The organism is Planctomycetota bacterium, assembly GCA_039182125.1.
In the GTDB taxonomy this organism is placed as follows: Bacteria; Planctomycetota; Phycisphaerae; order Tepidisphaerales; family Tepidisphaeraceae; genus JBCDCH01.
Map to the genome: position 1 here is coordinate 1 of JBCDCH010000018.1, position 57155 is coordinate 57155.

The 57155-nt window shown below is 63.5% G+C and carries 54 protein-coding genes and 1 tRNA gene; 21 read left to right on the plus strand and 34 right to left on the minus strand.

From position 1 onward, the window contains the following. Positions 1-367: 367 nt before the first annotated feature. From AAGD32_06500 to AAGD32_06520, 5 genes are all read left to right on the plus strand, one after another. Positions 368-832 (plus strand): UvrB/UvrC motif-containing protein, encoded by a 465-nt coding sequence (locus AAGD32_06500; protein ID MEM8873894.1) that lies wholly within the window; start codon positions 368-370, stop codon positions 830-832. 39 nt (positions 833-871) lie between these two features. Continuing rightward, positions 872-1954 (plus strand): AAA family ATPase, encoded by a 1083-nt coding sequence (locus tag AAGD32_06505; GenBank protein ID MEM8873895.1) that lies wholly within the window; start codon positions 872-874, stop codon positions 1952-1954. Between the two features lie 87 nt (positions 1955-2041). Beyond that, the gene (locus tag AAGD32_06510; GenBank protein MEM8873896.1) at positions 2042-2419 is read left to right on the plus strand and encodes a hypothetical protein; all 378 of its coding nucleotides are present in this window, start codon (positions 2042-2044) and stop codon (positions 2417-2419) included. Between the two features lie 24 nt (positions 2420-2443). Further along, positions 2444-2992, plus strand: coding sequence for a TIGR00730 family Rossman fold protein (locus AAGD32_06515; GenBank protein MEM8873897.1), 549 nt, complete (start codon positions 2444-2446; stop codon positions 2990-2992). A gap of 16 nt (positions 2993-3008) precedes the next feature. Next, the gene (locus AAGD32_06520; GenBank protein MEM8873898.1) at positions 3009-3842 is read left to right on the plus strand and encodes a hypothetical protein; all 834 of its coding nucleotides are present in this window, start codon (positions 3009-3011) and stop codon (positions 3840-3842) included. A 15-nt stretch (positions 3843-3857) separates the two neighbouring features. Here AAGD32_06520 and AAGD32_06525 read toward each other — a convergent pair whose 3' ends face one another. Continuing rightward, complete coding sequence (locus AAGD32_06525) at positions 3858-4988, minus strand: calcium-binding protein (protein ID MEM8873899.1); 1131 nt, start codon at positions 4986-4988, stop codon at positions 3858-3860. A gap of 48 nt (positions 4989-5036) precedes the next feature. Here AAGD32_06525 and AAGD32_06530 point away from each other — a divergent pair, with 48 nt between their 5' ends. Beyond that, entirely contained in the window at positions 5037-5705 is a 669-nt protein-coding gene (locus tag AAGD32_06530) for a 7-carboxy-7-deazaguanine synthase QueE (protein MEM8873900.1), read from the plus strand. A gap of 65 nt (positions 5706-5770) precedes the next feature. Beyond that, entirely contained in the window at positions 5771-7114 is a 1344-nt protein-coding gene (locus AAGD32_06535; GenBank protein ID MEM8873901.1) for a hypothetical protein, read from the plus strand. Here AAGD32_06535 and bcp read toward each other — a convergent pair. Both bcp and AAGD32_06545 read right to left on the minus strand, forming a co-directional pair. Continuing rightward, the gene (gene bcp, locus AAGD32_06540; protein ID MEM8873902.1) at positions 7111-7575 is read right to left on the minus strand and encodes a thioredoxin-dependent thiol peroxidase; all 465 of its coding nucleotides are present in this window, start codon (positions 7573-7575) and stop codon (positions 7111-7113) included. The genes AAGD32_06535 and bcp overlap by 4 nt on opposite strands. Before the next feature lie 19 nt (positions 7576-7594). Continuing rightward, positions 7595-8026: a GatB/YqeY domain-containing protein gene (locus tag AAGD32_06545; protein ID MEM8873903.1), complete on the minus strand. Its 432-nt coding sequence runs from the start codon at positions 8024-8026 to the stop codon at positions 7595-7597. A 134-nt stretch (positions 8027-8160) separates the two neighbouring features. Between AAGD32_06545 and rho the strand changes: the two genes are divergently transcribed. The 5 genes from rho to AAGD32_06570 all read left to right on the plus strand — a co-directional run bounded on the left by rho (position 8161) and on the right by AAGD32_06570 (position 12163). Next, positions 8161-9285 carry a transcription termination factor Rho gene (rho, locus tag AAGD32_06550; GenBank protein MEM8873904.1) on the plus strand — a complete coding sequence of 375 codons (1125 nt, stop codon included), beginning with the start codon at positions 8161-8163 and terminating at the stop codon, positions 9283-9285. A 114-nt stretch (positions 9286-9399) separates the two neighbouring features. After that, a complete protein-coding gene (locus AAGD32_06555; protein MEM8873905.1) occupies positions 9400-10215 on the plus strand; it encodes a hypothetical protein in 816 nt (271 codons plus the stop codon). Positions 10216-10332: 117 nt separating this feature from the next. Beyond that, positions 10333-10806: a hypothetical protein gene (locus AAGD32_06560; protein MEM8873906.1), complete on the plus strand. Its 474-nt coding sequence runs from the start codon at positions 10333-10335 to the stop codon at positions 10804-10806. A gap of 17 nt (positions 10807-10823) precedes the next feature. Then, the gene (locus AAGD32_06565) at positions 10824-11900 is read left to right on the plus strand and encodes an aldo/keto reductase (protein MEM8873907.1); all 1077 of its coding nucleotides are present in this window, start codon (positions 10824-10826) and stop codon (positions 11898-11900) included. After that, complete coding sequence (locus tag AAGD32_06570; protein ID MEM8873908.1) at positions 11897-12163, plus strand: hypothetical protein; 267 nt, start codon at positions 11897-11899, stop codon at positions 12161-12163. Before AAGD32_06565 ends, AAGD32_06570 begins: the two co-directional genes overlap by 4 nt. A gap of 22 nt (positions 12164-12185) precedes the next feature. Here AAGD32_06570 and AAGD32_06575 read toward each other — a convergent pair whose 3' ends face one another. From AAGD32_06575 to folP, 4 genes are all read right to left on the minus strand, one after another. Then, on the minus strand, positions 12186-13430 hold the full coding sequence (locus tag AAGD32_06575) for a glutamate-5-semialdehyde dehydrogenase (GenBank protein MEM8873909.1): 1245 nt from the start codon (positions 13428-13430) through the stop codon (positions 12186-12188). Positions 13431-13447: 17 nt separating this feature from the next. After that, positions 13448-14467 carry a hypothetical protein gene (locus AAGD32_06580; protein MEM8873910.1) on the minus strand — a complete coding sequence of 340 codons (1020 nt, stop codon included), beginning with the start codon at positions 14465-14467 and terminating at the stop codon, positions 13448-13450. A gap of 87 nt (positions 14468-14554) precedes the next feature. Next, the gene (cdaA, locus tag AAGD32_06585; GenBank protein MEM8873911.1) at positions 14555-15463 is read right to left on the minus strand and encodes a diadenylate cyclase CdaA; all 909 of its coding nucleotides are present in this window, start codon (positions 15461-15463) and stop codon (positions 14555-14557) included. 74 nt (positions 15464-15537) lie between these two features. Next, the gene (gene folP / locus AAGD32_06590) at positions 15538-16380 is read right to left on the minus strand and encodes a dihydropteroate synthase (GenBank protein ID MEM8873912.1); all 843 of its coding nucleotides are present in this window, start codon (positions 16378-16380) and stop codon (positions 15538-15540) included. Between the two features lie 106 nt (positions 16381-16486). Between folP and AAGD32_06595 the strand changes: the two genes are divergently transcribed. Beyond that, positions 16487-16735: a hypothetical protein gene (locus tag AAGD32_06595; GenBank protein MEM8873913.1), complete on the plus strand. Its 249-nt coding sequence runs from the start codon at positions 16487-16489 to the stop codon at positions 16733-16735. On the opposite strand, the gene AAGD32_06600 is transcribed toward AAGD32_06595, so the two are convergent. The 5 genes from AAGD32_06600 to recO all read right to left on the minus strand — a co-directional run bounded on the left by AAGD32_06600 (position 16712) and on the right by recO (position 21854). Next, positions 16712-17134 (minus strand): DoxX family membrane protein, encoded by a 423-nt coding sequence (locus tag AAGD32_06600; protein MEM8873914.1) that lies wholly within the window; start codon positions 17132-17134, stop codon positions 16712-16714. The genes AAGD32_06595 and AAGD32_06600 overlap by 24 nt on opposite strands. 4 nt (positions 17135-17138) lie before the next feature. Continuing rightward, entirely contained in the window at positions 17139-19223 is a 2085-nt protein-coding gene (gene ftsH / locus AAGD32_06605; GenBank protein ID MEM8873915.1) for an ATP-dependent zinc metalloprotease FtsH, read from the minus strand. Positions 19224-19435: 212 nt separating this feature from the next. Continuing rightward, entirely contained in the window at positions 19436-19951 is a 516-nt protein-coding gene (gene lptE / locus AAGD32_06610) for an LPS assembly lipoprotein LptE (GenBank protein ID MEM8873916.1), read from the minus strand. Next, positions 19948-21012 (minus strand): outer membrane protein assembly factor BamD, encoded by a 1065-nt coding sequence (bamD, locus tag AAGD32_06615; protein ID MEM8873917.1) that lies wholly within the window; start codon positions 21010-21012, stop codon positions 19948-19950. The genes lptE and bamD overlap by 4 nt, the downstream gene beginning before the upstream one ends. 56 nt (positions 21013-21068) lie before the next feature. After that, positions 21069-21854 (minus strand): DNA repair protein RecO, encoded by a 786-nt coding sequence (recO, locus tag AAGD32_06620; GenBank protein MEM8873918.1) that lies wholly within the window; start codon positions 21852-21854, stop codon positions 21069-21071. 53 nt (positions 21855-21907) lie between these two features. On the opposite strand from recO, the gene AAGD32_06625 reads away from it, so the two are divergent. From AAGD32_06625 to AAGD32_06635, 3 genes are all read left to right on the plus strand, one after another. After that, positions 21908-21980: transfer RNA gene (locus tag AAGD32_06625), tRNA-Lys, on the plus strand. Between the two features lie 136 nt (positions 21981-22116). Next, positions 22117-23403 (plus strand): site-specific integrase, encoded by a 1287-nt coding sequence (locus AAGD32_06630; GenBank protein MEM8873919.1) that lies wholly within the window; start codon positions 22117-22119, stop codon positions 23401-23403. 197 nt (positions 23404-23600) lie between these two features. After that, the gene (locus AAGD32_06635) at positions 23601-23891 is read left to right on the plus strand and encodes a hypothetical protein (GenBank protein MEM8873920.1); all 291 of its coding nucleotides are present in this window, start codon (positions 23601-23603) and stop codon (positions 23889-23891) included. Positions 23892-23955: 64 nt separating this feature from the next. Here AAGD32_06635 and AAGD32_06640 read toward each other — a convergent pair whose 3' ends face one another. The 10 genes from AAGD32_06640 to AAGD32_06685 form a co-directional block, all read right to left on the minus strand. After that, positions 23956-26883 carry a hypothetical protein gene (locus tag AAGD32_06640; GenBank protein ID MEM8873921.1) on the minus strand — a complete coding sequence of 976 codons (2928 nt, stop codon included), beginning with the start codon at positions 26881-26883 and terminating at the stop codon, positions 23956-23958. Then, on the minus strand, positions 26880-27266 hold the full coding sequence (locus tag AAGD32_06645) for a hypothetical protein (protein ID MEM8873922.1): 387 nt from the start codon (positions 27264-27266) through the stop codon (positions 26880-26882). Before AAGD32_06645 ends, AAGD32_06640 begins: the two co-directional genes overlap by 4 nt. Then, entirely contained in the window at positions 27266-27616 is a 351-nt protein-coding gene (locus AAGD32_06650) for a hypothetical protein (GenBank protein MEM8873923.1), read from the minus strand. The genes AAGD32_06645 and AAGD32_06650 overlap by 1 nt, the downstream gene beginning before the upstream one ends. 73 nt (positions 27617-27689) lie before the next feature. Next, positions 27690-28142, minus strand: coding sequence for a hypothetical protein (locus AAGD32_06655; protein ID MEM8873924.1), 453 nt, complete (start codon positions 28140-28142; stop codon positions 27690-27692). Positions 28143-28270: 128 nt separating this feature from the next. Continuing rightward, entirely contained in the window at positions 28271-29746 is a 1476-nt protein-coding gene (locus AAGD32_06660) for a phage major capsid protein (GenBank protein ID MEM8873925.1), read from the minus strand. A gap of 136 nt (positions 29747-29882) precedes the next feature. Then, a complete protein-coding gene (locus tag AAGD32_06665) occupies positions 29883-30281 on the minus strand; it encodes a hypothetical protein (GenBank protein MEM8873926.1) in 399 nt (132 codons plus the stop codon). A gap of 275 nt (positions 30282-30556) precedes the next feature. Then, positions 30557-30820, minus strand: a complete 264-nt coding sequence (locus tag AAGD32_06670) for a hypothetical protein (GenBank protein MEM8873927.1) — start codon at positions 30818-30820, stop codon at positions 30557-30559. Between the two features lie 90 nt (positions 30821-30910). Then, the gene (locus AAGD32_06675) at positions 30911-32014 is read right to left on the minus strand and encodes a hypothetical protein (protein ID MEM8873928.1); all 1104 of its coding nucleotides are present in this window, start codon (positions 32012-32014) and stop codon (positions 30911-30913) included. Between the two features lie 210 nt (positions 32015-32224). Beyond that, on the minus strand, positions 32225-32431 hold the full coding sequence (locus tag AAGD32_06680; GenBank protein MEM8873929.1) for a hypothetical protein: 207 nt from the start codon (positions 32429-32431) through the stop codon (positions 32225-32227). A gap of 157 nt (positions 32432-32588) precedes the next feature. Beyond that, on the minus strand, positions 32589-33083 hold the full coding sequence (locus AAGD32_06685; GenBank protein MEM8873930.1) for a hypothetical protein: 495 nt from the start codon (positions 33081-33083) through the stop codon (positions 32589-32591). 199 nt (positions 33084-33282) lie between these two features. Between AAGD32_06685 and AAGD32_06690 the strand changes: the two genes are divergently transcribed. Continuing rightward, on the plus strand, positions 33283-33492 hold the full coding sequence (locus AAGD32_06690; GenBank protein ID MEM8873931.1) for a helix-turn-helix transcriptional regulator: 210 nt from the start codon (positions 33283-33285) through the stop codon (positions 33490-33492). A 7-nt stretch (positions 33493-33499) separates the two neighbouring features. On the opposite strand, the gene AAGD32_06695 is transcribed toward AAGD32_06690, so the two are convergent. The 4 genes from AAGD32_06695 to AAGD32_06710 form a co-directional block, all read right to left on the minus strand. Then, complete coding sequence (locus AAGD32_06695) at positions 33500-34462, minus strand: restriction endonuclease (GenBank protein MEM8873932.1); 963 nt, start codon at positions 34460-34462, stop codon at positions 33500-33502. A gap of 468 nt (positions 34463-34930) precedes the next feature. Then, positions 34931-35869: an ABC transporter substrate-binding protein gene (locus AAGD32_06700; protein ID MEM8873933.1), complete on the minus strand. Its 939-nt coding sequence runs from the start codon at positions 35867-35869 to the stop codon at positions 34931-34933. A 9-nt stretch (positions 35870-35878) separates the two neighbouring features. Beyond that, complete coding sequence (locus AAGD32_06705; GenBank protein MEM8873934.1) at positions 35879-36607, minus strand: ABC transporter permease subunit; 729 nt, start codon at positions 36605-36607, stop codon at positions 35879-35881. Between the two features lie 8 nt (positions 36608-36615). Beyond that, on the minus strand, positions 36616-37380 hold the full coding sequence (locus AAGD32_06710; GenBank protein MEM8873935.1) for an ABC transporter ATP-binding protein: 765 nt from the start codon (positions 37378-37380) through the stop codon (positions 36616-36618). Between the two features lie 59 nt (positions 37381-37439). On the opposite strand from AAGD32_06710, the gene AAGD32_06715 reads away from it, so the two are divergent. The 3 genes from AAGD32_06715 to AAGD32_06725 all read left to right on the plus strand — a co-directional run bounded on the left by AAGD32_06715 (position 37440) and on the right by AAGD32_06725 (position 41159). After that, positions 37440-38846, plus strand: a complete 1407-nt coding sequence (locus AAGD32_06715) for a DUF1800 domain-containing protein (GenBank protein MEM8873936.1) — start codon at positions 37440-37442, stop codon at positions 38844-38846. Between the two features lie 23 nt (positions 38847-38869). Then, positions 38870-40117 (plus strand): DUF1501 domain-containing protein, encoded by a 1248-nt coding sequence (locus AAGD32_06720; protein MEM8873937.1) that lies wholly within the window; start codon positions 38870-38872, stop codon positions 40115-40117. A 70-nt stretch (positions 40118-40187) separates the two neighbouring features. Next, positions 40188-41159, plus strand: coding sequence for a sulfotransferase (locus AAGD32_06725; protein MEM8873938.1), 972 nt, complete (start codon positions 40188-40190; stop codon positions 41157-41159). A 33-nt stretch (positions 41160-41192) separates the two neighbouring features. Here the strand turns inward: AAGD32_06725 and AAGD32_06730 are convergent, their stop codons facing one another. Both AAGD32_06730 and AAGD32_06735 read right to left on the minus strand, forming a co-directional pair. After that, entirely contained in the window at positions 41193-43058 is a 1866-nt protein-coding gene (locus AAGD32_06730) for a cellulase family glycosylhydrolase (GenBank protein ID MEM8873939.1), read from the minus strand. 65 nt (positions 43059-43123) lie between these two features. Next, the gene (locus tag AAGD32_06735) at positions 43124-44461 is read right to left on the minus strand and encodes a YihY/virulence factor BrkB family protein (protein ID MEM8873940.1); all 1338 of its coding nucleotides are present in this window, start codon (positions 44459-44461) and stop codon (positions 43124-43126) included. 88 nt (positions 44462-44549) lie between these two features. Between AAGD32_06735 and AAGD32_06740 the strand changes: the two genes are divergently transcribed. Continuing rightward, entirely contained in the window at positions 44550-47141 is a 2592-nt protein-coding gene (locus tag AAGD32_06740) for an NEW3 domain-containing protein (GenBank protein ID MEM8873941.1), read from the plus strand. A gap of 1 nt (position 47142) precedes the next feature. Here the strand turns inward: AAGD32_06740 and hemL are convergent, their stop codons facing one another. The 6 genes from hemL to AAGD32_06770 form a co-directional block, all read right to left on the minus strand. Further along, the gene (gene hemL / locus AAGD32_06745) at positions 47143-48450 is read right to left on the minus strand and encodes a glutamate-1-semialdehyde 2,1-aminomutase (protein ID MEM8873942.1); all 1308 of its coding nucleotides are present in this window, start codon (positions 48448-48450) and stop codon (positions 47143-47145) included. A 19-nt stretch (positions 48451-48469) separates the two neighbouring features. Further along, positions 48470-50533, minus strand: coding sequence for a SpoIIE family protein phosphatase (locus tag AAGD32_06750; GenBank protein MEM8873943.1), 2064 nt, complete (start codon positions 50531-50533; stop codon positions 48470-48472). A gap of 69 nt (positions 50534-50602) precedes the next feature. Next, complete coding sequence (gene rsfS / locus AAGD32_06755) at positions 50603-51001, minus strand: ribosome silencing factor (GenBank protein ID MEM8873944.1); 399 nt, start codon at positions 50999-51001, stop codon at positions 50603-50605. 106 nt (positions 51002-51107) lie between these two features. Beyond that, positions 51108-53309 carry a sodium-translocating pyrophosphatase gene (locus tag AAGD32_06760; protein ID MEM8873945.1) on the minus strand — a complete coding sequence of 734 codons (2202 nt, stop codon included), beginning with the start codon at positions 53307-53309 and terminating at the stop codon, positions 51108-51110. Between the two features lie 178 nt (positions 53310-53487). After that, positions 53488-55095 carry a hypothetical protein gene (locus tag AAGD32_06765; protein ID MEM8873946.1) on the minus strand — a complete coding sequence of 536 codons (1608 nt, stop codon included), beginning with the start codon at positions 55093-55095 and terminating at the stop codon, positions 53488-53490. Further along, entirely contained in the window at positions 55092-57137 is a 2046-nt protein-coding gene (locus AAGD32_06770) for an ABC transporter permease (protein ID MEM8873947.1), read from the minus strand. The genes AAGD32_06765 and AAGD32_06770 overlap by 4 nt, the downstream gene beginning before the upstream one ends. Positions 57138-57155 lie beyond the last annotated feature (18 nt).

Genomic DNA, 57155 nt, shown 5'->3' on the forward strand with positions numbered 1-57155 from the left:
ATCTCCTTTTCGATCTATCTACAGCAGCTTAAATCACGATGTGGTTGGGCTCATCGACAGGATCGGTGCCATCGTAGCGGATATAAATAAAGGACCTCAAGCGTGTCCTAGTCGCTATTCTGCCATACGCAACAGAGTCCAGTTCATCCGTTTTGGATATGGTGTCGTCTTGCGGATCGGCGAGTGTCTGCGTGTTGTTCCAGTGAAAGGGGCCGCTCGCTCAGTGAAGTGTCCCATCCACATGGATGGTCGTGCAAGGAGTGTCGTTTGATTACACAACCCTGCTTAAGGCGTTCACGTTGCCAACTCGATTGCTATTGTCGTCATGCGGATTGCGCGGAGATATCTGTTAAGATCGGAGGCGGCGATGTACTACCAGCGGTACCTGTCGTTTTTCGTGCTCGACGAGTTCGACGCGGTCGCGCGTGACACGAAACGCAACCTTCAGGTGATGTCGTTTTGCCGGCAGTACGCCGCGACCGAGGCCGACCGCAACGCGATGGAGGGGTTCCGCCCGTACTTGCTGATGATGCACTACCGCGCGATCGCGGCCGTGGCGGTGGAGCGGGGTGAGTTCAAGGAAGCGGAGCAGGCCGTGCGGAAGGGCTTGCGGCGGATTCGTCAGGCGTACCACCGTGCCGGCTCGCTTGCCGACTTCGGCTCGGCCGACGAGGTCAAGGTGCTTCGGCGTGTGCTCGACGCGCTCGCCGTCGCCTCGGCGAAGGACCCGTGCGTCAGCCTCGAGCAACAACTCCGCAGCGCGATCGCCTGCGAGGACTACGAGCACGCGGCGTTTCTCCGGGACGAACTCGCCAAGCTACGGCTCGCCTGAGCGCGGCATTTCCCGCCGGCCGGGCTACACTGCCGACTCATGCGAGCGATTCTCACCGGACAAGTTGGCGTTGACAAAGGCCCGTACCTCGACGCGGTCCAGAACCTGGCACGCGATGCGGGCCACGACCTGCAGGTCCTGCACGTCGGGAAGATGATGTATGACGAGGCCCCGGACATCCCTGCGGGCCGCATCCTCAACCTGCCCATCACTCGGCTCAACTCGCTGCGTCGAGCGGTCTTCAACAAGATCCTCCGCATCGCCGACAAGCACGAACACGTTCTGGTCAACACGCACGCTACCTTCCGCTGGCGACACGGGCTCTTCGCCGCGTTCGACTTCGATCAGATCAAGGAGTTCAACGCCGACCTCTACCTGACGCTGCTCGACAACGCCGAGTCGGTCCACCAACGGCTCAACCGTGACCACGACATCGACCACACGCTCAAGGACATCATGGTCTGGCGTGAGGAGGAGACGCTGGCGACCGAGATCCTCGCGAACATCACCAAAGGTCACGGCCACTTCTACATGATCAGCCGCGGGAGGGAGAAGCCGACGGTGGAGACGACGTTCCGGCTGATGTTCAAGCCGGAGATGCAGAAGGTCTACCTCAGCTTCCCCATGTCGCACGTCATGGACCTGCCCGACACGCTGCGGGAGATCGACGAGTTCAAGGCGAAGATCAACGAGCACTTCATCTGCTTCGACCCGGCCGACGTGGACGAGTTTGTGCTGCACATGAAGGCGGTCGAGGCGATGAAGGAAGGCGAGGACATGGTCACGCTCGACGCCGCCGAGGGGCCGGTCACGCTCAAGACCGCCGAGGTCGCTCAGATCAGCGGCGACATCATGGGCCAGATCTACGCGCGTGATTTCAAGATGGTCGATCAGGCCGACATGATCATCAGCCTCGTCCCCGAGCTCCCCAACGGCAAGCCCGGCCTCAGCAGCGGCGTCGAACGCGAACTGCACCACGCCTTCGAGGGCGGCAAAGAGGTCTTCGTCGTTTGGGCGTGCAGCGCCCTCCCCAGCCCCTTCATCACCGAAACGGCCACCGCCGTCTTCAAGAGCACCGAAGAAGCGATCACATACTTCACGGACAAGGGCTACTTCAAGTAGTGAAGCAAAGCGTGTGACGCCGGTGGCCCATCGTTATCACGGTCTGCAACTTTTCGGCGTGTCTTCGGTGTTTCAATCGGAGGCCGCATGGCAGAGACCGACACACTCCCGTATGCGTCGCCTGGCACGGATGCCCGCGACTACCAACCGCCGGGAAGCGGAGCATACATCGCCGCGATCTTCCCGAGCATCCTTGGACTTTTGATCCTCCTGCTCTTCGCCATCACGAAAGGTGAAGCGTTCATCGTCATCGGGTTTCTTTGGCTCGGCGTCGGGCTGTTGCACGCCGCTTGCATGCTCGGCTACGTCGTCGCACACCTGGCCCGCAGCGCGAAAGATCGCGCCGAACCGGGTGCCAAGTTCTGGTCGGGCTTCTCGTTGCTCGCGCTGACGGCTTTGAACTTCGTTGTGGCGTACGCATGCGTGGTGGCAGGTGCGGAGATGGCGCTCACGCGGTTCGACTGATCGGTCGGCTGCCTACCGTCCGACGTGCCCGCGCTGACCGTCTATTGCTCATCGTCCAACCACGTTGACCTACGTTTCACCGAAACTGCCGCGGAGGTGGGGCGGGCGATCGCGGAACGTGGGTGGTCGCTCGTTTATGGCGGCAATGCGGTCGGGTGCATGGGGGCGGTTGCTGATGCTGTTCGTGGCGGTAAGGGCAAGGTCGTGGGTATCACGCCCATGCTTTTCGATGAGTCGATCCTCGACCGGGCGGCCGACGAGTTGCTCATCGCCGACAACATGCGGCACCGCAAGCACGAACTCGAGGCCCGCGGCGATGCGTTTCTGACGCTGCCGGGCGGGCTCGGAACGTTCGAAGAATTCTTCGAAATCGCCGTCGGGCGGGTGCTCAACGCCCACGCCAAGCCGGTCGTCCTACTCAACGTCCACGACTTTTACACCCCGCTCTTGCGAACGATCGACGCCGGGATCGACGATGGCTTCATCAAGCCCGAAGCCTGGGCGAAGGTGCATGTCGCCGAAACCGTGACGGACGCATTCACGCAACTGGAGGCAGAGCTTTCGTCCGATTGACCGATACGATCAGGCGGTGCGACGCCGCACGTCCATCCTTCTGCCGGCCGTCGGTGCGCTCGTGATCCACGCGGGCGTCGCGGGGTCGATGTGGCTGTACGGGGTCAACCACCAAGTCGTCCGAATCGCTCGCACGGAAAGACCGGCACCGACGCGGGTTGATCCGATCTACGTCGAAGAGCCGCAGGTGTTATTGCCCGAGATCAAATCGATCTGGGGCGAGTCGGCCGGCCAAGGCAACGCGATCAACAGCGCGGATGGTCCGGTGCCACAGGCTGGGCCTGACGGTTTCCAGGAGCAAGCGGCCTCTTCCTCGAACAGCGGGCTCGCGCTGCCGCCGCAAGAGGAACGCATGGCCCGTCCGCCCGGTGGTGGGTTCGTCGTGCCGGACCTACCCGGTCGGCTGCCGACGTTTCCCGAGCCCAGCCCCCGTGAAGGCGAAGACTCGTCCCAAGATCAGGAACCGCAAGAAGCCCAGGAGTCTCGCCCGCAATCCGATGGCGGCGAGCCGCGCCCCCCCGGTGAGAGCGACCTGCAGGCCGCGACCACGGTGCGTGAGGCGACGTTCAACAACGGTGCGGTCGACGCCCGCTTTGGCCGGGAATTCCGACTCGCGCCGGCCCAGTACTTTCTCGCCATGCGTGACGAGATCGGCTTCGCACAGTTCCCGATCATCGTCATCATCGATGTGACGCTCGATGCCGAGGGCAACGTGCTGGACGTGTTTTTCCAAAAACGCAGTCCGAGCCCGTCGTTGGACCGCACCGTCGAACTCACCTTGTACCGGTCGTGGTTCGAGCCGGTCGAGGGCGAGCCGACGTTTCGTGCGAACTTCGTGTTTACGCGGTGAGTGTGCTTTGTCGCATCAGAAGCGGAAGCCGAACTCGTCGATAAAGACGTCGTCCTCTCGGCCGCCGCTGAACTCATCGCGGTAGAAGTCGCCATAAAGCGTGTCCTCGCCGTTTTCGCCGAACATTTCGTCGAAGTCACCATCGACGGCGTCGAGGATGTCATCGCCCGAGCTGCCGAACATGGTGTCGCGCCCGAAGCCGCCGATCAATTCGTCATCGCCGGCACCGGCGTCGAGCAGGTCGTTGCCGCGGCCGCCGTCGAGCGTGTCACGATCGGCCATGCCGAACAGTTCGTCGTCACCGTCTTCGCCGAACATGTCGTCCCGGCCGCCGACGCCACGGAGCGTGTCGTTGCCGCTGCCACCGAGCATGATGTCGTTCTGCGGGCCGCCCCAGAGGAAGTCGTCACCCCGCCCACCATCGAGGAAGTCGACGCCTTCCCAGCCGTAAAGCTCGTCGGTGTCGTCGCCGCCGATGAGATCGTCGTTGCCAAGACCGCCGTCGATGATGTCGTAGCCAGACTCGCCGAAAAGGTCGTCGAACCCGTCTTCGCCGAAGATGTCGTCGTCACCGGAGCCGCCGACGATGGTGTCGTCGTTGCGTCCGCCGAAGATCAGATCGGCACCGCGCGAGCCGTTGATGGCGTCGAAGCCATCACCGCCGTCGATGGTGTCATTGCCGGATGAGCCATTGAGATCGTCGTTGCCGGCGTGGCCCCAGATGCGATCGCCGTTGGAGCCGCCGTTGATCTGGTCGTCGCCGAACTCGCCACGGAGTAGATCGTTGCCGGCGTTGCCGGCGATGGTGTCGTTGCCGAAGCCGCCGAAGACGATGTCGCGTCCGCCGCCGCCGAAGATCAGATCGTCGCCGTCTTGGCCATAGATGCGGGTGGTGACGAACACCTCGGGCGCGATGTCGATGTCGTCGTCGCCATTGCCGGCGACGACGACGATGTTAGAGACGTCGGCGTAATCGAAGCGTCGGATGACGTCGCCACGCACAACCCGCACCCGGCTCTCGAACTCGTCCCGATCGACGGAGATGAAGTCGGCACCCCCCGTGCCCTTGATCTGCAGCGTGCCGTCGCCGAAGAGGAACACGGCGGTCAGCAGCCGACGATCTTCGAGTTTTTCGCAGTACGTCATGATGCGTTGGACACGCCCCGCAAAGTTGGGTTAGGCCTACGCTCGGACATGCTTGTTTCGGAGGTGTTCCACAGCATCCAGGGGGAGGGCAAACTCGCCGGCATGCCAAGCGTCTTCGTACGGCTGTCGGGGTGCAATCTGCGGTGTGCGTGGTGCGACACGCCATACGCCTCGTGGGAGCCGGAGGGCGAGCGGGACACGCCGGAGCACTTGGCCGGGCGGGTCAATGCGGTCGGTTGCGGCCATGTCGTGCTTACCGGCGGGGAACCGATGATCTGGGACAACGTCGGCGACCTGATCGACCGGCTCGCCGGCCACCTCACGATCGAAACCGCCGGGACGATCTGGCGGGACGTGCGGTGCGATTTATGGAGCATCTCGCCCAAGCTGAGCAACAGCACGCCTCCCGGCAAGCTCGCCGTCGCCCACGATGAGCGGCGGCTTCGGCCGGACGTGATCCAGCGAATGATCGACGCCGGGCCTGCCTTTCAACTCAAATTCGTCGTTGCCGATCCGGCCGACCTGACCGAAATCCGTCATTTGCTCGGCCAACTGAAAGGCTGGGAACCGGGTGACGTCCTCCTGATGCCTGAGGGGACCGACAGTGCAACGCTGCGGGAACGTCAGGGCTGGTTGGTCGATCTGTGTCGGTCGGAAGGGTTTCGGTATTGCCCCCGGCTCCACATCGAGTTGTTTGGCAACACACGTGGGACATGATCATCGCGGCACGGACGAACCGCAGTGCCAGGTTTGAGGTATATTCAGCTTTGGAGCCCATCCATATGAAAAGTCTTTCGTATCAGTTTGGCGTCGGTGGTGTGATCGTCGTGGCCGTGGCGTCCGTTTCGGCGGGGCAGACGAGCGAGGAGAACGTCGTCGTTCTCGTCAACCAAAACAGTGCCGACAGCATCGCCATCGGCGACGCGTATCAAGCCCTGCGACCCGGTGTGACGCTGCTCAACATCGACGTCCCGAACACCGAGACGATCGACATCGCCACCTACCAAACCTCGCTTTTGCCTCAAGTGCAGGCATACCTCGGGCAGGGCGACAACGTGGCGAACACCCATGTCATCGTGACGACCAAGGGCGTGCCGTACCGGATCTCGGGTGCGAGCGGCACTGAGTTCGATATTCAAAGCAGCACGTTCAGTAGTGTGGAAAGCGAACTGACGCTGGCCGCAATCGACCTCGCCCGCCAGAACGCCGGCGCGGCGACGCTCAGCAACAGCCCCAGCGCTCTGTTCAATCCCTATCGCGCCACGACGACGATCGACCTCAACTCCGACCCGGATGTATTCGATCGGGCATCGACGTACACGCCCATCCAGCGGTTCGGCAAGTATCGCCAGATCAACGCGTCCAACGAACTCGGGTCGCTCATCCTCACGAGCCGGCTCGACGGGTTCACCGTCGACGATGTCGTCGCGTCGCTCAACCGGGCCCAGAACGTGACGGTCCCGAGGAACGCTCAGTTCATTCTCGACCGCGATACCAACTTCGACCCGCCGATCGACAACCTGATCGAGAAACGCGACGGGGCGGACGTGCTGATCCGAGGCTTGCGTGAAGAACTTGAACAGCGTGGCGTGCAGCCCGTGGTCGACGTGACCAGTGCGACGATCACGACGGCCAACGGGCCGGTGATAAGTTACACCGGCCTCGGCAGCAACGGAGCGTTCGACGACGCCCCGGTCGACGGGTTCAGCTATGTCACCGAAGAGCTCGATTTCGAGTTGGCCGATGGGGCGGTGTTCATCAGCTACGAGAGTTTCAACGCGACGAGTTTCGAGTTGCAAAGCGACGGGTCACCCGCCAACCGCGGCGGCCAGGCGCAGGTCGCCGAGTGGATCGCGATCGGCGGTACCGCCGCCGGTGGGCACGCGTGGGAACCGTTCGATCTGAGCGTTTCCAACGAGGAAGTGTTGATCCCCGCGTTGCTCGACGGACTGACGTTCGCCGAGGCCGCCTGGTTGAGCAACGAGCTGATCAGCTGGCAGAACGTGCCGGTCGGCGACCCGCTGTTGACGTGGAACTTCGAGGAGCTTCGTCGCGGAACGACCGTGCCCGAGCCGGGCATCGCGGCCATCGCGCTCGGCGGACTGCTGTTACGTCGGCGCCGTTAGAGTTCGCCCAAGGATGCCAGCACCTGCTCGGTGTGTTCCTTGGGCTTGACCTTCTCGAACACGGCCGCGATTTTTCCGCCCTTGGCAATGATGAACGTGGCGCGAGCCGCGCCCATGTACTTCTTGCCGTACATGCTCTTCTCGACCCAGACGCCGTAGGTGTCGCACACCGCGTGGTCTTCGTCGGCGAGCAGGGGGAAGTTCAGCTCGCGCTTCGTGGCGAACTTCTCGACTTTGTTGATCGGGTCAGGGCTCACGCCGAGGACCGTCGCGTTGAGCTTTTCGAAGTCGGCGTGCTGATCACGGATGGAGCAGGCCTGTGTCGTGCAGCCGGGCGTGTCGGCCTTGGGGTAGAAGTACAGCACGACCGGGCCGGACTTGGCGAGCTTGCTCAGCTTGAGTGTCTCGCCGGTGCTGCTGGGAAGTTCGAAGTCGGGGGCTTTGGTTCCAACGGCGGGCATGTCGGGCATGGATGGGTCCTTAGTTCTTGAGCGCTTCGTTAAGTGCAGACTTCGCGAGCGTAGGGTCGACCCGGTCACCGTGGGCTTTCATAAATCCGCCCATCGCTCGGCCGAAATTATCGGCGGGGTTCTCCGCGAGGTAAGCATCGACGAGCGCCCGTGTCTCGGTCGCGTCGGCTTTCTTCGGAAGGTATGCCTCGACAACGGCGTACTCGGCTTCGAGCGCCGCGACACGGTCGGGGTCGTCGTACTTCTTATACTCCTCGACGCTCTTGCGGAGTTTCTTGCCGTAAGACTCGACCGCTTCCATTGGCGTGACGCCGGTCATGTCGGCGTTCTTCACATCGCTGAGCAACATGCGAATGACCTGCAGCCGGTCTTTCTCGCCGGCCTTCATGGCGGTTTTCATGTCGTCGGTCAATCGTGCCTGGATGTCGTTCTCTTGGGCCATGGTGGGGATTTGGGGTTGGTTGGCCTAGCATAGGCCCGGGACGGCGTTGACTTTCCGAAGGTCACGCGTTGCTCGGGGCCGACGCAAACTTGTCGGTACTCGTCGTCGCTCACGACACAATCTGGTGTTCCCTCATGGCAGAACAAGCGGTCGAGACCGACCTAATCCGTGGCATTCTCCACCTCCCCTCCGAGCGTGGCGACGGTGTCCTGCGCGATCCGGCCAATCTCTTGCGTGACCTGCCCGGCCGCAACGTGGTTCCGCGCAGTGTCGTTGATCGTTTCCGCCTCCGGCCCGGCGTCGAACTGCTCTGCGATCCGCCCAACAAGGAGCGTGGCAAGTCCGTCGGATTCATTCAGTCCGTCGACGGGAAAGACCCCAAGGAGTTCTCCGAGTACACCAGCATCTACGACTCCGTCGCACTCGACCCCCAGCCGCAACTCAAGCTCGAGCACGATCAAAAGGAACTGACCACACGGATGATCGACCTGCTCACGCCGGTCGGCTTCGGGCAGCGCGGGCTGATCGTCGCGCCGCCGCGCGTCGGCAAGACCATTCTCCTCCAGAACATCGCCAAGGGCATCGGCGCGAACTATCCGGATCTCGAACTGTTTCTGTTGCTCGTCGACGAACGGCCCGAGGAAGTGACCGACATGTCACGCAACGTGCCCGGCACCGTCTACGCCTCGAGCAACGACAACGACACCGCCAAGCACCTCGAGATCGCCACGCTCGTGATTGAACGGGCCAAGCGGAAGGTCGAGGAGGGCAAGGACGTCGTCGTGCTGATGGACTCGCTCACACGCCTGGGCCGAGCATTCAACCGCGGCAGCAACAGCGGCCGAACCCTCTCGGGCGGCATCGACTCCAAAGCCCTCGACATCCCCAAGAAGCTCTTCGGCGCCGCCCGCAAGGTCGAGGACGGCGGTAGCCTCACCATCCTCGCCACCGCGTTGATCCAGACCAACAGCCGGATGGACGAAGTGATCTTCGAGGAGTTCAAGGGCACCGGCAACATGGAACTCACCCTCGACCGCAAACTCGCCAACGACCGCATCTACCCCGCGATCAACATCCAACAGTCCGGCACCCGCAAGGAGGAACTGTTGATGGAGCCCAAGGAACTCGAAGCGGCAAGAAAGATCCGCCGCCATCTCCTTGCCATGCCCCCGCAAGCCGCCATCCAGACGCTCAAGCAAGCCCTGGAAAAGCACCCCAACAACGCGAGCTTCTACAAGACGATGCTGGCGCGGATCTGACCAACGGTGCAACTCGTTGGCGGCTGGTCGATGCCATGGGTTATGCGGCGTGGATTCACCCTCGGCGAACTCGTGGTGGCATGCGTGGCAGTGGGCTTGGTGATCATGTTTTTGATGTCCATTGCGCCATCGCTCAGCCGAAGCGTGGAAACCGCGTGCCGCGTGAAATGCGCTAGCAACCTCCGCCAGATCAGTCTCGCGGCAACTATCTACGCGCATGAAAACGCCAACGCACTCCCTTCACTTGCCCACGACTTCTCCAAGCCACCCACCGCATTCACCGGCTGGGATACGTCCGACCCGTGGACCGGCCCGGAGTTCAACGACATCACTGCCGCGTGGTACATTCTCCTGCGTACGCAAGATATCGATCCCGGCGTCTTCCTATGCCCGTCGGAAGTCGATAACCACGCTCGCGTTCGCCCGTGGGACTTCGCAAGCAAGCCGGTGAACCAGACATCCAACTTTCCCCACAGCGGTGTCCTCAGCTACAGCTTCGCCAACCCTTACTCCGAGGCACCTGATTGGAAGTGGAATAACACAATGACGGCCGATATGCCGTTGGTCGCTGACCGAAATCCTGGCGGACAGCCGCTACTTGATCTCACTGTCGACAGCACGTCTCAGGAGAGGAAGGCCGGTAACTCGCCGAACCATGGCGGCGACGGGCAGAACATCCTGTACGCCGACGGGCATGTGACGTTCGAGAACTCGCCGTTCGTCGGTATCCTGCGCGACAACATCTACACCACGGGCACGTTGGTCGATCCCGACGAGCCATCAAGCCGCGCTGACGAAACCACCACCGGTTTCCCCGCCGACCGCTTCGACGCGCTCTTGCTTCCCGCGGCGACCGACTTTCAGCGCCCAACGCTGCCGTTCTTCGAGCGTCGCTCCACGCACTTGCTCTTCAACGGCTTGCCTTGGTGATTGTCGCCGTGATCGGAACGACAGGCTGGTTCCTGCGCAAGGCCGCCCGTCCCCGGTGACGATTCGCAGAGTGATTCGGGCGCTGTGTGGAGTTTGCCGAAGAGCTACGTTGTTGCGATGAAGTTGCTGCTTTTCGTTTGCCTACTCGCGTTCAATTCCAGCGCGTCGTCCGACCGGCCTGCCGCGTTTGAGCCGTTCGACGGAAACTGGCGGGGGACGTTTCAGGTCTTCTCTGCTGAGGGCGAACTGCTCACCGAACTCGGCGTCGAACAGTCGTATCGCTGGGAGGGCAACGTGCAGGTGGCGGACTTTCGCGAAGTCGACACCGACGGCAACGTGACGACGGCCAAGGCGAAGAACTTCCGCAATGAAGCCGGCGAACTGATCTGTCGCGTGGAGAAGTCGACCGGCGACGTGACCGAACACGTCGGCCGGGTGACCGACGGCAATCTTTTCTGGTACGGGCCCAACGAATGTTTCCGCGAGGAGGTCGTCACTATCAACGGCGTCCCGTCCTACACCATCGACGGCTTCGGCACTTACGGCGACACAACGCTGCTGTTCAAAGGCCGGTACCAACGCGTCGAGTGAGCTGCGTATCATCCATTATGACCGCACGCACCTTCGGACACACCGACGTCGCCGTCTCGCCCATCTCGCTCGGCTGCTGGATCTTCGGCGTCGATTGGTGGGGCCATCGGACGCAGGACGACTGCGATCGCATGTGCGACCTCGCGCTCGATCAGGGCATCACGTTCTTCGACAATGGTGACGCGTACGGCAACGGTCGGGCTGAGGAACTCTTTGGCAACTGGCTCGGCAAGATCCCGGCCGACAAGAGTGAGCGCGTGCAGATTGGCGGCAAGTTCGGCTACGACTGGCATAACGATCCCGGTGAAAAAGGCTCGCACCGCGAACGCAAGCAGGACTTCTCAACCGAGCACATCAATCGCATGCTCGACGACTCGCTGCGTCGCCTCGGCACCGATCGGATTGACGTCTACCTCGCCCACAACATCAAGCTGCCGCACTTCCACGATGATCTGTTCGCGCAATGTGAGAAGTGGGTCGAGCAGGGGAAGATCGGCACGTGGGGCGTCTCGCTCGGCCCCGCAATCGGTTGGCGCGAGGAAGGGTTTCAAGCCATGGGCGACCACGGCGCGAAAGTCGTGCAGACCGTCTACAACGTGCTCGAGCAACACCCCGCCCGCGAGCTGGGCGAGATGGCGACATCGTGTGGCGCGGGCATTCTCGCGCGGGTACAGGACCACTCCGGCATTCTGAAGGACGCGGTCAAGAAGGAAGCCCATCCTTCCGGCAGCGATCACCGCAAGTTCCGTGATGCGAACTGGCGCATCCACGGCCCGGCCAAGGCCGACATGCTCCGCCCGATCGCGCAAGGTCATGGCATGACGATGCATCAGTTCGCCTGCAAGTGGCTGTTCCAACAACCCGCGCTCACGAGCATCACCGCGACGCTCACGACCGATGACGAGATACGCGAAATCGCCGCCGTGCCCGATCTACCGGACATCACGCCTGATGAGCTCAATCAGATTCAGGAGTGGTACCACGACGACTTCGGCCTCGGCGCCGACGCCCATCCGTGTGACATCAAGAGCAGCGTCGCTGAAGGCGGCAGCGAACGCAGCCAATACGCCCCCGGCCCGACGATCATCGCATGACGCTCCGGTATGTCGTCCTCCATCACACCGGCTATGACGAGGATCACTTCGACGTGATGGTCGAACGTGAGCGAGGTGGGGTGTTGCGAACGTGGCGGTCGGCGACGTGGCCGATCAGTGGGACGGTCACGCCGATCCACGATCACCGGCGGAAGTATCTCGACTACGAGGGCCCGATCAGCGGTGGTCGTGGTGAGGTGCGGCGCGTGGCCGCCGGGACGTGCGAGTCACCGATCGATCTCGGCATCCACGAAGATGCTTAGCTGCGTTGCTCCACAACGCGGCTCAAGACCGCACTTGCCCGTGGCCGGTGACGACCCACTTGTAAGTGCAGAGGTCACTCGCGCCCATCGGTCCACGGGCGTGAAGTTTGTCAGTGCTGATGCCGATCTCGGCACCTAGACCGTACTCGCCGCCATCGCTGAAGCGGGTGGAGCAGTTGACCATGACGTTGGCCGAATCGACGGCGTTAACGAACCGGTCAGCGGCGGCCATGTCGGCGGTGACGATCGCATCGGTGTGGCGTGAGCCGTGCCGGTTCACGTGGGAGATCGCCGCGTCGAGCGAGTCGACGAAGCCAACCGCGCAGTCGAGCGAGAGAAACTCAGTGTTCCAGTCGTCGTCGGTCACGGCAGTCGCTTCGGGCAGGATCGAACGCACACGCTCATCGCCCCGTACCTTCATGCCGGCGTCGGCGAGCTTGCGGAGCAGTTCGTCAGCAGCGGGGTAGTCCGCGTGGATCAACACCGTCTCGGCCGAGTTGCACACGCTGACCCGCTGCGTCGTTGCATTGGCCGCAATGGCCTCGGCCATCGCCGGATCGGCCGACACGTCGATGTAGACGTGGCAGTTGCCGTCGAAGTGCTTGAGGACCGGCATCCGTGCGTCACGCACCACGGCCTCGATGAGCGACTTCCCGCCGCGCGGGATCACGATGTCGATCTCGTCGGAGCGTTGGAGAAAGTCCGCCACGAGTTCTCGGTCAGTCCGTTCGACGAGTTGCACGGTGTGCGGGGGCAATCCGGCATCACGGCAAGCGTCACCGACGCACTCGGCGATGGCCGTGTTGGAGTGGATCGCCTCCTTGCCGCCACGGAGGATGACGGCGTTGCCGCTGCGAATGCAGAGTGCTGCGGCGTCGGCGGTCACGTTCGGCCGACTCTCGTAGATGAAAAACACCACACCCAGCGGCACCGAACGCTTTTCCAATCGCAAACCGTTGGGACGTACCTCACCGTGTAGCGTGCGTCCGACCGGGTCGGATTTACGGGCAATGTTTTCAACGGCGAGGGCCATTTTCTCGACCCGCCCCGGTGTAAGGCGCAGACGATCGACCATCGCGTCGGTCAGGCCGTTGGAGGTCGCGGCGTCGACGTCGTGCGCGTTGGCCGCGACGATCTTCGTTGCTCGTTCGCGCAGGAGGTCGGCGAGCCGGCTAATGGCAGCGGTGCGAGGGGAGCTGCCGATCAGCGGAAGTTTCAACGCGGCGGCACGGGCTTGTCGGGCGAGCTGCTCGGCATAGTCGGTCATCGAGACACGATAGGGCGTCACGGCGAAACGGCGGTGACCTCGTAGTCGATTGCCGGGGGCTCATCGACAAGCCGGACGCCGTTGGGCAGTTCGATGCGCAGCGTGGCCCGTCGCTGACCGGGCAGCACGTTGCCCGGCACGTCCAACACGGCCACGCCCTGAACTTCCCCACGTTCGAGTCTGGCGATCATCTCCGGCGGGCCGGTGACCTCAATGTTGTTGAGCACGAACGGGTCCACCTTGATCCGTAGCTGGCCCTCGACGGCCGCGGGCTTGGCGACGCGGATGATCATGGTGCGGATGACGTAGTTTTCGAGCACGGTCGCCTTGCGGCGGACCGTCGCATCGACCCGTTGCGGATCGATGGTGAGCGGGATCGCGACGTCGTCGGGAAGCACAATCGACAATTCGTCCAACAAACGCGGCTCGGTGCCCACATCGGTCAGGGCATTGTCCGGGAACTCGACGTAGAGCCGTTGGCTGGACTGTTCCAAGACCCGTTGCGGACCGACGACCGTGGCTCCGGTGGGTTCGAAAGTGATGATGAGGTTCGGGTCGATGCCGGTCTCGGCGAGTACGGGCCAGACTTGGGTGACGATCTTGTCGACGAACACGTCGGCGGTCGCCGGACTGGTCGCGACGATGCGGACGCCGTTTTCGCTGAACACGCGCTCGTCCTGCAAGGCCTGCCTCAGGTCGATCGTCGAGACCTCGCCGACCGGCAGGGCGTCGCTGACGGAAAAGACCAGGCCACCCTCGCGGGAGGTTTCGAGCAGAAACTCGTTGACGGCCGAGACGCCGACGCGCGGTCCTTCAAACGTGAGCTGGACCGAGTCGGTACTGCGGCCGGGCATGCGGATCGAGAGCGTCGTGTCTTGGCTACGCGGATCGAGGCGGACGGTGGACTCGCCGCTGACGATCTGCTCCCGCTCGGCAACGCCCCAGATCAGCAGCGTCAACGGCGCGACCCACACGATCGTCGCCAGCAGCGTCTTCCAATAGTCCCATGTCATCCGCTGACGGATCCGCCGGGACATGCGCCACACCAAAGAGCGTCGTCCGAGGCGAAGTTTGGCGCGTTGCTTGGGCATGCGGTGGGTGAACGTGGTTGGCCTTGGGGCAGGTCAGGCGGCGGACTTGGCTTCAGGGTCGTTGGGCTTGTCTTCGCGGTTTTCGTTTTCGTCCTGTGCATCGCCAAGGCTGTCGCTGAAGCCGCCATCGTCGGGGTCAGTGCCGTCGCCGAAGAGCGCTTCCTCGAGCATGCTGCGCAGCGTGTCGGGTTTGAGCTTGCGGTTCAGTTTGCCGTATTGGGCGACGCTGATCTGGCCGGACTCTTCGGAGACGACGATCACCAGCGCGTCGGAGTCTTGGCTCATGCCAACGGCGGCGCGGTGTCGACTGCCCAGATCGCGTTCAAGCTCTCCGCTTTCGGCGAGCGGAAATTGTACGCCGGCGTACATGATCCGCCCCTTGCTGATGACCACGCCCAGGTCATGCAGCGGGCTGTTGGGCCAAAAGATGGTGTTGAGCAGACGGCTCGAGAGTTCGGCGTCGAGCTTCGTCGCGCCCTCGGCAGTCCCGGCCAGCGCGACCTCACGTTCGACGGCGATGAGCGCGCCGATCTTGCGTTTGGCGCAGAACGACGCCGCCTCGACCAGAGCTTCGACTCGTGCGTCGGCGTTGGAGCGGGCGGTGAACAGGCGTGTCTCGCCCAGGCGCATCAGCGCTCGGCGCAGCTCTGGTTGGAAAACGACAACGATCGCCGCACCGGCGAACAGCAGGAACCGGCTGTAGAGGTAGCCGAGCGTGATTAGCTCGAACGACCTGTCGAGAATGCGAACGATGATGTATCCGCTGATGAGCACCAGCAGGATGCCCTTGAGCAGACGAGCCCCGCGTGTGTCCTGGAGGAAGCGGATGACCCAGAACACGACGATGCCGATAACCAACAGTTCGAGCGCAACCTTCCACCACGTGTAGCTCTTCAGTGCGATGAGCAGGCCGTTGATGTTGAGGACGTCGTCGAAGGGCATCGATACTCGAAAGTCTGGTTACTTTCATTTATAGCATCGACGCGATCGGCAACTTGTGTGCTGCGAGAGCGTTATCAGTCGTTCGCATGAATGGCAGCGGCCACGTCAACGGCGTGACGGGCCGCGCGGGCATTGTGAACCCTGATGATTGCCGCCCCTTGCAGGGCAGCCCAGACGGTCGTGGCGGTCGTCGCGTGATCCCGGGCGGCGGGATCGGTTTCGCCCGTGATTTCGCCGAGGAATCGCTTGCGGCTCGTCCCGATCAGTACCGGCCCGAGTTCGGCAAAGCGGCGTAGGTCCCTGAGCAGTTGCAGATTGTGCTCGGTCGTCTTGCCGAACCCGATGCCGGGATCGACAAGTATCTGCCCGACCCCGCACTCCCGGGCAATGTTCAACCGTTCGCCGAGGAAGTCGATGACCTCGGCTGTCACGTCGGCGTAAGTCGGGTCGGCCTGCATGGTCTTTGGCATGCCCCGCATGTGCATCAGGACGATCGGAACGGCTCGCTCGGCGGCGAGTCGGAGCATCGATGCGTCGTCCCGTCCGGCGGCGACATCGTTGAGCATGCAAGCCCCGGCATCGAGCGCGGCAGCGGCCACATCAGCCCGGGTGGTGTCGATCGAGAGGGCGATCTCGTACTTTGCACGAACGGCCTCGATCACGGGCTTCGTCCGGCGAATCTGCTCGGCGGCGTCGACCGGATCGCTGCCAGGCCGGGTCGACTCGCCGCCGATGTCGAGCAAGTCGGCACCGTCCTCGATCAAGCGCTCCGCCTGTGCGACCGCCGACCCGATCGTGTCGAACTTGCCACCGTCGCTGAAACTGTCGGGCGTGACGTTGAGCACGCCCATCACCAACGGCTTGCTCCGGCCCGGGACAAAGTTGGTCAGCCAATGTTGGATTTGGGCCGGCGTCATCGTCTGTGGATTGAAACGGTTTGGAAAAACTGCTGCAACCTATGTTGGTGTCGGCGGTGTAGGAAGTTGACGCGGGCACGATGCCCGCAGGTGCAAAGGGAAGCTCATGAAAAACGCCAACGTCCCAGGGGTGGGGCGCGCGTCAGGAAGCGTCGCGGATCGGGTTCGCGGCCTTGCCGTCTATGTCGTGCCGCTTGTGCTCTTTGTCGGCTTGTGGGTACTGGCCGGCCTATACAAAGTCGCCACGGCCGATCCGACGGGCCAGCCCATACCGGCGGTGACGCCGTCGTTGCTGGACCAAATGACCTTCGTCGAAACCGAGCCGACGCCGTCACGCGAAGTCGGCTTCGGTTGAGGTGGCCTGTTGTCTTGGCGTAAGTCCGACCCAATAGACCAAGGTGATGAACACGGCTTGGAACGGCAGCCGCACGATCAGCAACCAGTACGGCACGCTGCGGCCCATCGCGGAGCGGTCCGGGTAGATGAGGATGTCGACGTGTGCCCAGATGAAGCACACAAGCATCGCGATTAAGCCGATTGCCGCCGCCCGACGCAGTGCGGGAATGAGTAATCCGATCCCGCCCATGATCTCCGCAACGCCTGCCAACGCGTTCCAGAAAGCCGGGTTCGGCAGGATGGTCGGGATGACGTCGAGGTAGAACGCCGGGTTAACGAAGTGAAAGACGCCGGACCCGATGAAGCCGAGCGCGGTGACCCAACGGGCGACGGTGCGAGCCTGATCGAGAAATGCCACTGATTTATGCCGGCTGAACACCGCCAAGATCGGTGCCGGGGTTCTCGTCCTCGCTCGGCTTGGGCTGGACGGGACCGCGACGCTTCTTTTCTTCAGCGAGCAGGTCGTTGACCGTCGGACGGGTGAGATCTTCGCCGCGCATGATTCGGTTGACGTCGTCGGTGTCAAGCGTCTCGTACTTCATCAGCGCCTTGGCGAGAGCGTCGACCTTTTCCTTGTTGTCGGTCAGGATCTGCTCGGTCTCGGCGTAGAGCTGATCGATCATGCCCTTGACCTCATGGTCGATGCGGCGAGCGGTTTCGTCGGAGTACGACGCTTTCTGACCGAGGTCCATCATGTTCGGGGAGTCGCCGTCGTCGCCGTAGTAGACGAAGCCGATCTCGTCGTTCATGCCCCATTCGGTCACCATGCGCTTGGCGATCTCGGTGACCTTCTGGATGTCGGAGAGCACGCCGGTGTTGACGTCGCCGGTGAACATCTCCTCGGCGATTCGGCCGGCAAAGAGCGTGCGCATTGTGGCGAGACACCACTTGCGGGAGTAGTTGCTGCGATCCTTTTCCGGCAGCGACATGGTCGCGCCGCCATAGGGGCCACGCGGGATGATGGTAACCTTGTGCAGCGGGTCGGCGTGTTTCTCGAGCACCTGCACCACGGCATGGCCGGCCTCGTGGTAGGCGGTGGCGAGCTTGTCCTTCTCGTCCATGACGCGCGACTTCTTGGCCCGGCCGAAGCGGACTTTGTCGCGGGCTTCTTCGAGGTCTTCCTGTTCGACGAAGTCCTTGCCGGCGAGCGTTGCGCCGAGTGCGGATTCGTTGATGATCGCCGCGAGGTCGGCACCGGAGAAGCCGGGCGTGGCCTTGGCGAGTCGGGCCAGGTCGACGTTGGGGCCGAGTTTGATCTTGCGGGCGTGGACCTTGAGGATCGCCATGCGGCCCTTGACGTCGGGCAACTGGACCTGCACCTGACGGTCGAAGCGGCCGGGACGCGTCAGCGCCGGGTCGAGCACGTCGATGCGGTTGGTGGAGGCGATGACGATGACCTGGTCGTTGGTCTCGAAGCCGTCCATCTCCACGAGGATGGCGTTGAGCGTCTGCTCGCGCTCGTCGTTACCGCCGGAGGAGAAGCCCCCGCCGCGCCGACGACCGACTGCGTCGATTTCGTCAAGGAAGATGATGCACGGGGCGTTGTCCTTGGCCTGCTTGAACAGGTCGCGGACGCGGGACGCACCGACGCCGACGAACATCTCGACGAAGTCGGAGCCGGAGATCGAGAAGAACGGCACGTCCGCCTCGCCGGCGATGGCCTTGGCGAGCAGCGTCTTGCCGGTGCCGGGAGGCCCGACAAGCAGTACGCCGCGCGGGATGCGACCGCCGAGGCGTTGGAACTTCTTCGGATTCTTGAGGAACTCGACGATCTCCTCGACCTCGTCCTTGGCTTCCTCGACGCCGGCGACGTCGTTGAAGGTGACGTGGGTGTGCTCCTTGGAGAGCATGCGGTGCTTGGACCGGCCGAAGTTGCCGAGCATGCCGCCGGGGCCGCCAACGTTGCGGAGCTGTCGGATGAAGAAGAACCAGATCAAACCGATGAGCAGGATCCACGGAATCAACGGCACGAGGATCTGCACGAACAACGACGTCCCGCGCTCGGCACCGATCAACGGTTTGGTGTCGGCCGGCGCGGCGGCGAGGAAGGACTCCATGTTGTGCGTGGCCCAGCCCGGCGTCGTGGGGGCGGTGAACTTCGTCACCGTGACGCCTTCAGCGGTGGGGTGCTCGATCTCTTCGCGGAACTCGCCACGGGCGCGTTCGTTGCTGAAGTCGATGGTCGCGACGTTGCCTGCCGCGTTTTGTGCGAGCACGGTTCCGAGCTTCACCTCGACGCGATCATCCTGCTGGTAGGTCAGGATGTAGAGCACCATGATCGCGCCGAAGATGATGATGACCCATCCCATCAGGCCCTTGTGAAAGCGCATGCCGCCCTGGGGTGCGTCGACGCCGCGCTTGTCGCCGTCTTTGTTCGAGTTCTCGCCCCGTGGGTCGTTGCCGCGTTGGGGGTCGTTGCGGCGGGGTCGTTCGTCCTGGTCCGGCATGGTCAATCCTTCGTGGTGCCTCGGTCGGCCGATCTATTGGAAATACTTTCGATACAACGAGCTACGCAATCTGTTCATCGGCTTTGCGGCTTGCCACATGGTAGCGATCGTCCAAGGGGTCGTCCGATCCAATGCACCCGCACATCCGCCGATCGTTGCGTTTTGAAACCGGCGGACAGATGGCGAACACGGCATCACACGTGGTCGTCGACTCACCAGTCCGACTGCATTTCGCTCACGATCGCCGCGGCGAGGTCCTCTACCGCGAGATAACTGCCCACCTCGTCGGTTTCGCCGAGGAAGGGATAAAACGGCGAAGACGCTTCGAAGCTGCGGCGATCGACGATGATCTTGCCATTGCGAAGGTCTTTCCAAGTGAAGTCGACGATCACGATGTAGAGCTGCTCCTGCGGGACGGCGTTGTCGAGGTTGCGGCTGATGGTTGCAAGACGGCTGTCGACGATCTTGCCCTCTAGTAGCGTGTCGGCCGTCTCGCGAGGGGCGACCTTGTAGGGGCTGCGGGTTTCGAGTTCCTGAGCGATCGCCTTGGTGAGACGAATCTCGTCGAACCGGCGGAAGCTGGACGTGTCGAATGTCGGCACCGCGACGGTCTGCACGTCCTGGCGCCAGAGTCCGGCACCGCCGTTCTGGATGTCCACGGCCTGATAGCCGCCGCAGCCGGCCAGGAGCAGGACGCACGACACGAATGTGAGCAGGACAAACTTCATTGGCCGATCTCCGCGCCCGGCTCGGGGAAGCTCAGATCGACCGGGCCAAGTGCTTCGAGTTTGCGGCGGGCGATCTCGGCCTGCGGGGCGAGCGGGTAGTCGTCGAGCACGGATTGGTACATCATCGCCGCCGCCCGCTTTTCACCGGTGCGGCGGTAGTAATCGCCGCTGGTCAGGCGTTTGCGAACCAGCTCGATGTCGATTTCCGTGACGACTTTTTGGAGTTCACGCTCCCGGGCCATGTCCGGCTCGGTGCCGATGAGTTCGGCCAGGTCGTTGCGTGCCTCGATCACCGGGCCGGAGTCAAACTCGGGGCCGCGGTACTGAAAAAGATTGCTGAACGCGAGCCGGAGTTTCGCCTCGGAGGCTTGCGGGCTGCGTGGGTAGGCCTCGATGTAGGCCTGGTAGTAAATCGCGGCAAAGTCGAAGTCGCGCTTGCCGTAAAAGTGATCGGCGGCCCGAAGCACTGACTGCTCGGCCAGCGGGCTGCCCGGGGCGCGTTCCTGGATGCGGAAAAGCATCTCGATCGCTTTGTCCTGCCCATCCGCGATGGGCAGTTTGGCGATGCGCTCCTTGTAACCTTTGAGAAACTCGTCGGCGATCGTGTACTGCAAACGCAAGGCGTCGTCGTAAAGCGGGCTTTCCGGGTAGGTATCGAGAAGCTCGTCGCAGTAAAAGAACGACTTCGCCCGATTGCCGAACTCGAACAACGCGGTGGCGGCGAGGTAAAGCCCTTGGTCGCGCATCGGATCCGTCGGGTTGGCAAGGAGCCAGTCGACCGTCTTGTTGAACGCCCGCTTGGGATTGCGACCCAGATCATCGACGATCGGGTCGAACAGCGGGTCAATGTTGATGGGGCCGGGCGGCTCGATGGTCAGCGCGGCGTCGTTGGTCCGCGTCAGCCGGGCCGCACCGTCGCGGACATTGCCCACGCCCGCATCGGGGGGTGTTTCGGGTTGCTGTGGACGTGCGTCACGCCAGCCGCCGGGGCCGTAATCCCATTCCTTCGGTTCCGCACCCGTCATCGCAACGAGGGCGGCGCAAACCATTGCCGTGTGCATGGCCCGTAGGTTACGAAAGCGGCGCCGATGAGCAAACCGACGGCTGGCCGCTCGGGTCAACGGTGCATGAGCACGTCCTGCGTTTCGCCGAGCAGGAATCGCGGCACCCGCAGCCGACGCCCCTGGGCGTGTTGAACATGTCGAGCGAGCACACGATGTAAAACGTCGGCGTCTTCTTGGCTCATCCGGGGAAGCCGTTGGGGCTGGCCCGTGGCGAGGCCGGCAAGCATCCGCCGCATCGTCGTCACGCCGGCGAAAGGCAAATCCATCGCATCGAAGATTGCCACGGTGTTTTCGGGAAGGACCACGCCGCCCTTGGCCGCGGAGAAGTAGGCCGGTCCCTCGCTGACCGCTTGGCCGCTCACGGCACATCGGCCAAGCTCAGGCACGATGCCGCTCTGTCGGAGGACTTCGAGGGTGAACGCAACGGTGACTTCTTCCCGTTGTGCGGTCGGCAGCAAGCCCAGTAGTTTCGCGAACCGATCGAAGAGCGTCGCATGAGCGTCGTGCTCCTCGAAGACCGCGCCGACCAGTTCGGCGGCGTACATGCCGAGGTAGATCGAGCGGAGTCGCCGCCGGATGCCGAGGTGGCCGTTAAGCTGGCGCCACTCGGTAAGCGTCGAGAGTTCACGCTCGGGGTGGTGCCGGAAGACCGCCTCGCCAAGGTCGAGCAAATCCAGCCCGCCGTCGAACTTGCCGTAGCCCTTGCGATCGCGTCGGAGCGAGCCCTTGGCGATCAGGCTCACAAGACCCAGTCGGCGGGAAAAAAGCGTCACCACCTGCGAGGTTTCGGAGAACCTCACGCACCGGACGACGATGGCTACGTCCCGCTGGATCGCCACGGCCGACGGTAGGCGATGACGTTCGTGACAGAGCGGCCTACAGTGCCGACCGCGAGGCCGTAGCTCAGTTGGTAGAGCATTCGACTTTTAATCGAACGGTCGTGGGTTCGAGCCCCACCGGCCTCACTCAACGGAAGTTCAAGCCGGGGCAGCATTTGCCCACACCGCCATCCCAAGGCGAGCGGCGTCCAGCACGAAGAAAACCGGTCAACCTGACCGGTTTTGCAATTCGGCTGGTGCATCGCAACCCACGGGAGGCACCTTGCCCAAGCCTAAATCATCTCATCCCAAGCTCCGCGAGCACAAAGCGAGCTCGCGCGCTTACGTCGTACTCAACGGCCGCACGATCTATCTTGGCAAGCACAACGACCCAAAGGCGCATACGGACTACTGGGCATTGATTGCAAAGTGGGAGGCGTCGGGTCGAAGCCTGGAAGGCGTTGCCACGGCTGCCGACGATGCGGCGGGTGGGGCGTACACGTTCGCGCACCTGATTCGTGACTTCATGGAGCACGCCCGCGACTACTACGGCGAGTGCGGAGAGGCCGCGTCGTACAAGTCGGTGTGCCGGTTGCTGCGTGTGTTCCATGAGCGCGAGCCGGTCGCGTCATTCGGTCCGCTCAAGCTCCGCACTTTGCGTGAGCACATGGTTGCGGGAGATTGGTACTACACGCGGCGTGGTGCCGTGGTGAAAGCTCAGCCGTGGAATCGCACCAACGCCAACGCGCAGACCAACCGAATCAAACGCATGTTTAAATGGGCGGTCGGGCGTGAGATAATCGACGCGAACACATTGCACGCATTGCAAGCGGTCGAAGCACTGCGGGCCGGGAAGACCAAGGCGAAGCCGCCACGCAAGGTCGGGCCGGTGTCCGAGGCGATGGTGAACGACGTGCTCCCGCACCTGTCCCGCCAGGTCGCGGCACTTGTGCGGGTGATGTGGTTGACGGGCATGCGACCGTCCGAAGCGTGCGCGATGCGACCACTAGAGATTGACGCCACCGGCGACGTTTGGCTTTACAAGCCGAGCCAGCACAAGACCGAGCATCACGGCATCGCCCGCGTGATCCCGATCGGTCCGCAGTGCGTGGAAGTGCTCAAGCCATTCATGGACCGCGACGCAGGGGCGTTCATGTTCTCGCCCATCGAAGCCGAGCGTGAGCGACGCGCTGCGTTGACGGCGGCCCGCGTCACGCCCGCATCTTGTGGCAACCGTCCCGGCACCAATCGACGCGAGAAGCCAAATCGCACGCCGGGCGAGAAGTACGACGCCAGCTCTCTACTCAAGGCGGTCACGCGGGCGTGTGCCAACGCATATCCGTTGCCGAAGGGCATTTGGTCAAACAGTGCCGAGGGCAAGGCATGGCGTAAACAACACGCGTTCACGCCATATCAACTGCGGCACGCTGCGGCCACGCGAACACGTCAAGCGACGGGCGGGCTTGAAGCCGTGCAAGTGATGCTCGGCCACCGCAACCAATCAACGACCGAGGTCTATGCCGAGCCGGACCTGAAAGCTGCCGTTGAAGCGGCGCGTCGTTTCGGGTGAGACGGACAAGTTGAACAAGCACACGACGACGCCGGCCATGACCGCTACTGCACTGCGAGTGGTTCAAGGTCTTCACGTCCGCTAGGGCGTGCTGGCGTGCGTTTTCCCTTGTGTTTCGCGGTGTTCCGTGGAAGGCGTTGCCAAGCCCGCGACGTTGTAAATCGCTGGTGCTAACGCATCCGCGCCAACGCTTTCGCATGGCGATGCAATCCATGTTTCCGGCTGCGAATGACGCGGTCCTCGACGCGATGCTCACGATCTCCAAGGTCGCCAAGGTGCCCGAGCTGCGCCGCAACGGCAAGCCACTACACCCGGCCACGGTTCACCGATGGATGGCGGCGGGGCGGTTGCGTTTTGCTGTGGTCGGTGGCGTGCGGCTGTCGTGTCGCCGGTGGGTCCGCGAGATGATCGCATCCGATTCGCCTGCGCCCGCCGTGACGTATCGCGACGACGTGGACGCCGCCGAGCTTGACGCCGTGCTCGCATAGAAAAGCCCCCCGCCGCGAAGTCGCGGCGGGGGGCCGGCGGGGGGTCGAGGATGTGGGGCGGGGACTAGATGCCCTCGATGTTGCCGTTGATTCGTTCAACTTTGTCTAGCAGTTGACGTAGAAGGTCAGCAACTGTGTTGCCATCCCCGCCCGTCATCGGATTCATCCCGGCGTTGGCCCCGCTCACGCCAGCACCGGCAACCACACCCGCGACGCCACCGCCAGCCGACACCCCTGCAAGTGCAGCTTGGGCAATGCTCGCCGCAGCTGCGGCGCGGCTGGGCTGCTGTTGATTCAGCTCTCCCATGATGGAATCGAGCGCGCCACCAAACGAGTTGCTGGGCCGGGGCGGGGTAACAAGGTCGAAGCTGCTGAACTGCTGTGTCGTGAATCCGCGACCGTACTCGGCACGCGCTCCCTCCAACTGTTTGCGCGCGAGGTCCAGCACTCGGTCTGCGTCAGCGTCACGCCCGGCCTGACGAAGCTGCATCGCTTGCGATTGCAGGGGTGCGACCAACGCCCGCAAATGCGCCTCCGACGAGCGACCGCCGATGATGGAGTCGGCCTGTCGCTCGGCGACACCCATACCAAAATCGAACCGCGCGTCACGGTCGCCGAACGCTTGCCGCTGCAATGCCGTGCGGCTGTCAAAAAGTCGATTGGTCGCTGCCGTGAGTTGATCGTCACCGAGTACGCCGCGTAACGCCTGCTGCCGCTGTAGCTCGATGCCGGCAAGCGTCGCGCCGCGATTATCTCGGCCCAACTGCATGTCGGTGATGCCCGCTGTAGCCCGCAGGTCGGACAGCGCGTAGCCGCGTTGTCGTTCGACCTGTTCAAGCCGAGCGTTGCCCTGGTCCATGATGCCTTGCCGGACCGCTGCGTATTCGTCCTCCAAGTACGGCGTTGCTTGCCGGGGAAACCGTTCCAGCCGCCGGGCGGTGTCGCGCTGGATGCCGATGCGCTGCGCCAAGAACGTGTTGCCCGACCGCAGCGCATCGGCACTTGCCCGCAAGTCGGCCGCCTGGCTCGTGAGGCTACGCCTCGTGCTGGTGATAAGCGTGTCGGTGCGACTGCGGTAATCCTCCTCCACCAATCCGGCCATCACCGGATCATCGCCCGCTGCTGCCAAACCCGCCGCCGCATCGGTGTCAAGCTGCGCGAACGCCGCTTCAATGTCTCTGCCGGCGGCTGCCGGGATTCTGCCTGCAAACCCTGTGCGTGCGGCTTGCACTTGGCGTTGACGTTGCCGCTGGAATCGTGCATCCGCGAGCCGTTGACGTTGCTCGGCTTGGGGCAGCAACGTGTTTCGTATCGCCGAGGCCTCAACCGCCATCTGGTTCCGCAAACCCGGATCGCTCACGACGAACTGATTGAGTTCGTACTCGCGGTCAATGTCTTCTTGGCTGCGCGTTGAAAACCACTCGGCCACGCCCGTCCGCAAGCCTTCACCGAAGCTGATGCCGTTGCGCTCGCCAAGGCTGCTGTCGAGCGACGAGAGACGACGCCGCAGGTCGCCGATGTCCCGCGACATCGTTTGCTGCTGCTCCATGTTCGCCGCGAACGCGTTGCCCCTTGTGCTGCGTGCCTGTGCTAAACGCGTGGCATCGCGTGATTCGCCGAGGGTCGAGCGCAACTGGTCCAGTCGGGCCGCCCGTTCAATCTCAATCCGGCCCCGTCGAATCTCGCCGCCGAAACTCGGAATACCCGTGGCCATGCCCACCGAGTCACCGACGAAACGGAGCGTGCCGCCGAGGATGCCGCCGGTGCCGCCTTCAAGCCCTTGGATGCGTGCGTCTAGAGCTGTGGGCATGTCCGGTGCCAGCATCGCCTGCGTGTCGGCTTCCTGGCTCGCACTCAATGCCGCGTTGAGTTCCCACGCACCGAAGACGGCTGCGTAGTAACCGCCTGTCGAAAAGCCGCCGCCACTACTACCGCCGCCCGTGCGCCCACCGCTACCGCGACCGCCACCCGGCCCGCCCGCAGCGCTGCCCGACATCCCGTAGATTCGACCACCGCCACCGCCACCACCACGACCACCGCCACCGAGCATGATGTCGAGCGGTCGGTGCCGGTCCAGCGGGTTACGCTGCCGTCGTCGGTTCTCATCGCCACCAGCCGAGGTGAACTCGGCATCCACGATGTCACCGCCACCACCACCGCCGGCACCCGGCAACGCACGCCGGTTGCGATCGCCGTTACGCGGGTACGGCATATCTACGGGGCGGTCGAAGTCGTAGCCGTAGGCGCGCAGCGAATCCGGCATGTCGCCCTGAAACAGTGACCGATGACGGCCCCCAGAAACCCGATTTTGCGCGTTGTATGGTGCGGGTCCGTGAGTATCGCCTACCCGCCCCCAATCGTCCGAGGATGGAAGGTAGGGGGGTGCCATCCGCTGGGCGGTGAGGTTGGCGAGTGCTGCGGCCTGGGCGGCTTGGATGCCGGCCCGCTCGGCTCGCATGGAGTTGGTCACGGGTGAGGTGATGCCGTCGCCGCCGCCGATGTTGATGGGCTTGGAGGCATGCTCCCGCATGCGTTCGATGGCTGCGGTGATGCGGTCGATGTCGCGTACCGCCGCGTCCGCGTTGACAGTGACGCCGCCAGCGATCGAGCGGGCGGGCGTGTCACCCATGAGTGATGGCAGGCGTGCGGCACGTTCGACGGTGCGGCGTGCTTCCTCGCGGGCAAGGCCGAACTCGTTGCCGAGGGACGTAAGCACGTCACGGCGTCCGGTGTCCATCGCAAAGCGGGCGTGAGCAACGTCCGGCGGTAGGCCTGTCGTGCCCGCGAGAAGTCGTCCGCCGGTGCTCGTTGACTGCCAGACGCGGGACACCTGCTCATGCGCGGCTGCCATGGACTGCGCGGCACGCTCAAGCGATGCGATCGTCTGGTGCATGCGATTTTCGGATAGGCCACGGTCGGGCGTGTCGCCGAAGCCGTCGAGCAGGTCAGTGTCAACGCGGAGCGTGACGCCGGGTACCTTCATGTCCATCATCGAACTCCGATCGTTTGTTTGAGTCGGCGGTTGCCGTCCTGCTTAAGTCGTTGGCGGACACCGCGGAGAATCGGACGATTCATCTCGAACTCCAGGCGGATCGCGGCGAGCGGATCGTCGTCGGGTTCGGCGGGCGGGCGTGACACGCGGAAGGTCGCGGTGGGCATGCCGCGAGCGTCGGTGCCGAGTTCGATCGTGGTGCCCCGCAGCAACTGGCCGTCCTCACGGCGCGGCTCCTCGCCTTCCACCGAGCGGATAACGCGGTCGCCCAGGCGTTGCACTGGCTTGGACATGCGGTCGCGGAGCTCTCGATACTCCTCCAACATCAGCGCGTTGAACGCACGCACTACGCGGCGCTTCTGTCGGCGTGTAAGTTTGGCCATCAGTGCGAGGTGTCTGTAGCCGTCATCATCGACTCAAGGGCTGCGCGGTTGACGCGTGCCCGGTCGGCAGCTTGCGCGAGGTCCACGGCAACCATTTCCATGATCGATGCCATCCGTCCCACCTGCGCGCGGTCAAGTTGCACGTCGCCGACGTTGGTAAGGAAGTACTCGCACGCTTCGTTGAGCCAGGCGGCATCGCACGCGACAAACGCCAACAGCGCGTGTACGTGTGCCGGTAGTTCGGCCGCGTCAATCATTCGTCCGGCCTCGCGTAGTCGCTCCGCTCGTTCGTCTGAATCTGTCATCGTCGTCAAAACCGCCGCCGACCCGTCAAGGCCGACGACGGCCATCCAAAGAACAACCGCGCACCCCTGCGCGGACAAACCGCACGCCACGGGGTCAGCCGTGACGGCGGGTGAAGGGTTAGTACCGCAGCACTTGGTCAAAGCCTTGATCGGCTGCGGTGCTCGGGCACTCGTCGGCGCGAAACAACACGGCGAACGCGGACAAGTACGTGCCGGTCGAGCCGTTGCCCGCGATGGCGACAAGGTCGAGATAACGGCCCACCTTGGCCGGATCAATGTCGAACGCGAATAGCGCATTGTCATTGACAGATTGCGGCGTCGTCGAAAAGTCACCATCGGTGTTTATTGCCGTGCCGTACGTCAGTGCCGACACGTCGGACAGGCTGCCGCTGGTGTCGCCGGCTTCCACTTTCAACGCAGCCATCCCTACGTCGGTTGCACCGAGCTGCACGACGATGAGCACGCGGTTGTAGCCGAGCGTGTCGATCTCGGTTGTGGCAAACGACGCGTTGTCAACGCGCGCGCCCGGGGGCGTGATCGGGACGATCTTCAAGTCTTGGGAAGGAATCATGTTGGTTGTCTTTCAGTGAGTGTCCCGCGAGTGCCCGCCGCCGGCGTTGAGTCCAGCGACGGGCGGGCGGGAAAGGTGTATCAACACCGATCGCGCAGCCATTGGCGTACGCGGCCGGCTGCCGGGGTTTAGGACGCGGCCAGTTGCAGACCGACGATCGGGCCAGCTTCGGTGGTGCTGCCAACGTCGTGGACGTTGATGTCCCACCGCGTAGTGCCGCGTATGGCGATTTCGTCTTGCTGGAAGCTGTTTTCACCGTCGATCATGGCCGACTCACTGAACGCCAGCGACGTACCGCGACGGTCGCCGAACGACGCACCGAGCCGGAAGTCGCCATACAGCACCGCGAGCTGGTCATTCGCGGCGGTCTTCGGCATGACCTGCGAGATGATGACCGGATCGCCCAAGAAGCGACGAACACCGCCCGCTGCAACCTCGGCCGCTGGTACACCGCCGCTGGCGAGCATGAGCTTCTGCATCACATTGAAGTAGAATGGCCGCGAAACCACCCAAGCGGGGCTGCGCTCGGCGTACTCGGGCAGCGCACCTTGGACGGCGTGGAAGTCGTCGAGCGTCAGTTCGCTGTAGGCGTTGCCACTGCCCACGATGATGCCGCCGGCGCTCGTGCCGCTGGGATTCCCCGCAGCGGTCTGCAACGCCTGGCGGACGCCAACGATGCCGTGGTAGTCCCCGCCGCCATCGCCGTTGAATGCGCAGTCGTCTTCCTTCTGCGAGAACGCGTAGGCGATCTCTTCCGCGAGGTCGTCCGCGAGGCTGATGACGGCGTCCTCGTTAAGTTCGGCCGACATTTTGCTCAAAACCATCCACTTTCGCGCGGTCAGGCGAACGCGGTCCCATGTTTTCGTGGACTTAGTGCCGGCCTGTGATTCGCCCACTGCATACGCGGTGAGGCCGCCGGTGCGTCGCGGGTCGGTGCGGGTGTCGCTTGCCATCGGACGAACCTTGAACAACTGCCGCGCAACACCGAATTGCTCGCGCAGGTCGATGAGGTCTGACTGAAACTCATCGGGCACCAAGTAGCCGCCGAGCGGGTTGGCGTTCTCGATGTGACCCTTGGTATGGAAGCCCGCATCCGCCGCGAAACTGGCGGCCTTGGGGAAGTCATAGCGACCGGGCAAGCAGCGTTGTGCAAGGTCGAGCGCATACATGCCGAAGCGATAAGCGCGCTCCTCGGCACCGATGGTGCGTTCTCCAGCGTCCTCGGTGTAAACGGTGCGTTCGCCGGTGAAGTTCTTGAGGGTGCCGCGCAGGGCGGTCGATGGAATAGTGGTCTTGGTCATGTTGTCGGCCTTGGTCATGGCCTTGTGAGCGGTGTTGATTGAACCCGGGTTAAACCGGGTCGCGTTGGTCTTGTACTTGGCGAGGTGTTGGTCGATTGCGTCGTCGACGGCGCGTTGGAGTTCGGCGGCCGTGGCTTTCGCCTTGGCTTGGTCGCGCTTCGATGTGATGCCCTCGAACTTGACATCGACGGGCTCGCCGTCGTCGTCGGTGGCCTGGACATCGCTAAGCGCTTTCGCCGCACCATCGAAGCCGATCTCATCCGCGAGTTCGCGGAAGCGTTTGGTAAGTTTTTCGATGTGCATGTGTGTGGTTGTTGAAGTGCGCGCACACGCAAAGCCACCCGCTCGGCCACTGCCATCGGTCCGGCGACACGTCCGCCATCCGTTCGGCCGCACACGCGGTCACCGGCTCGGCGGTTGGTGCAAAGTTGTGGTTGCCCTAACCCGCCGCGAGGGCGAGTATCTCCCGTAGATGGAGCTGCTGCTCCTCGTTTAGCCGAGTCATGTCAAATCGCGGTTGTACCCCGTCGGACTCAAACTTTGCCAAGAACTCCAAGCTGCTAGAAGGGCGTCCCACCGAGCGATCCAGCAGTTCCCGCGCAGCGGCCATCCGAACGCGCTTGTTCTCGTCGGTCATGCCATCACGTAGCACTTGGATAGCCGCGTCGATGTCGTCGTCGGTGAGCGTTGCGGCTAGCTTGGCCCTCAGCCTGTTGCTCGCGGCTAACAACGGATTTCCGCCACCGCAAGCGGCGCGGTTGCCGGGCACGAACTGCCCGCGTCGGTCGCGGTTTGGGTCAGCCCGCGTGGCATCGACTTGCTCGATTGCGTCACTCACTAGCCACCCCGCGAAGTAACGCGATGATCTCGGCAGTTGCCCGCGGCGCTATCGGCTGCCCGCGTCGGTCGAGTCGGTCGGTCGTAGCACGTAACGCCAGCCGCGCAGCATCGCGACGCGTTGCACTCTCCATGTCTGCCGCTGCCGCGTGCAAGCGTTGCCGGGCAGCTCCGCGATTGCCGCGCATCGCCACACCGCCGGTGCTGTCGAGGTATACGCCCAACGCGTGCAAGTGGGCCGCGAGTGCGTCGCATCGCGCGTTATCTGCTTTTGTGTCAATCATCGTTAGAGCCGCGCAGGATGTTGGCGATTGCTTTGCGGGTGGTGTCCCGTACCAACGACCCGTCAAAGTTGGCTGCGGTACTCATTGCCCGCAGGATCAGCCGCGCAGCCTCACGCATGGTCGGGCACTCCGACTCGCTCGCTTGCTCGTACACCCGATCAAGCGTCGGGCCAGGGCGGCCGTGGATGCGTAGCTCACCGTCGTCGTTGATGAACGCACCTAACTCACGCAGGCGTTGGGCGAGGGTCGAGGGCATGGTCGGTTTGCCGTTTTGAGACGGATTCAGTGTCCAACTTCGCAGCATATAGGGGGGGTCTCCCTGCTGCCTCTCTGGGACGCCGATGGGTTATGCGGACAGTCGGCGTAGGTCAGTAGCGATGGCACCACGGCTTGGTGGCTTGGGGCCGGCCCAATGCTCACGCACCCACGCATGGACGGCTCGGATGCTCATGGACCGATCACGCTCGATGGCTTGACGTACAAGCTGCTCACGGGCTGCGGCGATCTCACTGCGGCTCGCCTTCTCGGGCGAGGCGAGTCCGACCGCTTCGGCCTCTAGCGGCGTGACGTACAGCTCCGCGACGATCCTCTCGTTACGCCACTTGAGCGGCTGCTCGCGATTGATCTGGGATTTGACGACGGACTCGGCCTTGGCGACCGGGAAGCTCGGCCGGCAATGAGCGGCAAGCCGATGAACCTTGCGGGCGACTTCGTGTCGCGGCGTCTCGGCTGTCATGAGCGCAGACGCATAGATGAGTAGGGCGGAGTTGCGACAGCCTTCGGGGAAACCACCTCGCATCTCGGACAGCATCTCCAGTTGCTCGGCTCGACACTTGCCGAGTCCGAGTCGGCCAAGCTTGCCTTGCTTGCGACGTGCGGGATCAACGGCTTCGGTACTTGCTCGCCGCCGCTGCCTGGGCGGCTTCACGCCAAGGCGGTCGGCGATGTCTTGAAGTCCGTAGGTGGCTGCGTTTCCGTGCGAGTCGGTGCTGATCCAGTAGCGGGCGGGTAGCTTGGCCTTGGTGTTGATCGAGCCGGGCACACGCGACACGCGCGATGCGTCGTACGCCTGGGCGTCTGCTCCAAGCTTGGCGAGTCGCTTGTTGAGTGTCGCTTGGATGCGGTCCCATAGCTCGACCTTCTCCGGCCATGCTCGCACGGGCGATTGGTCGTTGCCTTCGGCGAGAAGCCAGAACGCCCAGAGGCCGCGACCCGACTCGGCGTACATGCTCACCTGCGGCAGTTCGCCCGCGAGCTGGAGTTGGTCGAGCCGGTACCGCAGGTCGATCGGCTCAACACCGAGCCTGTAGCAATCGAGGTCGGCGAAGCAGGACGTGAGCCAGCGGATGTGCTGCTTGCCACGCTGGCCGCGCACAAACCCGTTGAGTGAGAAGTAGGCGTCACCGTCAAGCCGTCCACCCCATCGGTCGTTGATTGCAGCAAGGTTCACGCTCATGGCTTTGGTAGCAGTCTCTGCCCAATCGTCGCCCTCGCCTCCACCAAAGACGACATATCCGTCATGTCGGCGGTGCAATATGTCGATCGTAGCGGAGTCTAAGTTGACTTGTCGGTCGGTATCTGTTAGGATCACGCCACACACCTTGTCCTACACCGCCTCGGTAGTCGCCAAGCTACGCCGGGGCGGTGTTTTGTTTGTTGCTTACGCTGTCGCCGACTGCCGCCGCTTGGCCGCTATGCGTGCTGCGGTCGCCCTGATCTGCTCGACCGCCGCTTGGTCGAAAAGCCGCGTCCCGGCTACACGAGTCACGGGCCGGGCTCCGCTCTTGTCGATGGCGTACTTGGTCTGGTGGGGTGGCAAGCCGAGGTCGTCGGCGATCTGGCCAAAGGTCTTGAGGTCCAAGGTCATGTCGTACTCCTGTGCCCGCCCGCTATAGAAAGGGACGCCGCCATACAAAAAAGTTTCACCGTCGGCGAGACAGGGAAGTAGTGTACCACGTACCTCCATGTCGGCGGCTATAAAACCCCTGCCCGGCGGTCATGCCGAGCAAGGCGGTTTGTTTGGGCTACAAGCGGAAGCCGAGCGCGGGCACGTCGGGCAAGTCGGCGTCGAGCAGGAAGCTATCGACGGCCATCACGACCGCATCCTCAACGCTTGTGCGGCGATCGGTAGACCACTCGCCGCTGTAACTGCCAGACTCGATGCGATACGTCGCATCGCCTACACGCTGACCGTCCACGTGTGACGCGATGCCAACGGTGACGGAGACCGTGAGCAACGCGGCAAGGTCGGGGCGGTTGAGCCTGCCGAGCAACGCACGGACTCCCGACTCAATCCTTCCGCGCTGCTCATTGGCGTACCGAATAGCAGCGAGGGCGTCGGCCGCGTCGTCGTCGAGCACCGGCTCATGACGGGCGAGGTGTGAGGCGTACTCGGCGAGGTCGTCGTCCGTCGGCTCGACGCTCGCGAGCAAGGATTGTGCGTTTTCGGCGTTGTCGGCGGTGATGAACGCGTCGGCGGCGACGTTGTGCGCGCCCGTTGGGATAGAATGAGTCTGCATCGGCTAACTCCGGTGCTGTGCCCCTCGGAGGTTCCTACGCCAATCCGGGGGGCCGTTTTGTTTGCGGGCGAATGCCCGGTCGCGGCGAAGTGCCGACGACGCGTTTACGGTATCGACTGCCCGCCAGCGTGTCAATAGCGTACGTTCTATTTTGTCGCTATTCGTTTGATATTTGAGATTTCGTTGGTATTCTGTTGAGGTGCCCATCCACGTCAACACGATTCGCACGCTGCGGCTTCGGCTCGGCATCACGCAAGCGGAGGCGGCCCGCCGTGCGGGGATGAAGTACGCGAGCCAATGGAGCGAAGTCGAGCGGGGGGACAAACCCGACCCGCAGCTCAGCACCGCTGAACGCATCGCCGAAGTTCTCGGTGTGACGGTGGACGCGTTGACACAAAAGGCAGAGTGATTGCCTGTCAGTTGCGGCGAGGGAACATTGAATGCTCGCCACGCAGGAGCATCGCCAAGCCGTCGCGGTCAATCCATGCGACTCGGTTCCGCTGGGCAAGCATTACTGCACCCTCGCTCAGGTAACTATTCGTCACAACCACGGCGTACTCGCAGTTGTACATGGCAATGCCGGCAAACGCTTCTTGCACTGCGGTGTTTGGGACGACCCCGCTATACCGCTTCGCCTGAACGACACACCAGCCAAAGTCTGCCTCGACGACGAGGTCAACGCCGTGGTCTCCTGGTCCGCCGACATGACGAACGTTGTACCCCAGCCAGCGAAACACGTACTCCAAGAAATACTCGAACTCGTCACCGGTTAGATCATCCACATGGGTGTGCTCACGCCCCCACGCCGGGTGGAAGTATGTGCCATCAGGTTTGGGGCGCGAGCGAACGTGACTGCGCCAAGCATCGTGGTCAACTTGAAACACGGCTTCTTGGTCGTTTGCCCGATCTGGGCTCCGTGAATCTGTGTGAGAACGACGCTCTCGCTCGCGTTTCCGGATTTCAGTTGCCAGCTTTGCCGACTGTTCCGCGAGCTCGGTCGCCCGCACCTTCGCGGCGAGCTTACGTTCTCGATGTTCCCTTGCCCGAACGATCCATGTTTCGGGTAAGTCGACACGATCTTCGGGCGATAGGGAGAAGAAGAAGCCGATGGCTAAGGCGATACCGACGATGATCGGAACGCCGCCCGCCAAGGCAGTGGCGAGCATGTTCAGGGACACCATTCCAATGGGCAGAGAGAGTGCAACTGAAATTGCTGCACTAGCAATGATAATCGAGGCCTCGAGTGGCAACGGTAGCAGGGTGTGAAGACGTGCTCGTAGTCGGGCATGCCGTTCCCGGCGGTGCTCGGCGTTGGCTTGCAATGTCGCAAGTTTGGCCTTTTCTTCGAGCTTTTGTTGATCGCGCCAGTCCCCGGACACGACGGCAACGCTACCGAAACCGATATCGTAACGCTACCAGCTGGATATGGCTGAAAGGGTCTGCCATACCTCAACGCCCGTCACTTCTCAACCTAGACACGCACCGCCAGCACGTGGCCAGCGGGGCGAATCGGTGCCGACTCTGTAAACGTTTACAAGCCCAGTCGTCTGCAAACGTTTACAAGCCTACCCCACTACCTCCCCCTCTACGACCGTCTCACCCGGCAACGCCCCGCCCTGGCACTTGGCCAGCAGCCGCAAGATTGACCGGTTTGACCGGTTTGGCTCCGATTGACCGCTTGAGTTGTCACTGTGTGCAATACTTGCAATCCCCGCTGGCGTCGGTATTGTGCCCAAAACGCCGTTTTCGCCCTGATATGTGACATGTTGGGGGTGCGATAGCAAGAACTTTTAATCGAACGGTCGTGGGTTCGAGCCCCACCGGCCTCACTTCGCCTCATACATCGCTTACTCCACGAATGCACCGTCGACCACGGATGTGTCCTGCAATGCCCCTACGGACACGAGCTGCTCGGCGAGTGATTGCCATCGCTCGGCCGACATCGCCCCGAGTGGCTCTGCTTCGATCAACGGCTTCTGTGCTTCGGCACTGGCGATAAATGCGTCGGCGGTCATCGTCGGGTTCAGCTCGCGCATGATTGCGTTGGCCGAGGTGGGGTCGGCGAGATACGACTCCCATCCGGCGCGTACCGCTTGGATCATGCGGGCACAGACGTCGGGGTTGGCTTCGAGAAACTCACGCTTGCAGATCAGCACGGTTGCGTAGGGGTTGTAGCCGCCGTCCGCGATGAGGAATGTTTTGACGTCGAGGCCCTCCCGCCGTGCGGTGATCGGTTCGCTTGTGACGAACACCTGCATCGCATACTCGTCGGCCATGCGAAACTCGGTCAGGTCGCCGAACGGGCTGGGGTACTCCGCCTCGAAGTTGTCGCCGAGGTTTTGTTTGAGATAGGTCGCGTAGGGCAGTCCCGACTGCCATGCGATCAAACCGCCACGCTCGAAGAGCGCTCCGATCGAGTCGGCCGGATCGTCGGCCTTGAGCATCAAACCCTGGGGGTTGGTTTGATAGGCGGCGAACAGGGCGACGACGTCGTTGCCCTTGCTGCGTGCGATGAGAAGCTCGTCGGCCGCGCAGATGCCGAAGGTCGCACCGCCACCGCCGACGATCTGAACCGGCGATAGGTCGGGTCCGCCGGGCGAGATGTCGACCGTGAGTCGTCGGTCCGTGAACGCGCCGATCCGCTCGGCTTCGTAGAACCCGCCGAACTGAGGTTCGGGCAGCCAGTTGAGTTGCAACGTCACCTCGGCCGACCCGTCCTCGGCAACGGAATCATCCGAACAGGCCACGCCAACGAGCAAAAGGGTCAACACCAAACACCATCTCATGGTTGAACGTTACGCATTGCGCCAGTGCCGCAACAACAGCCCGCCGATCAGGTCAACACTTCCGAAAAGCACCAGCCCCAGCACCGACGAGAGGATCAGTGCGGCGAATACCTTGGGGTAGTCGCTCTGCGTCCTGGCGATCGTGAGAATTCCGCCCAAGCCCAGACCCGTGATGAACTCGCCGACGACCGCACCGATCGCCGCCAGGGCCGCGGCAATTCGCAATCCGACGAACAACTTCGGCAACGCCGACGGCAAGCGCAGCTTGAAGAACGTCTGCCACAACGAAGCGCGGTGCAGGCGGAACAGGTCCAACAGCGCCGGGTCGGCCGACCGGAAGCCCGCGAAGCCTGCCGCGATCACGGGAAAGACGCTCGCGATCCCCGCAGCCCATGCGGTCGTCTGTACACCCCTACCGAACCAAACCACCAGCAGCGGGGCGATCGCCACCAGCGGCACCGTCTGGAAGAACACCGCGTAAGGGTAAAACGCACGCCGCATCCAGACGTTGGCCGAAAGAACAGCCGCGAGCATCGTGCCGATGAGCGCACTACAGGCAAAGCCAACGCCCGCACCAAGAGCCGTCTGCCCGAGCGCGGTCCAAAGGTCGCCTTGTGACGTGAGCGAGCGGAACGTGGCGGTCGGCGGCGGCACGAGGAACGCCGGCACGATCCCAACGCGCACAATTCCTTCGAGCAGGGCGATGGCAGCAACGGCCACGACGATCGGGGGGAGCACGCTTCGGATCACCGGGCCACCGCCTCGCCCGGAACATCGGATCGGAGTGCCTCGAACAACAGCGCCGTCTGACGCGCGAACTCGGCGGTTCCACGGAGGGAAGCGTCGCGCTGGGCCGGCAGTTCGATCGGTACGTCGAGGACGACCCGGCCCGGCCGCGGCGAAAGCACCACCGCGCGTTCCGACAGGTACGCCGCTTCCGCGACACTGTGCGTGACGAACACCGTCGTCATCGCGTGTTCGACTGACAGCCGGCGGAGCATGTCGTCCAGTTCCTGCCGCGTGATCTCGTCGAGCGCGGCGAACGGTTCGTCGAGCAGTAACAACTCCGGCGTCGTCACCAGCGCCCGCGCCAGCGATACCCGCATCCGCATGCCGCCGCTCAGTTCGTTCGGATATGCACCGGCAAAATCCGAAAGCCCGACCTCTTTGAGCAGGTCGCGAGCATGTTCGGTGGCGTCGTTGCCTTCCAGTTCCGCGGGTAGGCGAACGTTGTCGAGCACCGTGCGCCAGGGCAAAAGGTGAGAATCCTGAAACACGAACCCGGTCCGCCGGTTGTCTGTTTCAACGGCCCCGTCCGTGGGCGAGAGGAGGCCGGCGATGAGTCGCAGGAGTGTCGATTTACCACAGCCACTGGGGCCGAGGATCGCGAGGAACTGCCCGCTCGGCACGGCAAGATCAATCGGCCCGATCGCACGGAGGTTGGCGAATGAATGGCTCAATCCCTCGATGTCTATCGCGTTGTAGGGCGCTGCCGCCAAATGCCGATCCACATGAAGATCGTAGTGAACTAAACAGCGACATTTGGTAGATTACCACGGAGGAATTCGAAATGCCTGAAAATCAGACCAGCATGGATGCCTTCGGTACCCGTCCGTTCGACGTGTTCGAGCCGACCGACGGCGACCCGTGGGACGTACACAAGGCCGGGCATCTGATACGACGGTGCGCGTTTGGTGCGACCCCCGACGAGCTCAACACCGCCGTCGCCGATGGAACCACGAAGACCATCGATGCGTTGTTCAACTTTGATCCTGAAGACGATCCGCACAACCACTTGCTCGAAGAAATGGGCGAGGTTTTCCGCCTCGATAATCATCGCCGGGTTCAGGAATGGTGGGTCTTCCGCATGCTCCGCACGGATCGGCCGCTGCAGGAACGCATCGCGCTGTTCTGGCACAACCATTTCGCGACCGGCGGCTCCAAGGTCAACCAGCAACGGATGCACAAGCAGATCGAACTGTTCCGGCGTAAGGGGCTGGGCAGTTTCCGTGAACTTCTCGTCGAGGTCGGCCGCGATCCGGCGATGCTACTCTGGCTCGACGGCAACAACGCCGCCAAGGGCAAGCCTAACGAGAACTACGCCCGTGAGATCATGGAGCTGTTCACCCTCGGCGTCGATAACGGCTACACCGAAGCCGACATCAAGGAACTCTCCCGCTGTTTCACCGGCTGGCGCGTGCAAGGCAACAACGCCCGGTTCTTCAAGGACCGTTTCGACGACGGCGAAAAGACGATCCTCGGTAAAACCGGAAACTTCAACGACGAAGGGGCGGTCGATCTGCTGCTCGCGACCGAGCAGGCGCCGAAGTTCATCGCTGAGAAGCTGCTTACGCACTTCCTCACGCCAACGCCGCCGCAGCCGATGATCGATCATTTCGCCGGTCGGCTCACCGCTAACGACTGGCACATCGGCACCGTGCTCAAGGAGATGTTCCGCTGCCGTGCGTTCTACAGCGACGGGGCGTATCGCTCGCTCATCAAGGACCCCGCGACGCTCTGCATCGGTGCGGGCCGCGCACTCGGCGGTACGCTCAAGGCCGAGTTCGTCCGCGAGTTCATGGGCAAGATGGGCATGCGGCTGTTGTTTCCGCCGGACGTCTCCGGCTGGACCGGCGGCGAGGCGTGGGTCAATGCCGCGACCATTCTCGTACGCTACCGCTTCGCCCTCGAAGTCGCCCGTCAAGAAGGTCGTTGGTACGCCAAGAGTCACCGCCTCGAGCATTTCCTCCCGAACAACAACCTCGACTCGGCCGACAGTCTCGTCGACCACTACGCGGACCTGCTCCTCGACGGCAACTTACCCGGCGAGGTTCGTAGCAAACTCGTCGACTATTTCATGCGAAACGACAAGAACGAGCCGATCGAAGAGTTCAAGCTCAACGGCAACACCGTTCGCAAGAAGGTCAAGGGCACCTTGCACCTGATGATGACCACCCCGTACTTCCAGCTCGCATAGGGCCTAGATTCAAGGAATTTTCCATGGCAAATCAGTCACGACGTGAATTCATGAAGGTCGGCCTCGGCGGGCTGGGCATGCTGTCGCTCGGCGGGGCGACGCCGTTGTTCGTGCCCAAGTTCGCGCACGCCGACCAAGCCGCCGGCACCGCCATTGCCAATGACAACGTGCTCGTGGTCGTTCAGCTCTCGGGCGGCAACGACGGGCTCAACACCGTCATTCCGGTCGGCAACGACGACTACAAGAAATCCCGGCCGAAGATCGCGCTCTCCGACGGGCTTCACAAGGTTTCCGACGAGTTTGCGCTCAACCCCGGCATGGGTGCGTTCAAGGCGATGTATGACGAGGGCATGCTCGCCATCGTCAACGGTTGTGGATACCCCCAGCAGAACCGCTCGCACTTCGAGTCGATGGCCATTTGGCAATCGGCCGACCCGTCGCTCAACGACACCAAGGGCTGGCTGGGTCATTACCTCGATCACCTCTCGCGCGGTACCCAGTCCGAAGCCCTCTCGGCGGTCAACATCGGCGACGAACTCCCGCAGGCGCTCGTCACCGAGGGCGCGCCGATCCCATCCATCAACAACCTCAACGACTTCTCCATCGTCCTCGATAACCGCACCGGCTTCGACAAGGACCTGGAGCGGCAGTTGATCGAGGAGTTCGCACAGTCCGAGTATGACAACCCGCGTGCTGCGTTTTTCGCCAAGCAGGCCAACAACGCCATCGTCAGCGCCGACGAGATCCGCCGTGTCGCCAGTGCTTACGAGGCCGACGCGGACTACCCCGGCAATCTCGGTAATCGCCTCAAACTCATCGCCCGGCTCATCGCCGGCAACTTCGGCACCCGCGTCTTCTATTGCCAGATCGGCGGTTTCGATACGCACGCCAACCAGATCCAGCAGCACGAGAACCTGCTCCGCAACGTCACCGAATCCATCCGAGCGTTTTACAAGGACCTCGGTGCCAAGCAGCTCGACTCGAAGGTCACGACGATGGTCTTCAGCGAGTTCGGCCGACGCGTGCGGCAGAACGACTCGCAGGGCACCGACCATGGCGCGGCCGGCCCGATGTTCGTCGTCGGTCCGAAAATAAAAGCCGGCCTGCACGGCGGCTCGCTTTCGTTGGCCAAGGACGATCTGGACAACGGCGACGTGAAGTTCACCACCGACTTCCGCCGGGTTTATGCCAGCATGCTCCGTGACTGGCTCAACGTGGATCCCGCCGAGGTATTGCAAGGCGACCACGAAGCGTTGAAGCTGTTTTCGTAGGGCGGGCGCACTGCCTGCCACGCATCGAGCGCGATCGGATTGGCAGGCGGTGCCTGCCCTACGGTGAGCCATGTCCCCCCGCGTGATCGCGTTCGTCGTCGGTACCTCTCGCGGGGGGACGACGTGGCTGTCGAAAGTGCTCAACTGTCATCCGCGGATAGCCTGCTTTGGCGAGAGCGGCTTCTTCGGTCGGCACTGGTTCGAGCCTGACGCCGATGGTCGGCTCAGCGGCACGCAGGTGCGAGAAAAGTTCGACGGCGCGATTGCGGGGACGTGGGGTCCGCACACCGGTGATGTTGGTACGCTGCGCCGTGCGAACACCCCTGAACTCCACGCGGCTCTGCGGGAACGTCTCGAACCGATGACCGCCGCAGGCGGCACGGTCGCCGAAGTGTTCGACGCCTACGCCGGTGCGTTCGGTGTTGCCGAGGGCAAGCCGTTGGTGATCGAAAAGACGCCGCATCACGTGAATCATGTCGATCGCATTCTCGACGCCGTGCCCGATGCGAAGTTCATCGTGACGTTGCGCGATCCGTACTCGTTCATGCGCAGCTATAAGTTTCAGGGTCAGCAGTACGACGCCGAACGGCGTGCCCATGCGGAGCGGGTGTATCACCCGATCACGTGTGCGCTGATTTGGCGACGATACTTTCGCTCCGTGTTTGAACTCGAGACCACCCACGCGGACCGTGTTTTCCGGTTCGATATCGGCGCGCTGGCCGATCGTGAGGAGGCCGTGCTTGACGACTTACAGGACTTTCTCAGCGTCGAGCGCGCGCCGCTTGCCGGGCAGGTACCACGAGACAACAGCAGCTTCCCTAGCGGCCAACGCGAAGAGCTTGGCGCGGGGGACGTGTGGTGGATGAACCGCATCGCCGGCCCGGAGATCGACGCGGGGGGTTGGCCCCGGCGATCGGCGGGCGGGATGGTCGGCCTGCTGCCCGCGCTGACACTGCCCATCTGGGCGGTGCGTAACTTCGGCCATCTGCGCCGCACGGTCCGCAACCCGGCCCGCTACGCGGCGTCTCTGTTTCGTCGCTGATTAGGTGCTTTTGACCGATTGAGATTGTTGTGCTTACTCGCCTCGGTCCAGGCCACCTTCGAACGTGACGACCGCGTGATGACCGGGCATGTTGCTGTTGACCGCGAAGCCGATCAGTGACTCGTCGGTGAACGAAACGTCGGCCGGCGAGGTGGTCCACTGCCACGGTTCATCGCCGCGCGCCCAGCCGAGGCGCACGTCTTCACCGTCACGCTCGATCGCCAGCCGCAGGGGCAGGGGGCCCGGCTCTTCGTAGTCGAGATGGCGCTCGACCACCGCAGCGCCGGACGCCGAGCGTGCGGCCACCGTGATCCGGCCATTGGAGAACGCATGAACAAAAACGAAAGCCGCGTCCTCGGCGCTGCTTTCTCGCAGCATGATGCCCGCCTTCGACCACTGCCCCGAGCCGGCGTACTCGATCAGCGTGGTCTTGAAGTGTTCGCTGTCCCCGGCCGGCCGCGCGAGGTACACGAATGCGTCCTTGTCGGCCCAGATGTCGTTGCCCCGGCCGGCGAGCGCGAAGGCCTTTTCGTTGATCGAACCGTCAACGATTCCACCGCCGGACCCATCACCGATCGTGTGCGTTTGCCAGCCGGCAGGAGGATCGGTTAGTTCGACTTCCCTGATGCCGAGCTGTGGGTCGGGCAGTTCGATGTTCACCCCTTCCTCGGCAATCAACGCGTCGCGCAGTTCCACGTCCATCGCATACTCGATCGTGCCAAGCCGTCGAAACGCCGCGGCGATGTCGTCGTAGCTGTCGCTGCGTAGCTGGACCGACCACGGCTCGGCGTTGGTCACGAAGTACCAGTTGTCCGGGTGGACGCCGGGCCGATCCTTGACCAGCTTCCACGACCAGAGCACCGGTGCCCAACCCATGTCGTTGTACTTGTCGAAGTACCAGCGCGTGAGTGTCGGCTGGTCGAGGCGGTCCCAGACGATCTGCATTTCGCCGATGACAAGCGGCACGCCCCAGGCGCGGGTCTGTTCGAGTTTCGGTTCCAGCAGTGCGACGTGTCGGGCGTGGCTCAAAAGCGTTGGCTCGCTACCGAAAAGGCCAGGGTAGTAGTGATCGGTGACCGCGACGCCGGTCCAGCCGTTATCCGGGGCGGCGTCGAGATAGCGGCGGAGCGGCTCGAAGTTTCCGCCGATGAGTGGGGCAACGAGGATCGGCGTCGCGGGGTCGGCTTCACGAACGGCCTTGACGGCGCGATCGATCAACGGCCCGTACACCGGACCGTGTGCGTCGTTGAACTCGCCCCACGGCTCGTTGACCAGGTCATACGCCGCGACGTTCGGTGCGTTTTTGAAGCGGGCCGCGATCTCGCCCCAGAGCGAGACGAAACGGTCCTGGGCTTGCTCGTCGGTCCAAAGCCGGTTGTAGCCGATCCTGCCAGAGGGGCCGTCGACACTTTGGTGTCCCGGTGCCGCGTGCATGTCGAGGATGACGTACAAGTCGTGAGCAGTCGCCCACTTCACGGCCAGGTCGAGGTAGTGAAAGTCCTCCACCGTGCCCAACGCGTCGGGGTCTTCGATGACGTGATAATGAAACGGCACACGCACCGTGTTGAAGCCGGACTCGGCGATCAGTCTGAAGTCCCGCTCGGTGATGTAGTTGTCCCGCCAAATCCGCTTAAGTTCGGCGTGTTTCTCCTCGCCGAATCGTTCGATCAGCACTTGATCGAAGCCATATTCGGCCCGGAGGTCTTCGTCGGCAACGGCGAGCATCCACGGCTCGATGAGCAGCCAGTTGCCGACGTTGACGCTGCGCAAATCGACACGTTCGCTGTCGTCGGTTTCGAACTGTCTGTCGCCGACCAAGACCTTGGGCAACTCGGCGAGGGTTGGCAGCGCGGTGAACAGGATCGCCGCGATAGCGGCGAATGAAATCCGTTGATACATGAGACACCTCCGCGGGAGAGCGTACAGAAATCCCGTCCAGCCACCCAGCGATCGTGACCGTCGAGTTACGACTTCGACGGCGGATCGCCTGGTGTGTCCTCGACAGGTGGCGTACTCCCGGGCGGTTCTTCCGGATCGGGCGTGCCTTCGACCGCTTCCTTCAACTCTTGACGAAGTTCACGCTCTTCCTCGTCGAGATCGCTCTCGGGGATCTTGGCGGCTTCGACTTCCTCCGGGTGTTCGTCGCCCTTGCGTGGGATGCCAAGAAGTGCGAAGTCGATTTCGCTGTTGATCTCCGCACCGATCATCAGCACGAGCGCGTCGACGTAGAATAGCAGCAGGAGAATCACGATGCCGCCGACGGCGCCGTAAGTCTTCGCGTAGTTCTCGGTCCCGCCGAAGCCTTCGACATAGGTCCGCATCGCCAGGCCCGTGAGTAGCCACATGGCAATGGTGAACACCGCGCCGGGCGTGATCAGGTGGAAGCGGCGCTTGAGCGACGGGCCAAAGTGATACACCAGCCCCAGGATCATCACCAGCAGCGTGATGCCGAATGTGTAACGGACGACGTTGATCAGGAGCGACACCCACCAGGCCGTTTCGATCTCGATGCCGAACCAGTTGGCGAACAACCCGCCGGTGAGGAACTGCAGGATCAGCGACGAAATGGGCAGCAGCACCAGCACGAGAATCACCAGCGTGCCGACTACGACGGTGAGGGCGATGGCGATGAGCCGCTGTTTCCAAAAAGGGCGCGGCTTCTTGATGTCGTAGCAGCGGTCCAGCGCGGACATCGTCATGTTCATCCCGCCCGACGCGGTGAACAGGGTCAGCAGCAAACCGATCGACAGGATCCCGCGAAGGCCTTCGATGGGAACCGCCGAAACGGTCACCTGCGACTCGGTGCCGAGTTCGACTTCGGACAGTTCCTCGGCCTCGAAGCGGAGCGTCCGCTCGACACCCTCGAGTCGAAACCTGAGCGAATCGGGTATCTGACTGTCTTCGGTCGCGGTCCAATCCTGCGGTTCGAGTTCGACGATGTCGCCGAGCAGTTGGCTACCGTTGGCAAGGCGAATCACGTCCGCGGTGCTCGTCGTGACCGCCGTCTCGCCAAGCAGCGGGAGCAGCGTCTGCCGCACCGTGTCGCCGGCGGGACCGGGCAGTTGTTCCTCGACGAACGACTCGACGCGATCGACGATCGGGCCACGCACCGACCCGGGCAACAGCGGTACCAGCGTCAGCAGAAAAATCAGGAACGGAAACAGCGCGAAGAGCCACGAATATGCCATTGCCGCGGCCCAGGTCAACAGGTTGTCGTCACCGATCTGGTGGGCGATGCGGCGGGCGAAGCTGATGGGCCCGACGTGCTTGATCACGCGCGGGACGTCGGAGAGACGAGCCATGGGGGCATCGTAGCGGGGCGGCGGGGCGGCCGTCCGTCGGCAAAAGTTGGCCGGTCCGACGCTGAATCGCCGATGCGTTTATCGGACCATGCGCCTCTTCGCCGCAATCGTCGTTCTGCTATGCGCCGCCACCGTCCACGGATCGGGCAGGGTGCTGCACGTGTTCGACTTCGAGGAGCGATCGCTGGGCAACACCGAAGAGGTGCCGATGGGTTGGCGTCGCATCGTCGGTCCCGGCTATCCGCACTACGTCCGCGGAAAGCTGGAGCGCTCCACGGCCGAAGCCCCCGCGTTTGCCGGCGATTGGTCGTTCCACATGAAGCTCGACGGCGGCAGCGTCGCCTACCGCCTCACCCCGCACACCATTCCCGTCACCCCAGGCGTCCGCTACCGCGTCGAGGCTGCCCTGCGCACGCTCGGCAACAGGCACGCCGCGGCGACGGTCGAGGCGTACTTCGCGGACAAGGCCGGCCGCATGATCGACGGGACTCGAACCACTTCGGACATCCATCGCGGCAACTGGGAGCGCCGCGCCGTTGAACTGGTCGCTCCGACCGACGCCGACGGCGGCTCGTTGGTTTTGCAGATAGGTCTGTATCAGCCGACCGAACTCGACGCGGTCGAGGACTACCGTGACATCGGTGGCGACCTCGGCAAGGCGCTGCGGTTGGACGTGCGTGGCTCGGCGTGGGTCGACGACATCGTGGTCACGCGCGTGCCGACCCTCGTGTTTGATACGCCGACGCCGTTGCAGGTGTTTCCTCCCGGCGAGCGGCCGTCTTTACGGCTCGCCGTGGTCGACGAGCGGACCGATGACCTGACCGCCACGATCGCCGTGACCGATTTGCATGGCAACGAAGTCTTTCGACGCAGCGGCCCGATGCCGACACTTGCGGGCGACGGACCGACGCTGGTCGCGCTGCCACCGCTGCCGGCCGGGTACTACGAAGCACGCATGCTGGTCAGTGCCGCCGAACACGGTCAGTTGCTCCTGCGTCGCCGGCTTTCTTTCGTCGTGTGTCCCGACGAGACCGATGCGATGACGGCGCGACGGGGATACGGCGATGCACGCTTCGGGTTCGACTTGACCCGACTGTCGGCCGACGCAATCAAGCACTCCAAGGACGTGCTCCCGGTATTCGGTGTGGGGTCGGTCGTGTTGCCGCTCTGGTCGGAGACCGGCTTCAACGACGAGCGTGATCTCTCCGCGTTGCTGAGCGAGCTTCAGATCCTGGGCATCGATGCGTCGGCATGCCTGATCAAACCGCCCACCGCCGAGGACTGGTCTGACGCCGGTGGGGACGAGCGGTGGCACGATCCGATCGGCGGCATCGCCGCCCGTCACGCGACACTCATGCGGCGCTGGCAGATCGGCGACATCGAAACGGCCGAACTCTGGCCCGAAGATGCGAAACGTAAACACGCTTACCGCCGGGCCCAGGCGATCCTCCGCCCGTTGCTCGGTAGCGATCGCGTGTCGATGCCTTGGCCGATCTGGTACGAACCGATGGACATCCCCGGGAACGAACCGGCGCTGACCCTGCGCGTGCCGACCGGCGTGTTGCCCAAGCAAGTGCCGTTGTACGTCGACGACCTGCGCCGGTATTCGGTGCCACGCGAGGTAACGCTGAGCCTTGACCCGCTGGCGTCCGAGCCGTTCGGCATGCCGCAGCAGTGGCGCGATCTGGCACTGCGGATCGGCTACGCGGTGTCTGCCGACGCCGACCGTGTGATGCTCCGCATGCCGATGACCAAGCGCGACGGCATCCAACAGCCCACGCCGCTGGCCTTACCAATGCGGACGATCTTCCGAACGCTCGGTCACACGACGTTTGTCGGGGAGGTGCCGGTCTCGCCACTCACGCGCGGCTTCATCTATGAAGACATCGACGGCACCGGTGTGATGATGGTCTGGGCCGAAGAGCATCACGAAGATGTCGAACTGGACGTGGCCGTCGGCGGTGCACCGGTGCTGGTCGACATGCTCGGCAACCGCATGCCGCTCGAGGTCATCGACGGACGCGTCCGCTTCACCGCCACGCAGGTGCCGAGCTTCATCGTCGGGGTCGATCCCAACCTCGCGAAACTCCGACTTTCCACCACGCTGGATAACCCGCTCGTCGAGGCGAGCTTCGGCGAACACCAGCGGACACTCTCGTTCACCAATCCGTATAAGTATCACCTGACCGGCACGTTCAGTGTCACCGGCCCCGACGGTTGGGAGATTGAGCCGCTGCAGCGGCGGTTCCAACTTGGACCGGGCGAGACGGCTCAGGTGCCGGTGCGGATTCGCTTTCCGTTCAACTCACCGGCCGGCGATCAGCCGACGACGGTGCGGTTCCGATTTGATTCGAGCGACCTGGAAGTACTCGACGTGCCGATCGACCTGCGGCTGGGACTTTCGGACGTGAGTATTTCGAGCATGGCCTTCCTCGATCGCGGCACGCTCGTGGTCCAGCAGGTCATCACCAACTACGGCGAGGGACCGATCAACTACAACAGCTTCGTCGTCGCGCCCGGGTACGCCCGGCAAGAGCGGTTGGTCATCGACCTCGCGCCTGGAAGCAGCACGATCAAGCGGTACCGATTCCCGTCATTCGTGGGGCCGGCCGACCTGCGTAGCGGGCTGTACGAGATCGACGGCGACCGTGTTCTCAACGAGCGCTTGCGTGTCGAGTGATTCAAATGTCGGTGCGTTTGACCGCGGCGAACGCGATCTCGGAGGCGGCAACGGTCTGTTCGATCGCTTCCTCGTCGTGGGCCAGCGATACGAAAAGCGCTTCGAATCGTGAGGGTGCAAGCAGCACGCCGGCCTCGCGCATCGCGTGGAAGAACGTCGCGAATCGGTCGGCACTCGTTGCTGTCGCGTCGGCAAAGTTCTCCACCGTGTCGCCTTCGGCGTCGACGAGGTAGAGTCCGACCATCGAGCCAACGCGGTTGACGCAGACCGGCACGCCGGCGTCTTTTGCGGCCGTTTCCAAGCCGTTTTGCAACTGGGCACTGCGCGTTTCGAGTGTGTCGTAAGCGCCGGGTTCCTGGAGGATCTCGAGCGTCGTGATGCCGGCGGCGGTGGCGAGCGGGTTGCCGCTGAGTGTGCCGGCCTGGTACATCGGACCGGCGGGCGAGACCTGCTCCATGATGTGTTTGGGGCCGGCATACGCCGCAAGCGGCAGGCCACCGCCGATGACCTTGCCGAAGCACGAAAGGTCCGGGCGGATGTTGTAACGCACCTGCGCACCGCCCCAGGCGACGCGGAACCCGGTCATGACTTCGTCGAAGAGGAGCATCGCTCCGTGCTTGTCACAGAGTTCACGCAAGCCGGCGAGGTAACCCGGCGCGGGCGGGACCAATCCCATGTTCCCCGCGATCGGCTCCACGGCGAAGCAGGCGATATCGTCTCCGTGGAGTTCAAAGACTTTTGCCGCGGCGTCGAGATCGTTGTACGGAACGGTCAGCGTGTTGGCCGCGACGGACTTCGGTACGCCGGGCGAGGACGGCGTGCCGAGCGTCAATGCACCGCTGCCGGCTTCGACGAGCAACCCGTCGACGTGGCCGTGGTAACAGCCGGCGCACTTGACGATCTTGTTGCGTCCGGTGGCGGCGCGGGCCAGCCGGATCGCGCTCATCGCCGCCTCGGTGCCGCTGTTGACGAGCCGAACCATGTCGACGCTCGGCAGGGCTGATGCGATGGTGTCGCAAAGCGTCGTCTCGGCCATGGTCGGCATGCCAAAGCTCGTGCCATGGCCGGCTTGCTTGCAGATCGCCGCCATGACGCGGTCGTTGGCGTGCCCGGCGATCAACGGGCCGTAGCTCATCACGTAGTCGATATAGCGATTACCATCGACGTCGGTGACGCGACACCCTTCACCATCGGCAACGAACACCGGCGTCCCACCGACCCCTTGAAAAGCCCGTACCGGCGACGACACGCCTCCGGGCATTACCAAAGAGGACTCGGCGAAGGCGACCTGAGATTTCTCAATACTCATGCGCGGATCGTAGTGCGGGCTAATCCACTCGCAGTGCCGCTGCATGATCGGTTTCACGTGAAAGTTGCTCTGCTTCGTCAAGCTTTACGACGACCATTGTGACATCATCGTGGGGAGCGGCGTCGCCGGCCCATTTGTTGACGGCTTCATGGATGGCGCCGGCGATCTCGTCGGCGGTGCCGCGGCGGTGGGCGCGGATGAGGTTTTGCAGGCGGTCCTTGCCGTAGAGTTCTTGTTGCGCGTTCTGGGTTTCCCAGATGCCGTCGGTGCCGAGCAGGATGATCGCGCCGGGCGGTAGCGGGCCGACGGCGTACTCGTCGTAAGCGACCGAGCCGACCACGCCGAGGGGAACGTCGCCGCCTTCGGGCTCGTCGAACGTGTCGGTTTCCGGGCTGTAGATCATGGGCGCGTCATGCCCGGCGCTCGCCCAACGCATCGTTCGGTGCGTCGGGTCGAGCACTGCCAGAACCATGGTCATGAATCGCAGCCCGCCGGTGTCGGGTACCAGAAGTTCGTTGACATGCGTGAGCAGATCGGCGAGCGAGCCGGAGTCGCGTGCCCGGCTGCGCAGTGAGGCGCGGGCGGTGGTCATGAGCAGCGCGGCCGCAACGCCGTGACCCATCACGTCGCCCAACGCGAGCACGAGTTGATTCTCGTCGCTCGTCGACAACACGTCGATGAAGTCGAAGTAGTCGCCGCCGGTTTCGTCGCAGTAAGCGCTGCGCCCCGCGATATCGAGGCCCGGTAGGCTTGGCGGACGGTTGGGCAGAAGCGATTGCTGCACCTCCATCGCCAAAGCCAAGCTCGATCGCAGCCGAAGGCGATCCTTGAGGTGGTCCTGCATCTCGTTGACCTCGTCGGCGACGTCGCGGAGTTCGGAAGCCACATCGAGCCGCAGGCGGGTGTCGAGGTCGCCGGTGCCCATTTGCTTGAGGTGGCCGGCGAGTTTGATGATCGGGTGGGCGAGCTGGCGGGCGGCAATCACGCCGAGTAGCAGGGCCGCGAGCGTAGCCCCGATACCGGCGAACAACGACCAACGCCGCGCTTCGTAAACGCCGGCCATGAAGTCGATGTCCGGCACCACGGTGACGATGACCCACGGTAACTCGTGATCGGAACGAAACGGGAACGCGCTGACCCTGGCGCGTCTGCCGTTGACATCGATATCCAGTTGAGTCCCGTCCGGGGAGAGGGTCGCGTAGTCGCCGACCTGCCCACGCAGCGCCGCGGCGGCGACCCGGACGCTGGGGTCTTGTGCCTGCGCGCCGCGGATGCGATTGCCCTGGTCGTCGACGGTCGCCTGATTGACGCTGGTGCCGACGAGATGGCCCTCGTGGTTGATGACGAACGCCACGCCCGACTCGGCGATACGCAGGGATTGCAGAAAGGTGGTGATGTCGCCGAGCGTGACTTCGGTGTCCATGACGCCGATGAACTCGCCGGTTTCGTCGCGGACTTCCTGGGCGAAGCCGAGCCCGAGCACGCCACCTTCCCCGTCGGCGGCATTGGCGCGGACGTAGGAATAGACGTCGGTGAACGCCCCGTCGGGATTGGCCACGCCCGTCTGATACCAGGGTCGCTGCGTCGGGTCATAGGCGTAACTGCCCGACAGCTTGGGCATGATCTCCCCGCTGCGCGAGAGCGGGTACTCCTCGATGTTCGGCCCGGTGAGTTCGTCCTTGATCGCGAACTCGTACTCGTCGCCGTAGCGGATGAGCCAAACGGTGTGGCCGTCGGGCGTCCCGAAGCAGAGACTCGAGATGCCGTCGACTTCGCGAAGTTGGGAGTTGAAGGAATCGGCCCAGCCACGCAGGTCGTTCGGGTTGAGCCGACCGGTCGCGATCAGGTGGGTGTTGAGCCCGTTGACGTTGGCGGCGATGTCCAGGAAATCATTCAGCCGGCCCTCAATGCGGCCGCCGACTTGGTCAACGATTTGGCTCGAAAGCTCATCGACGGTGCGTCGTCCCTGGAGATACGACAGGCCGCCGAGCAACACCACCGCGAGCAACACCGGCACGGCCATGAGCAAGGGCGCGCTCAGGGCGATCGAAACGTTGGCAAGGAGGTGCCGCAGACGACGCATCCGTGCAGGGTAAATCCCGATGCCCAAATCCCCAATCCCCGCGTGGAAGTTGCCTCGCAAAACGTCGCTTTAGCCGTCGCTGGAGCTGGGTATCTCTTCCCACGCAACGTCTTTCGCGTCGCCGTACAGATTGTCGAGGTCATAGAACTCGCGGGCGTCGGGGTCGAAGACGTGGGTGACAACGTCGATGAAATCGAGCGCGACCCAGTTCGAGGACTGGCCCGCCGAATCGCGGCGATGTCCGCCCATGTGGTCGAAGCCCGTTTCCTCGGCGACCTCGAACAGGCTCTTGACCACGGTCCGCATCTGCCGTTCGCTCGTGCCGGTACCCAGCACGATGAAGTCACAAATACTCGTCAGCCCGACGACATCGAGAACACGCACGTTGGAGCAGCGATCATCCTTCATCGCTCGGGCCGCGGCGATGGCGAACGCGCGGGCTTGGTCGAGTTGTTCAGGAGAGCGCATGCACGAGTGTAGGAAATCCCGGTAACCAAATCCCGAACCGCAAACGCGGAACCCGCCACGACAATCGTGGCGGGTTCCGAAACTGCGCGAAGATCAGGCTTTCGGCTCAATCGACCAGCTCAGGCCCTTGGTCGACTTCGGCGACCGTGGGATCGTCGTCGATTACCGTGACGCCGGCATCGGCGGTGGGCAGCGCGATGAGCGGGGCGATGACGAGTGCGACGATCGCGATGAGCTTCATGAGGATGTTGATGCTCGGGCCGGACGTGTCCTTGAGCGGGTCGCCGACGGTGTCACCGGTGACGGCGGCCTTGTGAGCTTCCGAGCCCTTGCCGTAGGTCTCGCCGCCGATCTCGATGCCGCCCTCGATACGCTTCTTGGCGTTGTCCCAAGCGCCGCCCGCGTTGGATTGGAACAGGGCCATGAGCACGCCCGAGACGGTGACGCCCGCGAGCAGTCCGCCGAGCATCTCGGCACTGATCAGACCCACCAGCACTGGCGTTGCCACGGCAAGGACGCCGGGGAGCACCATCTCCTTGATCGCCGCTTTGGTCGAGATGTCGACGCAGCGGGCGGCGTCGGGTTTGGCGGTGCCTTCGCGCAGGCCGGGGATCTCGGCGAACTGCCGGCCGACCTCGGTAATCATCGCCGCCGCGGCGCGACCGACCGCGGCCATCGCCATCGCGCTGAACACATACGGCAACATCGCGCCGACGAACACGCCTGCGATGATGATCGGCCGCGTGATGTCCAGGCCCATGTTGATGTTCGCCTGTTGGGTGTAGGCGGCGAAGAGGGCGAGCGACGTGAGCGCCGCCGAACCGATCGCGAAGCCTTTACCGATGGCGGCGGTGGTGTTGCCGACCGCGTCGAGTTCGTCGGTCCGTTCACGCACTTCGGGGGGCAGCTCGGCCATCTCGGCGATACCGCCCGCGTTGTCGGAGATCGGCCCGTACGCATCGACCGCGAGCTGAATGCCCATGACCGAGAGAAGACCCACGGCGGCGATCGCGATGCCGTAGAGCCCGGCAAATTGATCGGCAAGCACAAGCCCGCCGGCGAGGATCAGGATCGGGATGCCGGTCGAGTACATGCCGATGCCCAGGCCGGCGATGATGTTGGTCGCGCTGCCGGTGAGCGACTGCTTGGCGATGGTGTAGGTCGGGTTGAACTTGGTCGAGCAGTAGTACTCCGTGACGAGTCCGATGAGCAGGCCCGCGATGAGCCCTGTGACGACCGCACCGAACACGCCGAGCCAGCCGAACTCCTTGCCGTCGATCTCGACGCCGGCGGATGGGACGACGAGGAAGATGATGAGTGCGGAGAGTGCGAGCATGACGCCGGCCGCACCGAACTCGCCCATGTTGAGGGCCTTGGCGGGGGAGCCGCCTTCCTTGACCTTGACGAGAAACGAGCCGCCGATGGCGACGAGGATGCCCGTCGCGGCGAGGATGAGCGGCAACATGACCAGCGCGATCGGCGAGCCCTGGCCGGTCGCACTGATGCCGGCGATCGCGGCCGCACCGAGCACCATCGTGCCGATGATCGAGCCGACGTACGACTCGAAAAGGTCCGCACCCATGCCGGCCACGTCGCCGACGTTGTCGCCGACGTTGTCGGCGATGGTGGCGGGGTTACGCGGGTCGTCCTCGGGAATGTTTTCGTAGACCTTGCCAGCGAGGTCCGCGCCGACGTCAGCGGCTTTGGTGTAGATGCCGCCGCCGACACGGGCAAAGAGCGCGATGCTCGACGCACCGAGCGAGAAGCCCGAGAGGATGGAGATGGCGACCTTGACGTTGGCCTGCAACGCGGCCCCTTCGCCGCCGATGTAGATCGCGCCGTAGATCAGGAACAGGATCGACAGGCCGAGGATACCGAGCCCGACCACGCACAGGCCCATGACCAGCCCACCGGAAAACGCGACCTGCAACGCGCCGGACATGCCGGTGCGGGCGGCGTTGGCGGTGCGAACGTTGGCGAGGGTGGCGACCTTCATCCCGAAGAAGCCCGCCAGTGCCGAGCAGAACGCACCGACGACGAACGATACCGCGATGACCGGCGACCCGTTGTCACCGACGCTGTACGCGATGGCCAACAGAACCGCGACGACCGCGACGAAGGTGCCGAGCACGACGTATTCGCGCTTGAGAAACGCTAGCGCGCCCTCTTGGATGGACTCGGCGATCGAGCGCATCGTCTCGTTGCCCTGGTCCTGGCTGCTGATCCATCTACTTTTGGCGAACGCGAAGCCGAGCGCGATCGCGCCGGCGAGACTGGTGAGTACGAGCGTGACGTAAAACATGGACATGCGTGGGTTCTCCTCGGATTGTCGGCGTGAATGGTCGCCCGAAAAGCCAACAACGGCGACCGATGGCCGCCGTCGGGGGTTCCGTTGGGATTCAAGGTTATATCACCGTGACACGCGTCCGCCAAACCACCGCACCCGCAAACCGCGACCCGACGCCACGGTTGAAGTCGGCGGTTAGTCAGACTTGATCGAGCAGTTCGAGCCGACGACCGATGCGCTCGAGGTAAGCGCCGAACTCCTGAGCTTCGGATGTGAACTCGTACCCGAACGGGTCGCGCTCGGCCGCGATGCGGCTACGACGGACAACATCCAGCGCGACATCCGCCGGCACCTGACCGGCGTCGAACCGGCCCGGCTCAAGGCCGACCGTGGTGAGAATGAACGGCTCGGTGTGGTACCGCGTAAGATACTGAGCGAGTTTTACGCTGGCGATCGCGTAAGACTCTCGGGCTTGCCGGGCCAACGCCGACCGCTCGGCCGGGTCCGTGGATTGGGTGAGACGCAGGTATGCCGCATCCGCGACCGCATACGCCCGCAGCGCCGACATCCACGTCAGGTCGTCGAGATACACCAGACGATCGCCGGGGAAACGATCGATGTGCTCGGCGAAGCGTTCGCTGGACGCGTCGAGTAGTTCGATGACCCGCTCGGTCTGCCAGAGTGTTTCGTCGAACAAAGCGGTCCGCAGTAAGCCGGTCGGAGGGATTTCGGCGGTGAAGGTTTCACGTTGCTCGGACGTCTCCGGCTCCGGTGCATTGACGTACTCCAACTCCGCCACCCGGGCCTGCTCGAACGCACCCTCGGCCCACTCACGTAATGCTAACGCCGGCCGCGCACTGATCACGCGTGGCGATAGCTGCGCATGCTTTTGCTCCTGTTCGATCTGCAGCATGAGCGCTTGGCTGAAGTAGTCGTAGGCGAACGCATGGGCCGGGACGCCGTAGGGAAACGGCCCGAACGGGCGGAGGTGGGCGAGATCACGGCCGTTGGGCAACTGCCCGGCGGGCAGGAGTTGTCCGTCGGCGTCGAGCACCGAGGCATGCCGGTCGTCGGTACCCATCTGGCGTGTCTCGCGTTCAACACCGGGCCCGTCGAACGTGTCTCCGATGAGTTCGGCATCGCTTCGACGCAACGTGACTGCTTGACGGTCGCCTTGGACGGCCCGGAAGGAAAGGGCGATCGTGCTCACGCCGGCCGCCCGGGCGGTCTGGCGAAACTCATCGAGGCGATCGGTCGGAAACGTGAACCGCACGAGTTCTTCGGTCGCCTTGGTCTCCTTGCGCAGCCGCTGGTCGTAGAACACACGGTTGTTGTCGAGGCCGAGCTTCTGGAAGTAGACCTGACCGATGATCTCCTTGATGTCGACATCCGGCCGACGTTCGGCGTCGACGTCCTGGGCGTAGTCGATCGCGTCGAGGATGATCGCGTACTTGGTCGGCAGCGACGCGACCTGTGCCGACTGGTTGTACGCCTTGTTCCAGGATTGGTAGATGTGCACCGAGTCGAACTGCGGCTGGAGCATGCGGATCAACTCGAGCTTGGTGTCGAAGTCGGCCAAGTCGCGTGCGGTCTTTTGGTTTTCCGTCGACGTCCAGAGCATCATCGTCAAAGGTCCCCGGAAGCCGCCCAGCAGCAGGCCCAGCGCGAACGAATCGAGCCGAGCCAGCGTCTGGCCGGCGGTCACGTCAGCGCGACGGTGGTTGATGTGGGAACGGACCAGCCCCGACGCGAGCAAGCTCAACACCAGCACGGCCACCAACAGAGGCAAGGGGAGCGACTTTCTCATACCGCGACCTCCTTGGTCCGCAGCCGAACATACGCGACCACCAACAACGGCAACGCGAACACCAGCACGACCAGCATCGACTCGCTCAGGACGGAAAGCGGAACCGACTGGCCTGCCTCGATCCACGTCGCCGCGTCAAACTTGCTCAAGTCCGGCAGTAGTGACGCGAAGCCGACGGTCAGTCGGTTGAGCCACTCCGCCGCGTTCTCGGCGACGGCCGCTTCGGCACCGGCGCCGTCGGAGAACAGATCGCCGGCGACCTTCTGACCGAAGCCAGGCTGCATGATGTCGCCGAGTTGATCGACCGCCCACCGGCTCAGCAACACGCACAACGACACCACGATCGCGATCGGCCAGCTCACGAACGTGCTCGCAAACACCCCGACCGTCGTGACGAGGATGCTCATCAGCCAGAGCGCGACGAAGCCCTTGAAAAGGTTGAACAAGTACGGCTGTCGATCCGTGATGGCGGCCACGGAGAAGTCGCCGAACTCGACGATGTTGCCCGGCGTGCGGTTCTCGAGAATCAGATCGAACTGTCCGCCGGCAACAGCTTCGCCGGGTGCCGAGAAGAAGAGTGGTTGGTTGGTCTCGGGGTAAACGAGAATCGGCTCGCTGACGAAGCCGGTATCGCGGTTGCGAAACCGGGCGGCCATCACGGTCAAGGCTGACGATTCCTGAACCTCGCCGCTGCGTTGAACGCCGGCACGCATTTCGATCGGCAAGCCACCGTCGATCAGGGTCGGCTCGTCGACGTTCTGAAACCGGAACACGGCAACGAACTCGCCGGCGTCGGTCGCCACGAGCTGCTGCCCGAGTCGGCCGGGCCGGCCGCGGACCAGCGGCCCCAGCGGGCGAAACTGCTCAAGGTTCGGGCTGGGTTGTTCGTTTTCCGAACGGACCAAGTGAGCGTCGAGGTCCTGGCCCTCCGGGACTTCGCCGGCTTGCGGAATGAAGAACTGCAACGCGTCGGGCGGCAGCACGATCCGGTAGCCCCCGCCGCCGTCGATCTTCGCGAAGAACGGCATGCCCGCTGGCAATGCAACCAGCTTGGCGATGTCGTCGGCCGAGAGGCGGTGGAACACCCGTTCCTGCCCCCGGGCATCGGCGAGTTGGACCCGGCCGTTGCGCGTCAGGCGATTTGGAGCGATGAGTGTGAACCCGTCGGCGTCGAGGAAGGACACCGTCAGGGAAGGGGCGGTTTCCACGTCCCCGACGATCGACTCCCACCCGGCACGAAGTCCCACGAACACGCCGGTCGAACCGGGCTCGGAGTCCGGCGCGTCGGGCGGCGTCCAGTCGGCGGGGTCATAGATGAAAGGCACGATCGCGTCGCTCTCGCCGCCACGCATCGCCCGGGGTGCCGACGCATCGAGTGGCGGCACCTGCGCGTAAAACTGCAAGTCCTCCGGCACGGCCAGCGACCGTGACGCCAACAGCCCGACACTCGCGTAGTGCTCCAGCACCGCCTGCCGGGCAACGTCCGGGCCGGCTTCGATCTCGGCCGCGATCGACCGTTGATACAGCCCGCTGGAGATCGACACGAACGCCAGCGTGAACGCGAGCATGATCAGCAACATCGCCGCGGTCGTTAGGCTGAAGCCGACGATTTTGCCGAGCAGAATCTCCAGCCGCGTCGCGGGTTTGGTCACGACGGTGAAGATGACCTTGCTCTCCATGTCGCGGGGCAGGTTCGTGCAGCTGAGCACGATCGCGGTGAGCATGACGGTGACGCCGGTGGCGAAGTAGCAGAACTTGTTGAGTTGGCGGATCGCGTCGGCCGGGTCGACGGCCTGGATGATGAGCGAGAGTCCGAGGATGCTGAGCATCGCGACCGGCGTGATCCACAGCACCTTGCGGCGGATCGATTCCTTGAATGCCACGTCCGCCACGGCGAAAACGCACCGCAACGAGAACCGCTTCAGATCGCGAAAGCCGTAGACGCCCAGCCCGAGCACGACGATCAGCCCGCCGACCCACCACGCGAGGTGATCGCCGACGATCGGCGGCAGGAAGCTCAATGCCAACAGGGGGGGAACCATGGGGCGATCATGTTAGGG

Excerpts from the sequence above, each read along its gene's own strand:
- AAGD32_06500 (MEM8873894.1), top strand. The coding sequence starts at position 368 with ATGTACTACCAGCGGTACCTGTCGTTTTTCGTGCTCGACGAGTTCGAC.
- AAGD32_06505 (MEM8873895.1), top strand. The coding sequence starts at position 872 with ATGCGAGCGATTCTCACCGGACAAGTTGGCGTTGACAAAGGCCCGTAC.
- AAGD32_06510 (MEM8873896.1), top strand. The coding sequence starts at position 2,042 with ATGGCAGAGACCGACACACTCCCGTATGCGTCGCCTGGCACGGATGCC.
- AAGD32_06525 (MEM8873899.1), bottom strand. The coding sequence starts at position 4,988 with ATGACGTACTGCGAAAAACTCGAAGATCGTCGGCTGCTGACCGCCGTG.
- AAGD32_06530 (MEM8873900.1), top strand. The coding sequence starts at position 5,037 with ATGCTTGTTTCGGAGGTGTTCCACAGCATCCAGGGGGAGGGCAAACTC.
- AAGD32_06535 (MEM8873901.1), top strand. The coding sequence starts at position 5,771 with ATGAAAAGTCTTTCGTATCAGTTTGGCGTCGGTGGTGTGATCGTCGTG.
- bcp (MEM8873902.1), bottom strand. The coding sequence starts at position 7,575 with ATGCCCGCCGTTGGAACCAAAGCCCCCGACTTCGAACTTCCCAGCAGC.
- AAGD32_06545 (MEM8873903.1), bottom strand. The coding sequence starts at position 8,026 with ATGGCCCAAGAGAACGACATCCAGGCACGATTGACCGACGACATGAAA.
- rho (MEM8873904.1), top strand. The coding sequence starts at position 8,161 with ATGGCAGAACAAGCGGTCGAGACCGACCTAATCCGTGGCATTCTCCAC.
- AAGD32_06555 (MEM8873905.1), top strand. The coding sequence starts at position 9,400 with ATGTCCATTGCGCCATCGCTCAGCCGAAGCGTGGAAACCGCGTGCCGC.
- AAGD32_06560 (MEM8873906.1), top strand. The coding sequence starts at position 10,333 with ATGAAGTTGCTGCTTTTCGTTTGCCTACTCGCGTTCAATTCCAGCGCG.
- AAGD32_06565 (MEM8873907.1), top strand. The coding sequence starts at position 10,824 with ATGACCGCACGCACCTTCGGACACACCGACGTCGCCGTCTCGCCCATC.
- AAGD32_06570 (MEM8873908.1), top strand. The coding sequence starts at position 11,897 with ATGACGCTCCGGTATGTCGTCCTCCATCACACCGGCTATGACGAGGAT.
- AAGD32_06575 (MEM8873909.1), bottom strand. The coding sequence starts at position 13,430 with ATGACCGACTATGCCGAGCAGCTCGCCCGACAAGCCCGTGCCGCCGCG.
- AAGD32_06580 (MEM8873910.1), bottom strand. The coding sequence starts at position 14,467 with ATGTCCCGGCGGATCCGTCAGCGGATGACATGGGACTATTGGAAGACG.
- cdaA (MEM8873911.1), bottom strand. The coding sequence starts at position 15,463 with ATGCCCTTCGACGACGTCCTCAACATCAACGGCCTGCTCATCGCACTG.
- folP (MEM8873912.1), bottom strand. The coding sequence starts at position 16,380 with ATGACGCCGGCCCAAATCCAACATTGGCTGACCAACTTTGTCCCGGGC.
- AAGD32_06595 (MEM8873913.1), top strand. The coding sequence starts at position 16,487 with ATGAAAAACGCCAACGTCCCAGGGGTGGGGCGCGCGTCAGGAAGCGTC.
- ftsH (MEM8873915.1), bottom strand. The coding sequence starts at position 19,223 with ATGCCGGACCAGGACGAACGACCCCGCCGCAACGACCCCCAACGCGGC.
- lptE (MEM8873916.1), bottom strand. The coding sequence starts at position 19,951 with ATGAAGTTTGTCCTGCTCACATTCGTGTCGTGCGTCCTGCTCCTGGCC.
- bamD (MEM8873917.1), bottom strand. The coding sequence starts at position 21,012 with ATGCACACGGCAATGGTTTGCGCCGCCCTCGTTGCGATGACGGGTGCG.
- AAGD32_06635 (MEM8873920.1), top strand. The coding sequence starts at position 23,601 with ATGGCGATGCAATCCATGTTTCCGGCTGCGAATGACGCGGTCCTCGAC.
- AAGD32_06640 (MEM8873921.1), bottom strand. The coding sequence starts at position 26,883 with ATGATGGACATGAAGGTACCCGGCGTCACGCTCCGCGTTGACACTGAC.
- AAGD32_06645 (MEM8873922.1), bottom strand. The coding sequence starts at position 27,266 with ATGGCCAAACTTACACGCCGACAGAAGCGCCGCGTAGTGCGTGCGTTC.
- AAGD32_06650 (MEM8873923.1), bottom strand. The coding sequence starts at position 27,616 with ATGGCCGTCGTCGGCCTTGACGGGTCGGCGGCGGTTTTGACGACGATG.
- AAGD32_06655 (MEM8873924.1), bottom strand. The coding sequence starts at position 28,142 with ATGATTCCTTCCCAAGACTTGAAGATCGTCCCGATCACGCCCCCGGGC.
- AAGD32_06660 (MEM8873925.1), bottom strand. The coding sequence starts at position 29,746 with ATGCACATCGAAAAACTTACCAAACGCTTCCGCGAACTCGCGGATGAG.
- AAGD32_06670 (MEM8873927.1), bottom strand. The coding sequence starts at position 30,820 with ATGCCCTCGACCCTCGCCCAACGCCTGCGTGAGTTAGGTGCGTTCATC.
- AAGD32_06680 (MEM8873929.1), bottom strand. The coding sequence starts at position 32,431 with ATGACCTTGGACCTCAAGACCTTTGGCCAGATCGCCGACGACCTCGGC.
- AAGD32_06685 (MEM8873930.1), bottom strand. The coding sequence starts at position 33,083 with ATGCAGACTCATTCTATCCCAACGGGCGCGCACAACGTCGCCGCCGAC.
- AAGD32_06700 (MEM8873933.1), bottom strand. The coding sequence starts at position 35,869 with ATGAGATGGTGTTTGGTGTTGACCCTTTTGCTCGTTGGCGTGGCCTGT.
- AAGD32_06715 (MEM8873936.1), top strand. The coding sequence starts at position 37,440 with ATGCCTGAAAATCAGACCAGCATGGATGCCTTCGGTACCCGTCCGTTC.
- AAGD32_06720 (MEM8873937.1), top strand. The coding sequence starts at position 38,870 with ATGGCAAATCAGTCACGACGTGAATTCATGAAGGTCGGCCTCGGCGGG.
- AAGD32_06725 (MEM8873938.1), top strand. The coding sequence starts at position 40,188 with ATGTCCCCCCGCGTGATCGCGTTCGTCGTCGGTACCTCTCGCGGGGGG.
- AAGD32_06730 (MEM8873939.1), bottom strand. The coding sequence starts at position 43,058 with ATGTATCAACGGATTTCATTCGCCGCTATCGCGGCGATCCTGTTCACC.
- AAGD32_06735 (MEM8873940.1), bottom strand. The coding sequence starts at position 44,461 with ATGGCTCGTCTCTCCGACGTCCCGCGCGTGATCAAGCACGTCGGGCCC.
- AAGD32_06740 (MEM8873941.1), top strand. The coding sequence starts at position 44,550 with ATGCGCCTCTTCGCCGCAATCGTCGTTCTGCTATGCGCCGCCACCGTC.
- hemL (MEM8873942.1), bottom strand. The coding sequence starts at position 48,450 with ATGAGTATTGAGAAATCTCAGGTCGCCTTCGCCGAGTCCTCTTTGGTA.
- AAGD32_06750 (MEM8873943.1), bottom strand. The coding sequence starts at position 50,533 with ATGCGTCGTCTGCGGCACCTCCTTGCCAACGTTTCGATCGCCCTGAGC.
- rsfS (MEM8873944.1), bottom strand. The coding sequence starts at position 51,001 with ATGCGCTCTCCTGAACAACTCGACCAAGCCCGCGCGTTCGCCATCGCC.
- AAGD32_06760 (MEM8873945.1), bottom strand. The coding sequence starts at position 53,309 with ATGTCCATGTTTTACGTCACGCTCGTACTCACCAGTCTCGCCGGCGCG.
- AAGD32_06765 (MEM8873946.1), bottom strand. The coding sequence starts at position 55,095 with ATGAGAAAGTCGCTCCCCTTGCCTCTGTTGGTGGCCGTGCTGGTGTTG.
- AAGD32_06770 (MEM8873947.1), bottom strand. The coding sequence starts at position 57,137 with ATGGTTCCCCCCCTGTTGGCATTGAGCTTCCTGCCGCCGATCGTCGGC.